Annotated in this window: 65 protein-coding genes, 5 tRNA genes, 1 pseudogene and 1 riboswitch (2 of these 72 cut by a window edge); of the genes and pseudogenes, 24 read left to right on the top strand and 47 right to left on the bottom strand. The window is 50.4% G+C overall.

Translation table 11 applies throughout. The features are described from left to right. Positions 1-1,049 carry the 3' portion of a hypothetical protein gene (locus BN4_RS06720; protein ID WP_015414622.1) on the top strand. Its footprint begins 31 nt before the window's first position, so the window shows 1,049 of its 1,080 coding nt (coding positions 32-1,080); the start codon falls outside the window, past its left edge; its stop codon occupies positions 1,047-1,049. A 24-nt stretch (positions 1,050-1,073) separates the two neighbouring features. Beyond that, positions 1,074-1,397 (top strand): hypothetical protein, encoded by a 324-nt coding sequence (locus tag BN4_RS06715; RefSeq protein WP_157871293.1) that lies wholly within the window; start codon positions 1,074-1,076, stop codon positions 1,395-1,397. 22 nt (positions 1,398-1,419) lie between these two features. Here the strand turns inward: BN4_RS06715 and BN4_RS17685 are convergent, their stop codons facing one another. The 4 genes from BN4_RS17685 to BN4_RS17680 all read right to left on the bottom strand — a co-directional run bounded on the left by BN4_RS17685 (position 1,420) and on the right by BN4_RS17680 (position 2,977). Further along, on the bottom strand, positions 1,420-1,881 hold the full coding sequence (locus tag BN4_RS17685; RefSeq protein WP_015414620.1) for a hypothetical protein: 462 nt from the start codon (positions 1,879-1,881) through the stop codon (positions 1,420-1,422). 100 nt (positions 1,882-1,981) lie between these two features. Then, on the bottom strand, positions 1,982-2,194 hold the full coding sequence (locus BN4_RS06710; RefSeq protein ID WP_015414619.1) for a hypothetical protein: 213 nt from the start codon (positions 2,192-2,194) through the stop codon (positions 1,982-1,984). A gap of 23 nt (positions 2,195-2,217) precedes the next feature. Next, positions 2,218-2,676, bottom strand: a complete 459-nt coding sequence (locus BN4_RS17110) for a vWA domain-containing protein (RefSeq protein ID WP_015414618.1) — start codon at positions 2,674-2,676, stop codon at positions 2,218-2,220. Next, positions 2,579-2,977, bottom strand: coding sequence for a hypothetical protein (locus tag BN4_RS17680; protein ID WP_157871291.1), 399 nt, complete (start codon positions 2,975-2,977; stop codon positions 2,579-2,581). Before BN4_RS17680 ends, BN4_RS17110 begins: the two co-directional genes overlap by 98 nt. A gap of 91 nt (positions 2,978-3,068) precedes the next feature. Here BN4_RS17680 and tnpA point away from each other — a divergent pair, with 91 nt between their 5' ends. Next, positions 3,069-3,521, top strand: coding sequence for an IS200/IS605 family transposase (gene tnpA / locus BN4_RS06700; protein WP_015414617.1), 453 nt, complete (start codon positions 3,069-3,071; stop codon positions 3,519-3,521). Between the two features lie 605 nt (positions 3,522-4,126). Here the strand turns inward: tnpA and BN4_RS06695 are convergent. Further along, positions 4,127-4,220 (bottom strand) — tRNA-Sec (locus BN4_RS06695). A 296-nt stretch (positions 4,221-4,516) separates the two neighbouring features. Here BN4_RS06695 and BN4_RS17105 point away from each other — a divergent pair. Next, positions 4,517-4,810, top strand: a complete 294-nt coding sequence (locus tag BN4_RS17105; RefSeq protein WP_015414616.1) for a hypothetical protein — start codon at positions 4,517-4,519, stop codon at positions 4,808-4,810. A 3-nt stretch (positions 4,811-4,813) separates the two neighbouring features. Here the strand turns inward: BN4_RS17105 and BN4_RS06685 are convergent, their stop codons facing one another. The 4 genes from BN4_RS06685 to BN4_RS06670 form a co-directional block, all read right to left on the bottom strand. Continuing rightward, entirely contained in the window at positions 4,814-5,236 is a 423-nt protein-coding gene (locus BN4_RS06685) for a hypothetical protein (RefSeq protein ID WP_015414615.1), read from the bottom strand. A 13-nt stretch (positions 5,237-5,249) separates the two neighbouring features. Beyond that, a complete protein-coding gene (locus BN4_RS06680; RefSeq protein WP_015414614.1) occupies positions 5,250-5,558 on the bottom strand; it encodes a hypothetical protein in 309 nt (102 codons plus the stop codon). Next, the gene (locus BN4_RS06675) at positions 5,548-6,147 is read right to left on the bottom strand and encodes an RNA polymerase sigma factor (protein WP_015414613.1); all 600 of its coding nucleotides are present in this window, start codon (positions 6,145-6,147) and stop codon (positions 5,548-5,550) included. Before BN4_RS06675 ends, BN4_RS06680 begins: the two co-directional genes overlap by 11 nt. Before the next feature lie 171 nt (positions 6,148-6,318). Further along, positions 6,319-6,795: a hypothetical protein gene (locus BN4_RS06670; RefSeq protein WP_015414612.1), complete on the bottom strand. Its 477-nt coding sequence runs from the start codon at positions 6,793-6,795 to the stop codon at positions 6,319-6,321. A gap of 442 nt (positions 6,796-7,237) precedes the next feature. On the opposite strand from BN4_RS06670, the gene BN4_RS06660 reads away from it, so the two are divergent. Then, positions 7,238-7,537: a putative quinol monooxygenase gene (locus tag BN4_RS06660; RefSeq protein WP_015414611.1), complete on the top strand. Its 300-nt coding sequence runs from the start codon at positions 7,238-7,240 to the stop codon at positions 7,535-7,537. Between the two features lie 83 nt (positions 7,538-7,620). Here the strand turns inward: BN4_RS06660 and BN4_RS06655 are convergent. Continuing rightward, a tRNA-Glu gene (locus tag BN4_RS06655) sits at positions 7,621-7,698 on the bottom strand. A gap of 872 nt (positions 7,699-8,570) precedes the next feature. On the opposite strand from BN4_RS06655, the gene BN4_RS06645 reads away from it, so the two are divergent. Both BN4_RS06645 and BN4_RS06640 read left to right on the top strand, forming a co-directional pair. Continuing rightward, the gene (locus BN4_RS06645; protein ID WP_041720177.1) at positions 8,571-9,935 is read left to right on the top strand and encodes an NAD-dependent succinate-semialdehyde dehydrogenase; all 1,365 of its coding nucleotides are present in this window, start codon (positions 8,571-8,573) and stop codon (positions 9,933-9,935) included. Between the two features lie 324 nt (positions 9,936-10,259). After that, the gene (locus BN4_RS06640; RefSeq protein WP_015414609.1) at positions 10,260-10,649 is read left to right on the top strand and encodes a hypothetical protein; all 390 of its coding nucleotides are present in this window, start codon (positions 10,260-10,262) and stop codon (positions 10,647-10,649) included. Positions 10,650-11,017: 368 nt separating this feature from the next. Here BN4_RS06640 and BN4_RS06635 read toward each other — a convergent pair. The 5 genes from BN4_RS06635 to BN4_RS06615 form a co-directional block, all read right to left on the bottom strand. Next, a tRNA-Glu gene (locus BN4_RS06635) sits at positions 11,018-11,095 on the bottom strand. A 9-nt stretch (positions 11,096-11,104) separates the two neighbouring features. Next, a tRNA-Gln gene (locus BN4_RS06630) sits at positions 11,105-11,179 on the bottom strand. Between the two features lie 70 nt (positions 11,180-11,249). Then, positions 11,250-11,600, bottom strand: a complete 351-nt coding sequence (locus BN4_RS06625) for an ATP-binding protein (RefSeq protein WP_015414608.1) — start codon at positions 11,598-11,600, stop codon at positions 11,250-11,252. A gap of 39 nt (positions 11,601-11,639) precedes the next feature. Continuing rightward, positions 11,640-12,128 carry a DUF721 domain-containing protein gene (locus tag BN4_RS06620; protein ID WP_015414607.1) on the bottom strand — a complete coding sequence of 163 codons (489 nt, stop codon included), beginning with the start codon at positions 12,126-12,128 and terminating at the stop codon, positions 11,640-11,642. 6 nt (positions 12,129-12,134) lie between these two features. Next, positions 12,135-12,554 (bottom strand): PEGA domain-containing protein, encoded by a 420-nt coding sequence (locus BN4_RS06615; protein WP_015414606.1) that lies wholly within the window; start codon positions 12,552-12,554, stop codon positions 12,135-12,137. Positions 12,555-12,700: 146 nt separating this feature from the next. Here BN4_RS06615 and BN4_RS06610 point away from each other — a divergent pair, with 146 nt between their 5' ends. The 3 genes from BN4_RS06610 (at position 12,701) to BN4_RS06600 (ending at position 16,118) form a co-directional block, all read left to right on the top strand. Next, a complete protein-coding gene (locus BN4_RS06610) occupies positions 12,701-13,612 on the top strand; it encodes an ArsR/SmtB family transcription factor (RefSeq protein WP_015414604.1) in 912 nt (303 codons plus the stop codon). Positions 13,613-13,640: 28 nt separating this feature from the next. Next, positions 13,641-15,071 (top strand): adenosylhomocysteinase, encoded by a 1,431-nt coding sequence (ahcY, locus tag BN4_RS06605; RefSeq protein WP_015414603.1) that lies wholly within the window; start codon positions 13,641-13,643, stop codon positions 15,069-15,071. 96 nt (positions 15,072-15,167) lie between these two features. Then, positions 15,168-16,118, top strand: coding sequence for a discoidin domain-containing protein (locus BN4_RS06600; protein ID WP_157871289.1), 951 nt, complete (start codon positions 15,168-15,170; stop codon positions 16,116-16,118). A gap of 9 nt (positions 16,119-16,127) precedes the next feature. Here BN4_RS06600 and BN4_RS06595 read toward each other — a convergent pair whose 3' ends face one another. From BN4_RS06595 to argB, 3 genes are all read right to left on the bottom strand, one after another. Beyond that, a complete protein-coding gene (locus BN4_RS06595) occupies positions 16,128-17,387 on the bottom strand; it encodes a molybdopterin molybdotransferase MoeA (RefSeq protein ID WP_015414601.1) in 1,260 nt (419 codons plus the stop codon). Between the two features lie 85 nt (positions 17,388-17,472). Then, on the bottom strand, positions 17,473-17,874 hold the full coding sequence (locus BN4_RS06590; protein WP_015414600.1) for a bacteriohemerythrin: 402 nt from the start codon (positions 17,872-17,874) through the stop codon (positions 17,473-17,475). Between the two features lie 67 nt (positions 17,875-17,941). Further along, positions 17,942-18,844 carry an acetylglutamate kinase gene (gene argB, locus BN4_RS06585; protein WP_041720759.1) on the bottom strand — a complete coding sequence of 301 codons (903 nt, stop codon included), beginning with the start codon at positions 18,842-18,844 and terminating at the stop codon, positions 17,942-17,944. A gap of 177 nt (positions 18,845-19,021) precedes the next feature. Here argB and BN4_RS06580 point away from each other — a divergent pair, with 177 nt between their 5' ends. Next, complete coding sequence (locus BN4_RS06580) at positions 19,022-20,215, top strand: putative sulfate/molybdate transporter (protein WP_041720758.1); 1,194 nt, start codon at positions 19,022-19,024, stop codon at positions 20,213-20,215. 107 nt (positions 20,216-20,322) lie between these two features. Next, positions 20,323-21,174 (top strand): amino acid kinase family protein, encoded by an 852-nt coding sequence (locus BN4_RS06575; protein WP_015414597.1) that lies wholly within the window; start codon positions 20,323-20,325, stop codon positions 21,172-21,174. A 134-nt stretch (positions 21,175-21,308) separates the two neighbouring features. Here the strand turns inward: BN4_RS06575 and BN4_RS06570 are convergent, their stop codons facing one another. Then, complete coding sequence (locus tag BN4_RS06570) at positions 21,309-21,521, bottom strand: hypothetical protein (protein ID WP_015414596.1); 213 nt, start codon at positions 21,519-21,521, stop codon at positions 21,309-21,311. A gap of 94 nt (positions 21,522-21,615) precedes the next feature. Between BN4_RS06570 and BN4_RS06565 the strand changes: the two genes are divergently transcribed. Further along, positions 21,616-21,963, top strand: a complete 348-nt coding sequence (locus tag BN4_RS06565) for a helix-turn-helix transcriptional regulator (protein WP_015414595.1) — start codon at positions 21,616-21,618, stop codon at positions 21,961-21,963. A 68-nt stretch (positions 21,964-22,031) separates the two neighbouring features. Here the strand turns inward: BN4_RS06565 and BN4_RS17920 are convergent, their stop codons facing one another. The 5 genes from BN4_RS17920 to BN4_RS06545 all read right to left on the bottom strand — a co-directional run bounded on the left by BN4_RS17920 (position 22,032) and on the right by BN4_RS06545 (position 26,496). Next, positions 22,032-22,175 (bottom strand): hypothetical protein, encoded by a 144-nt coding sequence (locus tag BN4_RS17920; protein WP_173399602.1) that lies wholly within the window; start codon positions 22,173-22,175, stop codon positions 22,032-22,034. 63 nt (positions 22,176-22,238) lie between these two features. After that, positions 22,239-23,189: an Lcl C-terminal domain-containing protein gene (locus BN4_RS06560; RefSeq protein ID WP_015414594.1), complete on the bottom strand. Its 951-nt coding sequence runs from the start codon at positions 23,187-23,189 to the stop codon at positions 22,239-22,241. Between the two features lie 9 nt (positions 23,190-23,198). Next, the gene (locus BN4_RS06555; protein WP_015414593.1) at positions 23,199-24,356 is read right to left on the bottom strand and encodes an MFS transporter; all 1,158 of its coding nucleotides are present in this window, start codon (positions 24,354-24,356) and stop codon (positions 23,199-23,201) included. Positions 24,357-24,368: 12 nt separating this feature from the next. Continuing rightward, positions 24,369-25,529, bottom strand: a complete 1,161-nt coding sequence (proB, locus tag BN4_RS06550; protein ID WP_015414592.1) for a glutamate 5-kinase — start codon at positions 25,527-25,529, stop codon at positions 24,369-24,371. An 82-nt stretch (positions 25,530-25,611) separates the two neighbouring features. Beyond that, on the bottom strand, positions 25,612-26,496 hold the full coding sequence (locus BN4_RS06545) for a LysR substrate-binding domain-containing protein (protein ID WP_041720174.1): 885 nt from the start codon (positions 26,494-26,496) through the stop codon (positions 25,612-25,614). A gap of 89 nt (positions 26,497-26,585) precedes the next feature. Between BN4_RS06545 and BN4_RS06540 the strand changes: the two genes are divergently transcribed. Both BN4_RS06540 and BN4_RS06535 read left to right on the top strand, forming a co-directional pair. After that, the gene (locus tag BN4_RS06540; RefSeq protein ID WP_015414590.1) at positions 26,586-26,969 is read left to right on the top strand and encodes a carboxymuconolactone decarboxylase family protein; all 384 of its coding nucleotides are present in this window, start codon (positions 26,586-26,588) and stop codon (positions 26,967-26,969) included. 275 nt (positions 26,970-27,244) lie between these two features. Then, positions 27,245-29,005: a hypothetical protein gene (locus BN4_RS06535; protein ID WP_015414588.1), complete on the top strand. Its 1,761-nt coding sequence runs from the start codon at positions 27,245-27,247 to the stop codon at positions 29,003-29,005. On the opposite strand, the gene obgE is transcribed toward BN4_RS06535, so the two are convergent. The 16 genes from obgE to BN4_RS06455 form a co-directional block, all read right to left on the bottom strand. Then, positions 29,002-30,054: a GTPase ObgE gene (gene obgE / locus BN4_RS06530; protein ID WP_015414587.1), complete on the bottom strand. Its 1,053-nt coding sequence runs from the start codon at positions 30,052-30,054 to the stop codon at positions 29,002-29,004. The genes BN4_RS06535 and obgE overlap by 4 nt on opposite strands. Positions 30,055-30,161: 107 nt before the next feature. Continuing rightward, complete coding sequence (gene rpmA / locus BN4_RS06525; protein ID WP_015414586.1) at positions 30,162-30,431, bottom strand: 50S ribosomal protein L27; 270 nt, start codon at positions 30,429-30,431, stop codon at positions 30,162-30,164. A gap of 19 nt (positions 30,432-30,450) precedes the next feature. Next, entirely contained in the window at positions 30,451-30,762 is a 312-nt protein-coding gene (gene rplU, locus BN4_RS06520) for a 50S ribosomal protein L21 (RefSeq protein WP_015414585.1), read from the bottom strand. 288 nt (positions 30,763-31,050) lie between these two features. Further along, the gene (locus tag BN4_RS06515) at positions 31,051-31,767 is read right to left on the bottom strand and encodes a ComF family protein (RefSeq protein WP_015414583.1); all 717 of its coding nucleotides are present in this window, start codon (positions 31,765-31,767) and stop codon (positions 31,051-31,053) included. Then, entirely contained in the window at positions 31,764-32,375 is a 612-nt protein-coding gene (locus BN4_RS06510; RefSeq protein WP_015414582.1) for a flavodoxin family protein, read from the bottom strand. Before BN4_RS06510 ends, BN4_RS06515 begins: the two co-directional genes overlap by 4 nt. Further along, positions 32,372-32,569, bottom strand: a complete 198-nt coding sequence (locus BN4_RS06505) for a hypothetical protein (protein ID WP_015414581.1) — start codon at positions 32,567-32,569, stop codon at positions 32,372-32,374. The genes BN4_RS06510 and BN4_RS06505 overlap by 4 nt, the downstream gene beginning before the upstream one ends. A 50-nt stretch (positions 32,570-32,619) precedes the next feature. Then, positions 32,620-33,240 carry an MBL fold metallo-hydrolase gene (locus BN4_RS06500; protein WP_015414580.1) on the bottom strand — a complete coding sequence of 207 codons (621 nt, stop codon included), beginning with the start codon at positions 33,238-33,240 and terminating at the stop codon, positions 32,620-32,622. Continuing rightward, positions 33,240-33,758, bottom strand: coding sequence for a nitroreductase family protein (locus BN4_RS06495; RefSeq protein ID WP_015414579.1), 519 nt, complete (start codon positions 33,756-33,758; stop codon positions 33,240-33,242). The genes BN4_RS06500 and BN4_RS06495 overlap by 1 nt, the downstream gene beginning before the upstream one ends. Before the next feature lie 140 nt (positions 33,759-33,898). Further along, on the bottom strand, positions 33,899-34,324 hold the full coding sequence (locus BN4_RS06490; protein WP_015414578.1) for a GNAT family N-acetyltransferase: 426 nt from the start codon (positions 34,322-34,324) through the stop codon (positions 33,899-33,901). After that, the gene (locus BN4_RS06485; protein ID WP_041720756.1) at positions 34,321-35,082 is read right to left on the bottom strand and encodes an acyl-[acyl-carrier-protein] thioesterase; all 762 of its coding nucleotides are present in this window, start codon (positions 35,080-35,082) and stop codon (positions 34,321-34,323) included. The genes BN4_RS06490 and BN4_RS06485 overlap by 4 nt, the downstream gene beginning before the upstream one ends. A 96-nt stretch (positions 35,083-35,178) precedes the next feature. After that, positions 35,179-35,802 (bottom strand): transporter substrate-binding domain-containing protein, encoded by a 624-nt coding sequence (locus BN4_RS06480; RefSeq protein WP_157871285.1) that lies wholly within the window; start codon positions 35,800-35,802, stop codon positions 35,179-35,181. Between the two features lie 144 nt (positions 35,803-35,946). Then, a complete protein-coding gene (locus BN4_RS06475; RefSeq protein ID WP_015414575.1) occupies positions 35,947-36,540 on the bottom strand; it encodes a MarC family protein in 594 nt (197 codons plus the stop codon). 46 nt (positions 36,541-36,586) lie between these two features. After that, the gene (locus tag BN4_RS06470; protein ID WP_015414574.1) at positions 36,587-38,203 is read right to left on the bottom strand and encodes a DNA repair protein RecN; all 1,617 of its coding nucleotides are present in this window, start codon (positions 38,201-38,203) and stop codon (positions 36,587-36,589) included. A gap of 194 nt (positions 38,204-38,397) precedes the next feature. Continuing rightward, a complete protein-coding gene (locus tag BN4_RS06465) occupies positions 38,398-38,889 on the bottom strand; it encodes a GNAT family N-acetyltransferase (RefSeq protein ID WP_015414573.1) in 492 nt (163 codons plus the stop codon). Further along, positions 38,886-39,728, bottom strand: coding sequence for an ABC transporter permease (locus BN4_RS06460; RefSeq protein ID WP_015414572.1), 843 nt, complete (start codon positions 39,726-39,728; stop codon positions 38,886-38,888). Before BN4_RS06460 ends, BN4_RS06465 begins: the two co-directional genes overlap by 4 nt. Further along, positions 39,725-40,723 (bottom strand): ABC transporter permease, encoded by a 999-nt coding sequence (locus BN4_RS06455; protein ID WP_015414571.1) that lies wholly within the window; start codon positions 40,721-40,723, stop codon positions 39,725-39,727. The genes BN4_RS06460 and BN4_RS06455 overlap by 4 nt, the downstream gene beginning before the upstream one ends. Positions 40,724-40,874: 151 nt before the next feature. Between BN4_RS06455 and BN4_RS06450 the strand changes: the two genes are divergently transcribed. Beyond that, a tRNA-Ala gene (locus BN4_RS06450) sits at positions 40,875-40,950 on the top strand. A gap of 100 nt (positions 40,951-41,050) precedes the next feature. On the opposite strand, the gene BN4_RS06445 is transcribed toward BN4_RS06450, so the two are convergent. The 3 genes from BN4_RS06445 to BN4_RS06435 all read right to left on the bottom strand — a co-directional run bounded on the left by BN4_RS06445 (position 41,051) and on the right by BN4_RS06435 (position 43,354). Further along, on the bottom strand, positions 41,051-42,175 hold the full coding sequence (locus BN4_RS06445; RefSeq protein WP_015414570.1) for a tyrosine-type recombinase/integrase: 1,125 nt from the start codon (positions 42,173-42,175) through the stop codon (positions 41,051-41,053). Between the two features lie 3 nt (positions 42,176-42,178). Continuing rightward, positions 42,179-42,385 (bottom strand): helix-turn-helix domain-containing protein, encoded by a 207-nt coding sequence (locus BN4_RS06440; protein WP_041720172.1) that lies wholly within the window; start codon positions 42,383-42,385, stop codon positions 42,179-42,181. Positions 42,386-43,114: 729 nt separating this feature from the next. Next, on the bottom strand, positions 43,115-43,354 hold the full coding sequence (locus BN4_RS06435) for a helix-turn-helix domain-containing protein (protein WP_015414568.1): 240 nt from the start codon (positions 43,352-43,354) through the stop codon (positions 43,115-43,117). Between the two features lie 100 nt (positions 43,355-43,454). Between BN4_RS06435 and BN4_RS17675 the strand changes: the two genes are divergently transcribed. Then, positions 43,455-43,790, top strand: a complete 336-nt coding sequence (locus tag BN4_RS17675; RefSeq protein WP_015414567.1) for a hypothetical protein — start codon at positions 43,455-43,457, stop codon at positions 43,788-43,790. A 25-nt stretch (positions 43,791-43,815) separates the two neighbouring features. Here the strand turns inward: BN4_RS17675 and BN4_RS06425 are convergent, their stop codons facing one another. The 3 genes from BN4_RS06425 to BN4_RS06415 are packed head-to-tail and all read right to left on the bottom strand — an operon-like array spanning position 43,816 to position 46,628. Continuing rightward, positions 43,816-44,412 carry a recombinase family protein gene (locus BN4_RS06425; RefSeq protein ID WP_015414566.1) on the bottom strand — a complete coding sequence of 199 codons (597 nt, stop codon included), beginning with the start codon at positions 44,410-44,412 and terminating at the stop codon, positions 43,816-43,818. Between the two features lie 52 nt (positions 44,413-44,464). Then, positions 44,465-44,893 carry a hypothetical protein gene (locus tag BN4_RS06420; protein ID WP_015414565.1) on the bottom strand — a complete coding sequence of 143 codons (429 nt, stop codon included), beginning with the start codon at positions 44,891-44,893 and terminating at the stop codon, positions 44,465-44,467. Continuing rightward, positions 44,883-46,628: a type IV secretory system conjugative DNA transfer family protein gene (locus BN4_RS06415; protein ID WP_015414564.1), complete on the bottom strand. Its 1,746-nt coding sequence runs from the start codon at positions 46,626-46,628 to the stop codon at positions 44,883-44,885. The genes BN4_RS06420 and BN4_RS06415 overlap by 11 nt, the downstream gene beginning before the upstream one ends. A 951-nt stretch (positions 46,629-47,579) precedes the next feature. Then, a riboswitch (cyclic di-GMP riboswitch) is annotated at positions 47,580-47,658 on the top strand. Positions 47,659-47,783: 125 nt separating this feature from the next. Between BN4_RS06415 and BN4_RS06410 the strand changes: the two genes are divergently transcribed. The 6 genes from BN4_RS06410 to BN4_RS06380 all read left to right on the top strand — a co-directional run bounded on the left by BN4_RS06410 (position 47,784) and on the right by BN4_RS06380 (position 52,278). Beyond that, the gene (locus BN4_RS06410; protein ID WP_015414562.1) at positions 47,784-48,305 is read left to right on the top strand and encodes a toxin-activating lysine-acyltransferase; all 522 of its coding nucleotides are present in this window, start codon (positions 47,784-47,786) and stop codon (positions 48,303-48,305) included. Between the two features lie 120 nt (positions 48,306-48,425). Then, entirely contained in the window at positions 48,426-48,665 is a 240-nt protein-coding gene (locus BN4_RS06405; RefSeq protein ID WP_015414561.1) for a hypothetical protein, read from the top strand. Position 48,666: 1 nt separating this feature from the next. Then, positions 48,667-49,056 (top strand): hypothetical protein, encoded by a 390-nt coding sequence (locus BN4_RS06400; RefSeq protein ID WP_015414560.1) that lies wholly within the window; start codon positions 48,667-48,669, stop codon positions 49,054-49,056. A 53-nt stretch (positions 49,057-49,109) separates the two neighbouring features. After that, a protein-coding gene (locus BN4_RS17670) for an IS3 family transposase (protein ID WP_407635864.1) occupies positions 49,110-50,275 on the top strand; the annotation gives its coding sequence in 2 pieces (ribosomal slippage) (positions 49,110-49,385 and positions 49,388-50,275; 1,164 coding nt in all). A 256-nt stretch (positions 50,276-50,531) separates the two neighbouring features. Next, positions 50,532-51,857: an NlpC/P60 family protein gene (locus tag BN4_RS18085; RefSeq protein ID WP_015414559.1), complete on the top strand. Its 1,326-nt coding sequence runs from the start codon at positions 50,532-50,534 to the stop codon at positions 51,855-51,857. A 49-nt stretch (positions 51,858-51,906) separates the two neighbouring features. Continuing rightward, positions 51,907-52,278, top strand: coding sequence for a hypothetical protein (locus tag BN4_RS06380; protein WP_015414558.1), 372 nt, complete (start codon positions 51,907-51,909; stop codon positions 52,276-52,278). Between the two features lie 134 nt (positions 52,279-52,412). On the opposite strand, the gene BN4_RS18080 is transcribed toward BN4_RS06380, so the two are convergent. Beyond that, complete coding sequence (locus BN4_RS18080; RefSeq protein WP_041720168.1) at positions 52,413-52,745, bottom strand: hypothetical protein; 333 nt, start codon at positions 52,743-52,745, stop codon at positions 52,413-52,415. Positions 52,746-52,988: 243 nt separating this feature from the next. Between BN4_RS18080 and BN4_RS18310 the strand changes: the two are divergent. After that, a pseudogene (locus BN4_RS18310) lies at positions 52,989-53,619 on the top strand (VgrG-related protein) (it continues 188 nt past the right edge of the window).

Here is a 53,619-nt window from a genome sequence, read left to right as displayed (position 1 = left end):
TGAACCCAGACGAGCAGAAAAAGATGCTCGACAACGCCACTCCTGGGCAGCGCAAGACGGCCCTGGAAATGGAGATTGGCTCCAACAATCAGAACCAGCGGCAGCAGCAACAACGGCAGCAAAAGCGCGATGCCTACCATGACCTGGATCGCCTCAATTTCACCGTTGAAAAAGAAAACGAGGCGCACGACTTCTTCGGTAAAGGGCTGACCGACTGGCAGAAGAACGTCACCGGCAATAAGCCGTCCAAGGACGCGAACGGTCTCAAGAAGCAGTTCGATGATTATGAGCACTCCCTGCTTTCGTCCGTACCCAAAGGCGGCAAGCGGCATACTGCCCTGGCAGACTCGTTACCCAAGATCAAGGATGGTTTCCTGAAACAGGGCCACCAGTTCGCCGTGGACAAGCTCAATGAGCGCTCCAGAAGCGTTCTCGACAAGGGGTTGCAGCGTTTCGCTCAAGGCGCACTCGGCGCAAAGGATGACAAAGATGTCCAGGCGCACGACGATGCGGCTTTTGACCTCATCAATAAGTACGTGATGTCTGAGGTCAAGTTCGATGAAAAGGACGCCGACACCATGTATGACAAGTACTTGGGGTATGCGGGGGTTGAAAAAGCACAAACTGCGGAAATTCCGACGACAGGTGAGAACGGTAAAGAGAGCGAACAACTGCAACGGCAGAAAACGGTTGAGGGAAAAGAAAAGGCAGATGTGCCCGAGGCTGCTCCAGCCAAGTCATCTGTGGAACAGGCGCGGGAGATGGAAGGGAAAGCCGAAGCCGCCAAACCTGACAACGCGACAGAAGCTGCCCGACTCATCGGCGAATGGGAAAAGCAGACCGGCAACAGCACCATGGATGTCGACGAGCATTACAAGCAGAAGCCCGGCTCCAAGCCCACATGGGTCAAGGATGAACTTGGCAAAACCGAGTATTATGAAAAGCGAGCCAAAGATTTTGAAGAACGCAATCTCGGCAAGAAGGCTCCCGACTATTACCGGGAGTATGGGGACAAATACGTCAAGCGGTTCGACAAGTTGAAGGCTTAATTGTCTGAAGAAGGGCAGGGATGGATGGAGTGGACCAAGGACCGGTTGCAGTTTAAGATGGAGGCTGGCCTGCGCAGCGGCGAATGGGACGAATCAAAGCCTGAGGAATTGAAAGAGAAGGCGTATGATTCGCACTCGGAAGCATACCTTGAAGCAGGACTGGCTGATTTGCCGCAGGAAGATATTGACAAAGTTCTTACTGCCGTCGACAGAGGCGATTTAGTATTCTCTTGGGATGCAATTCAGGAAGCTGGTGAGACTGCTTGGGATATGCCGCTTGAAAAAAAGGTTGGATCTATTCCAGCTTTGGTGAACTGGCTCAAAGACGGCCCTTCTATTACTGATTAAACTTAACGGCAGGCATTGTACGCTATTGGTGATGACAACATGTGCCATTACCAACAGCCTTTGCCTGTATTTTTACGAGAACAACTCCTGTCACCGAACATGCAAGAATGACCATCCACCCATATAAAAAGAAAGTAAAAACTGTAAGAACAGGAGACCAAAACACTGCTTTGACAAGGTTTGACAAAGTTGTTGAATGTTCGGCTAGGGCGGACACTACTAAATCTCCAGCAATACCAAGGTATTGCGATATCCAGCCCGTCGCCAGCCCGACAAGGAAGCCTCTAGTGGTTGAATACCGTTGACACTTTGCAATAAGCCAATACCAAGCAGCAGTTCCAGCGACCAATGTGCCACTGACAGAAATGAAAGAAGCTGACAGGGGTGCATTTTTAATACTTAGGTGCATTGTTAAAGCATGCGCCAAAGCGACAATTGAGCAGGCGAGTCCCATTTGGAACGATTTCTTAAGTGCTTCAGACATATACTGATGATAGGATAAATGAAATAGACTGTCAAAATCGATAGATGAGTTTGCATTTGGTTAGCTTAGAGTCGCTCGCATATGCCAGCGGCTCTTTCTTTTACGAAGCTCGGCCGATCAGTTTCCCATCGTCATCCGTTTCCTCTTCGATATCCTCATCCAGTTCTTCCGGGACGTCTTCGTCGTGTCCGAGGGAACTAGGCTCTTCCTCGTCCATGGCGTAGACAGCGGTTCCGACTTTTTGGGTAGTGTTGACCAAAACAACGAAAGCCGCGCTTTCACAACGCGGGCATTTGGGGATATCTTTGTCCATATTTCCTTCTTGATTGCTGGTGGTTACTTGAGAAGTGCACCACGAAGTATGCCGAACATGGCCGGGGCCAGTTCAAGCAGGTCGTTGATGGTGCGGCTGTGGTTGGGAAGCAGTTTGGTGATAGCCTCGGACAAGATGCCCAGCCCGTAGATTTCGATGCCGAAACGGTTGCCCTCTTCAAGAGCATCGAGAGCGATGTTGAAGGAGTCTGGATCTCCGTCCGTCAGAATAAGGACGACCTTTCTGGACTCAGGGAGAGGCACTACTTGCTGCAATGTCCACCAGAGGGCCTCGCCCAAAGGAGTGTATCCTGCCGAGCTGATGGCGAAGTTGCCATGCATCCGCTTCCCGTGTTTCAGAACTGGGCAAACCGTGGGGCCACGGTCATTCCCATTGCCGCCGTCGGTCGGGGTGTCTGCCGGAAAGGCCGTCACGCCCACGCTGATGCCGTCGATGGCGTCCAGGGCAGTAGGCCACAGCATGACACACCTGCGTGGTCAGCTTGATACGCCGTCGCATTGAGCCTGAGTAATCAAGCAGGATGTGCACGGCGGCATTTATGCCCACCTTGCGACCACTCCGCTTGAAGACACGAGCATCAGCTACTGACAATCGGTGTAGTTGCCGGGAATCCAGTCGACCATGGCGACCGACCTTGCTTCGTGTCAGCACGGACGATTGTAGTAGCCCCTGAAGCTGGGTCCGCAGGGCAATCGATGCCCGCTTTGTGGTGGCAGCGTCTTCCGGCGCTATCGTCTTCGTGGCTTTGTTGTCTAGTCCCAATGAGAGCCCCCCCCAGCTCTGCTGGGGCGGCCATAGAAGTTTGACTTATGCGGGAGTAGCATGAAGCCTCCCCCCTTGTGAGCTGCTCAAAGTGAGCAAGGGAGAGGCTTCAAAGAAGTGCAATTCAAGCCTATGTCATACAAAATGGGACTGCAAGTACCATATCGTTTGGATACCTAAGTACCGACGTAAGGTGCTGTTTGGAAAGCTTAGAAATTACTTGGGCGATGTGTTCCATAAACTGGTAGCACAACGAGAAAGCAAGATACTGGAAGGGCACTTGTGTGTTGATCATGTGCATATGTCTATTGCGATTCCACCCAAATACTCGGTGTCCCAAGTGGTTGGTTACATAAAGGGTAAAAGTGCAATCCACATAGCGCGAGAAGTCCAAGGTCGGGCAAAAGGATTTGCAGGGCAGAGCTTCTGGGCGCGTGGATATTACGTCACGACAGTAGGGCGAGACGAAAAAATGATAAGGGAATACATTCGCAAGCAAGAAGATGACGACAAGCGGATGGAGCAACTGAAATTCCGCCTTTAGGCGGTTCTTAAAGCCACTTTGAGTGGCTCACAAGCTACAAGCCCCGGCTTTGCCGGGGGTACTATGACTAGAACCTCTATCTTTTTACAGCCAGGAAACACTTTTTCCAATAATCTTGGCTGCATGCTCTCGTTTATAAGTGTAGACATTGCTACTCCTTAAAAGCCGTTGAGCGTGGTGGGCTCATTCCCAACAATTTGATTCCATCGCTCATTGCGAAAAGAATCAATCAGTAGAGTATTGCCAGATCATTGCGTACAGAAATTATAAGCGTAATTCAGACGGAGTGTTCAATATTTGAACAATATAGGCAGAATAAGTGATGCGGTGGTGCATCAAGCAGATAGACGGCGATGGTCAGAAAGCCATCGTATAGTGGGGTGAAAATGGATACGCCAGATTCTTTGATTTTCTGACTGTCCATTCTCGGCGAGTTTGTCGCAGCCTCCATAAACTGCCTGCGACCTAGGTCTTCAATCGGCCCTCAAAGTGCATTTTGTCAACAAGTTTCGAATCGAAAACCTTCGACGGATGTTGGGAAGAGTGTTGGGCAACTCTGGAAAGAAAAAATGCCGAACATTTCTGATCGGCATTTTTGTTAACAATGGCGGAAGCGTACAGGAGTCGAACCTGCCTACGACATCACTGCCGTACATTGGTTTTGAAGACCAAGCGACACACCGGTGCCGAAACGCTTCCGGGTGGAAGTGACTTGCCTTTGAGGAGGGGGGAGACTGCGAGGCAGTTTCTCGGGTTAGGGAAACTGGATCAGTTGCCGAAGCCTGCCACTCATCAAGGGTGTTTGAGATAGCAACTTTTCGCTTTCTGGACAAGGAAGAATCTTTTGGGTTGGGTTTCACCCTATCAGTTAGCCGTGAGTACTGTACTTTTAAAGTGAGGTGGAGTAATTTCTCCAGTCAATGGAAAGTGTTCGCAGAGATAGATCGAAGTGCCGAAAGCGTGGCGCTCGAGGGTATGAAAAGAAGGAGATCCAAATGAATCTTGTCAAATTTCGCTACCAAATTGCTGTTTCATTGTTCTGTTCCATCTTTTTTCTGGCCGGGTTTGGGCTTGCCTCGGACATGGGGACTTTTGTGGAAAAGACATGCACAAAATGTCATTCAGCCAAGCGTATTTGCCTCAATCTTGGCGTTAAAAGTGGCCCTGCCTGGAAATCTACTGTTGAGAAGATGGTCGCCAAAGGAGCACAAGTGGCACCAGAAAAGATTGAAGGTGTGGCGCTCTATCTTGCCGGGGCAAACCCTGATTCCTCGGTGTTGTGTCGATAAAAATCAATCAAATGGTGGCGGAGGTGGCGGTGGGAGAAAATTCAGCATACCTTTTCTTCCAGCTTTCCGTTCCCTGATCAGACGGTCAAACCTTTCTTGTTGTTCAGGAGTCAGATGAGTCATTATCTTATCCCGGCCTTTTTTAAGAATTCCTTTGAGACGGATATGCATGTCTTGACGGGCATGATCGAGTTCTGCCAACGATTCATCAATGATGGTAGTAATGGCGGGAATCGCAGTCGGGTCAGGATTCACTTCATCCGTTATCTCTTCCAGAAAATGATGTCGCATCATGGCTCGGAAACTGGAAGCGTCTTTGGGCGGAGTGAAGTGGAATTTCAGAAAAATACCGGTGCCAATAATACCGACTATGGCTCCAGCGACAAATACTGTCAGAAATGAGGTCCATACTTTCCAATTTTGCATGCGAATGCTCACCTTACATACTTGCCAGTGAGGCTGGGATAAAATTGAACATCTGCGCACTGTATGCCGAGTAAAGCGTGCTCGGCAGAGAGTGTAGAGCCCATGTGGCTGTCATGACGAGCAGGGCCGAAAGACTGACTGCAACCATGGCAAACCGGGGAGCCATACGCTCCAGATCTGTGGAATGGATGTCGAACCGACCTGAGAGAGCTATTTCCCGCATAACACAGCTGCTCCAAGTGTCTGGCAGCGTCCCCTTGGGTGTCTGTCGGTGAATAGCCCTGAGAAAATTCTGGATAGTCCTCTTCCCGTTACGAGTCATGCGCCCCTCCTTGGATGCCGTTCCGTTTCAAGAAGCTCTTGAGTTTTCGTTTGGCCCGAAATGAGCGTACCTTAACATTAGGTACACTGATATCAAGCATTGCAGCCGTTTCCTTTGTTGACCTTTCTTCCAGATAGGTCAGGGTGAGCACCATTCTGTCCATGGGTGCCAGTTGATCGAGGAGCAGAGCAAGGAGTTCTTGCGCTTCTCGTTGCCTGACGAGAGAGTCGAATTTGTCTTTCGATTCTTCTGCCAGAGCAGTTTCCATGAAACGCTGACCGTCAAGACTCAGATCGCACGTCAATGATTCCTTTCTGCGGTAATGATCCCGCCAAAAATCATGGCAACTCCGTGTCGCAATAGTTGTCAACCAGTTGAGAAACGGTTTGACCGGACTGTAGCCGTGCAGTGATTTGAACGCTCTGATGAACGTCTCGTGTGAAACTTCTGCTACGTGCTCCGGTGGAACATGGGCGGCTACAATTCGGGCGACACGTATTTCATACCTTTCAAGCAGAAACTTGAAGGCATTCGTATCACCACTGATTATCTCAGTAATGAGAGCCATGTCGTCCGGTTTTCCGGGCATTACATCCTTATTCGAATCAGAGCATTTCATCCAGTGTGCCTATTGTGACAGTCGGATGCAAGCGCTCCGGTAATCCTGACTGACCGCGCCTCGGGCGCGGTCAGGGAGATTGACTCCTTCTCACAGAGTAGGAGGGGATGGTCAGCGAACATCCCCGGGAGAGGCCCTTTGTCAGATCGTGAGGTTGAGTCCGTCGAGGAGCAGTTGATCATAACTGCTGCTTGACAGATCAAGTTCTTCACTTGTTGTCGTGGCGCTCTGTTCGGCGGCATACGTCTGGCTGGCCTGTGCAGGTTCGCCAGTGGTCATACCGGTCAGGGATTGCATCTGCTCCATGAACTCCCTGTTTTCTGCAGAGGGCTGCGTGCCGGATTCAAAGGAAGATTGTGCTTCCTCCATCTTGGCCTGCAAGCCGCTTTGGAGCTCGGACTGAGAGAGGAGTCCGTCGCCGTCTTCATCGAGGTTTGCGATGACATCGCTGTCTTCCCCGAGCTCCTCGGCACTGAGCAGTCCATCTTCGTTGGTGTCCTGCTCGTCCACGATCTTGGTTGACATGTCTTCGGCGTCTTCAGATGGTTCGCCAGGGGGGCGGCGGAAACCGCTCATGGACATCCCTTGCTGCATTCCGTCAATGGAACCGATTTCCATAGTCAATCTCCTTGTACCTTGGTTCATCCGAATGCATGCATCCGAGACAGAGCCATTGTGCTGTCTCCCCTCTCCCAAGGAGCGAATGCAGGCTGGAGTAAACCTGTTACATGAGAGTAATCGAAGTATCGTCCGTGTGGGTTACAAAAAACCGAAAGAGTTCATTGTGAGGAGGGTGTTGGTCAAGCTCAGAAGGTTTACGACCGGGAATGGCGGAGGGATGGGGACTTTTCAGAATTGGCTCAATCTGTTTGAGAGGTGCTCGGGCGGCGGAGGGAGAAGGGGATGTCCCCTTCGGGTGGAGATATGTGCAGAATTTATTATGATTTGGTGTTCCGCATGACATACTGTATAAGGTGATGACGTGATTTGGGTACAGGTTTCAGAAGTTGAGGGCGTGGGGTTGAGAGAGAATTTTGAGAGAAAAGAAAGGAAGGAAATTATGGGATTGATATTCGTGAGTGCAACGGTCGTTGCCAAGGATGGTATGGAACAGGAATTGGAGAAGGCTCTCAAAGCAGTCATTCCGGCGGTTCGCGAAGAAGAAGGCTGTCTGCGGTACGATTTGCATAGGTCAGAATACGGCAGTGTTTTTCTGTTCTATGAAATATGGGAAAGCCCTACCCATCTGGCGGCACATGGGGGAACTCCACATATGCAAGCCATGCGTGACGCCACGGCGGATCTGGTCGTCGGTGTCGCCGACGTGAATACATGGGAAGAAGTCGATGTTGTGAAATAGGAGCGTCATGAGGGTAAGAGAGTGTCCTCGTGAGAGTACAAAAAAAGAAGCAGTCGAGAAATCGACTGCTTCTTTTGCTATCGTGGCGTCCCCAAGGGGATTTGAACCCCTGTTAACGGCGTGAAAGGCCGACGTCCTGGGCCAGACTAGACGATGGGGACGCATTGTGAGGTGGCATGTCAAAGGGGCTGTAAGCCCTTTCGGAGCAACCTTCTCTCGTCTGTGGAAGGGCTGTTTTACATATAATTTCAGACCTGGCAAGCCTTTTAATGAATCAATTCATTTTTTTTTGGCAAGAGCGCTTTTTTTTCGCTTATCTCTGTGGCGAATAGAAAGCATTGTTGGGATAAATTTATTGTCTTGAACACTGTAAAATCTCTTTATTTCTTTACACTTGCGCGCTCGTTGTCTGTGTCCATGAGGAGGGTTTTATTCTGGGCTTTTCTACAAGTGTCGTCATGTCTGGCGGCATAGAAAAGGAATGAGGGTGATTCATTTTTGAATCGACACGAATTGTTTTTTTGTCTGGCATATGATTTTCGAAGAGGATATTTTGCAACGCGCAAGTCATACAAAAGTAATTTTTCTTTTAACCAGATCATGCCCATTGTGTTTTGTATGGGAGCCTTGTGTCTTGTGAGTGTCCTCTTTGCTGGCTTTTCTATGGCCTGGAGGCACCGGATTTTCCACTTTGCACGTGTTCGGGGACATGTGCGAGAGAGATGACCCAAGATCGATACATTTTTGAATCGCCTATAAAGTATGAAAATACAGCCTGTTGGGATTGTGCCTGATTTAATAATGAATCGATGCGTGTCTATATCGAGACGTAAAAATTAGTAACTAATTAATTTATTTGACGATTTTCCTTGTGGTATAGTATGTGCTTTAGCCGCAAAGGATATGATGAAGGCTTCTTTCGGAAGATCTCATGATAATTTGTGTTTATTTTTGATGGGAATTAAAGCAATCGCCTTCGAAGAATGCGGTCGGAGGTGGTTCTGTGAACGAACCGCAAGGAGTTTGTGTTTATATGACCATTCGAAGTCTGAATCCAGCCACTGAAGAAGTGCTTGAAACATATGATGCCTATTCTCTTGAACAGACCAATGCCATTTTGGATGATGTGGCAACAGCTTGGGAGAGTTGGAGAACAACCAGTTTTTCCTACCGGGCAGCGTGCTTGAAGCGTGCTGCGCAAAAACTTCGGAGCCAGGCTTCGGAATTGGCTGTAATAATGGCGCGTGAAATGGGGAAACCCATTCGGCAGGGGGAAGGAGAGGTCGGGAAGTGCGCTGCTGTCCTTGATTTCTACGCTGAGGAAGCTGAGGGTATGCTCGCTCCGGAAAGAGTGGAAGGGGTAGGGCGCAAGGCCTGTGTCACTTTTGAGCCGATGGGCACGGTCCTGACGGTCATGCCATGGAATTTCCCGCTTTGGCAGGTCTTTCGCATCGCTGCTCCCTCCTTGATGGCTGGGAATACAATGGTTTTGAAGCATGCTTCCAATGTGCCCCAGTGCGCACTTGCCATTGAAAGGATATTCAAGGAAGCGGAATTGCCTGAGAATATCTTCCGTACATTACTTATCGGAGCACGTCAGGTCGAATCTGTTCTTGATCACCCTTCAGTCTTTGCCGTGAGCCTCACCGGGAGTGAACCTGCCGGACGCAAAGTCGCTTCTGCGGCAGGAGCGCGTCTGAAGAAGTCAGTGATGGAATTGGGGGGGAGTGATCCATTCATCCTCTTGCCTGATGCGGATATGGACGAAGCGGTTCGCGTGGCAACGCTTTCCCGTTGTGGGAATACCGGGCAAACCTGTATTGCAGCCAAACGTTTCATTGTTTTCGAGGAAGTGTACGAGACATTTGTTTCCCGGTTGTCTGAAAGTATGTCCAAACTGGTGATAGGCGATCCTCTCGAAAGCGCGACGGATATGGGACCGATGTCCTCAGGGACACTGCGTGAGGAATTGCAGGAGCAGGTTGACCGTTGTGTCGAGTCAGGAGGAGTTCTTCGTCTCGGGGGCGCGCTGCCAAAAGGGCCGGGGTTTTATTATCCGCCGACCATCATCACGGACCTTCCTCCAGATGCCTCGGTCGCACGGGAAGAGTTGTTCGGGCCGGTTGCTCTGGTTTTCAAGGTTTCGTCTGTTGATGAGGCTCTTGCGCTTGCAAATGATACTCCCTTCGGTCTTGGTGGGTCTGTTTGGACCGGAGATGAAGAGAAGGGTGTGGAAATAGCTGGTCGGATCAGGACAGGGTGTGTGTTTGTCAATGGTCTGGTCAGAAGTGATGTGCATCTGCCTTTCGGTGGGACCGGGTCTTCGGGGTACGGTCGAGAGCTTGGTGTCTGGGGAATTCGCGAGTTCGTCAACATCAAGCCTGTCTGCATCGGCTGATCCTGAGCATTGCGAAGGGCACGGTGCCACTGCATGTATCAATCCTCCAGGTTGCGGGCTGCGTCAGTCCTCCCGCAACCTTTTTTGATACATTTTGAGTAGCAACAGTGGGTGGTCGAGTCTCCATGCTTCCTTGAAGAACTCTCGAATAATTGGTATGTGCCGCAAGTCCACGGAGTTGGCCTTGTGGATCAACTTTTATCAACCCCAATCCGGGGAAGACGGTCCTGTTGAATTCTGCTGGCATTATTTCTGATCTTTAGCGGAAGTCAATCGTCGTGTTGCCGAGGACCGGAACTTCTCGAACTGCGAGGAAAACGACATATGGAACTCGAAGAGTTTGTTACTGCATGGGATCAGGATATCGCGGGTGCAAAGCCACTTTTCATTGAACTGAAAAAACTGCTCGAATCGTTGGAAGAGACTCAGATTCATTTTATTGCCCGTCCTGGGATCACATACTCCATGCGCGGGAAGAAGACCTCTCAAGAGAAGCGTCCTTTGTTTGTCATGGTGGATGTTATTGATGATGATCCTGCCGAGCGGTGGCTTTCTGTCTGTTTCTTTGGTGATACCATTACCGACCCAGAGGAACTCGGTGATTTTGTTCCTGGTGGATTGCTGGGAGAGGATGGGCATTGTTTTGATGCGGAGGATGCAGGAATTCTGGAGTATATCAAAGCACGGATTCTTGAAGCTCACGGGAATCAATAAGGGGAATAATCAGTTTACAATGTCTGACCCTGTGTTCTTGCTTTGCTGAAGTGGACTGGCTGCCGTGTTAGTGATGTTCTTCTTTGGTCAGTAGGCTCAGTGGAAAAGGAGCGTGTTGACGCCTTTTGAACCCCTTGGGTTTTGGAAGGCGTTTTTTTGCGTCTGTAAGAGCTGAGGCGGATCCGGTGAGGGAGTAGGGAGCCTTTGTCTGGAAATCCGTCCCGGATGCAGTATGCAAGGGGATTCGGGCAAAGGGGGATGGAAATAAGTCTTGAAGAAACTGCGTCTCTCAGGGGGGGGGCTTTTCATGTCATGGTGCACAAAAGGAAAGCGGGTCTCATCGTTTGATGAAACCCGCTGTATTTCCGTGGCGTCCCCAAGGGGATTTGAACCCCTGTTAACGGCGTGAAAGGCCGTCGTCCTGGACCAGACTAGACGATGGGGACGCAGAAAGTTGGCTGGGCTGCAAGGACTCGAACCTTGATTAACGGAACCAGAACCCGTCGTCCTGCCAATTGAACGACAGCCCAGCAACGAGAAGATGATTTAAGGGTTTGAAGCCTCTATGTCAACTTCTTTTTGCATCTTTTTTTGCAGAATTTACACTGCTTTGGCGAGCTGACGAGTACGCTTCTTCAGCTTGTTGATCTGACGGCGGATACGGTCGCGTTTGGCGTTGTCTTCCATGGCCAATTTCTCGGTACGCATGGTGCGAATCTGCTGTTTGATCTCGGCAATCTGCTTCTTGTAAGGGGAGACCTGCTCCTCTTCGACAATACCGAAGATGGCCTTGATTTCCTGAACCAGTTGGTCCTTGTCCTTACCGGATGCTCCGGTGATCATGGGGAGCTTTTTCACGCACAGGGTGCGCAGCTCTTTCGCTGTCATTTTCTCAAGCGTTTTGGTCAGGCCAAGCTCGTCAAACGAAATTTCTTTTACTTCTTCACTCATGGTGTCTCTCCTTAAAAAATGCCCGGAGGCGAAAATTTATCAAATCTCTTCGAACATTCGCTGGTATGCCCTATAGCATCGTCCCAGAGGAGATTCAGGGTCCAGATCTTTATTCAAACCGCCTAATTTCTTAGGCTTTGTTGGTTCCTTGGGCAGAGGTGGTGCTTCCACGGAAAACTCCCCGTCCAAAGGAACTCTGCCGTTTAGCAGTTCGAATACCACTTTGTCAAAGACTTCTTGACCTAAAAAGCCATTCACGATTTCAAGAATCATGGGAGCGAGAAATTGGGCCTCCTGCATGACCATGGGGTCTTCTGCTGCGAGGATCAGCTTTTTTTTCCTGTGTCCCAATGGACGTGCGACCGAAGCCATCTCTCCCATAAGATCATCCCACGAGCGCCAGAGGTGGATCAGGTCCAAGCTGCCGGTTGTGTCCAGCTTGCCAAGGAATCGGGGCAGAGCATTGGTCAGGCTGACCATGCGGTTGGAGCGCCCTTTCTTGCTATAATGTCTGAAATATCGTGCCATGATATCCTAGTAGATTTTTGGCTGCAAGGTTATCGTGAGAATTGTGGGGCGCAGTTCATACGCCTCGCCGCTCCGCTCCTGCTTGTCCATTTCTTTTGCTATTTCCTGCGCTATCTGCGGGCCGATTTCCTCGGAGTTGCCTCCTTTGAAGACGCCCGTGAAAATGCCGTCTCGGAGAGCTTTGTCAGGCTTGAATCTACGGACGATAGTGACGTCTTCCTGTTCATACCCATCTTTGAGAAGGGTAATGAGATGATCAGATCGGCGTTCAAGTTTGACTGAGCACGGGCTGATGCAGATTTGCGCGCCATCGGCATAAACCATAGCTCCACTTGGGTTCGTGCTGACAGGGATGGTTTGCCGGGCGGCCTGGCATCCCGTCAAGAAGAAAGCGGTCATTGCCATGATACAAAAGATGGGTTTCATGATTCGCCTCACTTGTCCTGTCTCTATCACAGGAATCAGCCATAAACAATTCACTGGACTATGCCTTAAGGCTTGACGGGCTACACTGCTTAAGCTAGAAATCAAATATTCCATATATCAAGATATCCTGATATAGGACGAGGTCAATGAAAATAATTAAATATTGCAAAGCTCTTGCAGATGAAACTCGGGCCAGATTGGTCAATGTCCTTCTGGAGTACGAGTTGAATGTAGGTGAGATTGTTCAGGTGATGGAGATGGGACAGTCGCGAATTTCGCGACATCTGAAAATTCTGTCCGATTCCGGGCTGGTTGATGTTCGTCGGGAAGGGCTTTGGGCTTTTTACCGTGCGAGTGAAGATGGACCAGGTCGGGACTTTCTTGATGGTATCGCACTGCTGTTCGAAGGCGAAAACGAACTGAAACGGGACAGCAATAGAGCGGACCGGGTCATTCGTGAGCGTATGGCTGCAACTCGTCAATTCTTTGATGCAATTGCTCCCGAGTGGGATAGAATGACCGCAGAAGTGCTTGGCGAGATTGATCTGGGTCGTGAAATCCAGACTCGACTGCCTCAGTGCGGGTGTGCTGCCGATATCGGCTGTGGTCCCGGCGATATGCTGGAGATACTGGCCGGAACATCTGATATGGTCATCGGTGTCGATAATTCGCCTAAAATGCTGGAGCTTGCTGAAGAGCGGTTTTCCGGTGATGCCAACATGTCGTTGCGTATTGGGGAGATGACCCATTTACCCCTGCGGGATCAGGAAGCGGACTGTACGATCATGTCGTTGGTTCTCCACCATTTGGCTCGGCCGGTGGATGCCCTTCGCGAGGCCGGTCGTGTCCTTCGCAAAGGCGGGAAACTGCTTATCGCTGAGTTTGATCAGCACGACAACGAAATAATGCGAAGCGAGTACGGTGACCGCAGGCTCGGCATCCCGAAAAGCAAGATGTGCGACTGGCTGGCCCAGACGGATTTTACCGTCAGGGACGTCACTGAATTTCAAGTCAACATGGACCTCGTAGTTGTGATATACGAGGCTGAGAAGCAATAGAATCCAAACCCCGATACGTGGAGGAACCATGTCTACGAAAGTAATGCCCGTTGATCCCAAATGCGAGAACAAAGTCGCTGATATGTCTTTGGCCGAATGGGGTCATATGGAAATGCAGTTGTCCGAGCGCGAAATGCCGGGCCTCATGTCTCTTATAGAGAAGTCAGGTAAGGATAAGCCCCTGAAGGGCTTCAAGGTCATGGGGTCGTTGCACATGACTATCCAAACCGCCATGCTCATCAAGTGCCTTTACGAATTGGGCGCTGATATCCGGTGGGCATCCTGCAACATCTTTTCTACTCAGGATCATGCTGCTGCAGCAATCGCGGACTCCGGGATGGCCAAGGTTTTCGCATGGAAAGGTGAGACGCTGGAAGAGTATTGGTGGTGCACTGAGCAGGCTCTGACATGGCCCGATGGCTCCGGCCCTGACCTCATCGTTGATGATGGTGGTGATGCCACGCTGCTTATTCACCAGGGGGTGAAGTGCGAAGCTGATCCGAGTCTGCTGGGCAAAAAGCATGATGTCTTGGAATTCCAGATGATCATGGACCGTTTGGAGGCCTCTGTGGCGGCCAACCCTGAGAAGTGGACCACGATTGCCAAAACGATCCGTGGTGTTTCCGAAGAAACGACCACTGGTGTGCACCGACTCTATGAAATGCAGCGTGCGGGAGAGTTGTTGTTCCCGGCCTTCAATGTTAATGATTCCGTGACAAAATCCAAATTCGATAATTTGTATGGTTGCCGCGAGTCTCTGGCTGACGGTATCAAACGCGCCACTGATGTGATGGTGGCAGGCAAGGTTGTTGTCGTGGTCGGGTATGGTGATGTCGGTAAAGGCTGCGCCCAGTCCATGCGTGGCTTTGGCGCTCGTGTGCTGATTACTGAAGTTGATCCCATCTGCGCCCTTCAGGCCGCCATGGAAGGATATGAAGTCACGACCATGGATGACGCCGCACCGCGCGGTGATATCTTCGTCACGTGCACCGGCAACTATCATGTCGTGACCGGGGCGCATATGGATGCCATGAAGGACGAAGCTATTCTTTGCAATATCGGCCACTTCGATTCCGAGATTGAAATGGGACATCTGGAAAACAATCCCAAGTGCATCAAGAAGGAAGTCAAGCCGCAGGTTGATAAGTGGACATTGCCCTCAGGTAACTCTCTTATCGTTCTGGCTGAAGGTCGCCTGGTCAACCTCGGTTGCGCCACAGGACATCCGAGTTTCGTGATGTCGAATTCCTTCACCAACCAGGTTCTGGCTCAGCTTGATCTGGCTCAGAACGATTATGAACCCAAGGTGATGATCCTGCCCAAGAAACTGGATGAGGAAGTCGCTCGCCTTCACCTGGAACGTCTAGGGGTTAAGCTTGAAAAGCTCACCAAGAAACAGGCTGACTACATTGGTGTCGATGTGGACGGTCCTTTCAAGCCAGACCATTACCGTTATTAATTCCGTTTTATCATGATCTGTTGGAGGGGGGAGTCTTCGGACTTCTCCCTTTTTTATGGGAGGCGAACCGGGATGAGGTGTGCTAAAGGGATAGTCATGCGAATCATACAGTCATTTCTCAGTCTTTTCGTGCTTCTTCTGATTGGGGTTCCGGGATGGGCCATGGACGTGACTGTCTCGGTGTCCAGCGTCAAAGTTGAATTCGGTCTTCCTCATACGCCTGACAATCTCATGGATGGAGATCCCTCGACCGCCTGGGTCGGCGGAGGGATCGGACCTGGTGTCGGGCAGTGGATAGAATTGGATTTCGGGATTCCGGTTCGAGTCAGCAGGCTGGGGATTTTCAACGGGCATCAAGGCAAAGGCCAATTTCACGCATTTCGTCGAATCCGTTCGGGAAAGATCGTCTATCCCGATGGTACAGAGGTTCGTTTCTGGCTCAGAGACGAACCCGGTGAGCAAATCATCGAATGTGCCGGGAAACCATCAAAATCACTTCGTCTTGTCGTGGAAAGTGTTTTCCCCAAAGGAGAGGTAACTTCCAAGGTCAAGTTGGCAGTTTCGGAAATCAAGCTCTACCTGACGCTGATGGAACTTCCTATGGGCGATGAAGCGCATGGGGCAAAGCAGAAGGAACACACACAGGCTCCACCTCCTCAAGACCCCAATTCCATCGTGCCGGAACCGTTGGTGGAACTGTTACGCGAATTTTATGTCCGCCAGACATCTCTGGCCGATGACTATGCCAAGCTGTTTGCGGAGGATGTCCGCGATAGAAATGATTTTCGGTTTGAAGTTTTCAAGGAAATTCAGCGGCAGCGTGGGACGTATTCCGTTTTGCGAACAGCCAAGGTGGACACCGGAGGACTCGGGTTTGAACTTGTCGAACTTGAAGGTTCATTCGCACGGGTTCGTGTTTTCGGAGCCTATAGAGTCAAAGTGGCGAATCTCGACAGGAATCTGGAAGAAGATTCCGTCTTTGTCGTCACCAAAGTCCGGGGCGAATGGAAAATCGTGGAGCTGGAAGGCGAAGAAGATCTTTTCTAGGACCAGGGCTCACACTCTCCAGACATCAATGGTCTGTCCTTCATATAATCCTTCGGAATCCGCAGGGATAGCCGTTAATCCGTCAGCCTGGATCATGGTTCTGAGGAGGCCGGACTTGCCAAGCACCGGATGAGCGAGAGGAAGTTTCCCGTCTCGCGGTTCGATTTTGATGCGAATGTAATCTTCCCGTCCCGGCTTGGAAGGAACATTTCTGGCCAGTACGGCAGGGTGCGTTGGTCGGCGGGTTTCATCAAAGGCGGCCGGATCACCCTGTAGGTGGCGGATCAGCGGTAAAATGAGCACATGCATGACCACCAGGGCCGAGGTGACCTGACCCGGCAGGCCAAGGACAGGCTTGCTTCCCACACGTCCGAGGATAGTCGGTTTACCGGGGCTTAACGCCACCCCATGGGCCAGAAGTGCAGAATCCTCCATCGCTTCTATGGTCTGCACTGTCAGGTCGCGAACTCCGATTGAGCTACCGCCGGACAGGAGGATAAGGTCATTTTCAGCCACAGCAGTGGCCAGCGCGCTATTCAGGCTTTCAAGGTCGTCTTTGACAATTCCGTATCTTGTTGGGATTCCATTGACCTGTTTGACCAAGGTCGCGATCGTGTGGGAATTGACGTCACGTACTTTTCCCGGTCGGGGCATTTGACTGACTTCGATAAGCTCGTCTCCTGTGGAAAGGATTCCTACCCGAGGGCGTTGAATCAGAGACAATCTTTCAAAACCGAGAGCTGCGGAAAGCCCGACTTCCTGTGGTCGGATCACGGTTCCGGCAGGCAGAGCGATTTGTCCGGTTCTGGCGTCCTCCCCTCGCTGCATGACATTTTCACCCGGAGCAATGCTCTTGCGAATTTCAATTGTGATGCCGAGGCCATTCATGCTTTCCCCGACTTCCTGAGTATGTTCGACCATCACGACAGCGTCAGCCCCCTCGGGGAGGAGGCCACCTGTTGAGATTCGGATGCATTCGCCCGGTGCAATGTTCATCTTCGGAATTGTATCGATGGAGAGGGTGTCGGTACAGTCTAGATAAGCAGGATTTGTTTCACTTGCGCCGAATACGTCGCGGGCGTTGATGGCGAAGCCATCCATGCAGGACCGGTCCATCAGGGGCCAATCGTGATCGGCAATCAGATCGAAGGCCAGGGTCCGTCCCGATGCGCGCGACAGACGAACTGTTTCTGAAGGCAGTGGGTGGAAATCTTTGAGAAAATTCTGGAATTCAGCTCGACTGATGATAGTGAAAAATCCGTGACTCATGAAACTCCCTTTGTGTTCGGACTGACGCTACGGCAGAGGCATCGCCGGAGCAAGAAAGTGTGTCTTGGCGATGGTCCGGCACTGGTCAGGAACGGGAATTGGCAAATCGGCCGATCTCGGCATCTCTATGGAGAATGTGTTCGTTGATCCAGTCGCTGAGAAACAGGGAGACCCCCTTGGGGGAAATATTCTCTCCGCTTTCAAGCATGCGCCATAAGGTGTTGACTCGTACCAGGAGAAGGGCATGGTCGGCAGCGTGTGAATCAAGATCGGGAAAGCCTATTTCCTTCATGTACGCCTCTTCCTCCTTGAAGTGGTACACGGTATATGCCTTGAGGCGGTTGAATGTCTCTTTGAGGATGGTTTCCCCTTCGCCACGGCGGATGGCATCCAGGAGGTCATTGCCGATGGTTAGAAGCTGTTTATGCTGTTCATCCAGAACATCAAGTCCGATATTCAAGGCTGCAGTCCAGTCGAGATTCTTCATTGTGTCTTCCTTAAGTCAGTGGCTTGCATTATTGTGGCGACGATTATCAGGGTCCATGGCAGAGATCTCACAGCCGATCTGGACTCGGTTGTTTTTCTTCGATGACTTCGGTTCCTATACCGGATTTGGTGAAGAGCTCAAGCAGGATGCAGTTTTCTACCCTGCCATCGATTATCGCGGCCTTTTCCACATCCGGAACGGCTTCAATACAGCATTTGATCTTGGGGATCATACCACCGGTGATGACCCCGGAATCAATGCAGTCAAAGGCTTCCTTGTGGGAAAGGTGGGTGATGAGTTCTCCATCCGCATCAAGAAGCCCCGGAACATCAGTGAGTAGATACAATCGCTTGGCTCCCAAAGCGGAGGCGATGGCCCCTGCGACGGAATCGGCATTAATATTATACGTATTACCTTCGTCATCCACCCCCACAGGAGCGATGACGGGGATGAACCCATCGGTTTCCAGTGACCGTATCAGCGCCGTATTGATGGAAGAGACCTCGCCGACCTTGCCGAGATCGATGATTTCAGGAGGAGCGTTCTTTTTTTCGACAGAAAGTTCCTTGGGTTCGGCCTTGATGAGCATCCCGTCTTTGCCGGACAAGCCCACAGCGCTGCCGCCGTTTAAGTTGATCAGATTGACGATTTCCTTGTTGACCTTGCCAACCAGGACCATTTCGACCACATCCATGGTCGCATCGTCGGTCACGCGATAGCCTTCGCGGAATTGGGATTCGATATTGAGCGCTTTGAGCATGGACCCTATCTGCGGGCCGCCGCCGTGGACGATGACAGGATTGAGGCCGATATATTTGAGGAGGATGACATTGAGAGCGAAGGCTCGCTTCAATTTCTCATCTATCATGGCGTTTCCGCCATATTTTATGACAATGGTCTTGCCGTAGAAATCCGTGATGAACGGCAGTGTTTCTATGATGGACTTGGCTTGCAGCTGGTAACGTTTCATGTCCCGCTGGCTGATGGACTCTTTCTTCATTCGGCGCGCTCCTCGCGTGGTGGGCGATATATTCGGATGACGGGATTCTCCTTGAAAGATGACATTGTGTCAATATTCGGAGTTGTCTGGAGTGCTTTGAATCGATACGATTCTTTGGTGTTGACAGATCCAAAAGGGGCCAAAAAAATGCGAATGAGTTTTGACAGAATGGAGTGGGCCGGTTCCGTGGGTGATCTCGGAACTCTTTTGCCGTTGGCTTTTGCCATGATCATGATCAACGGACTCTCTGCCACCGGATTGTTTTTGACTATAGGGCTGATGTATGTCCTGGGTGGCATGTATTATCGTGTGCCCGTGGCGGTCCAGCCGATGAAGGTCGTGGCAGCGTATGCCATCGGTCAGTCTCTCAGCCCGGATGTTATTACAGCTTCGGGACTGATCGTCGCTGTTTTTCTGCTTTTTCTCGGAGCGACGCACTTGGTGGATTTTGTAGCGCGCATTGTTCCGAAAACGGTCATACGCGGTGTGCAGATGGCTACAGGTATCCTGTTGCTTTCCAAGGGGGCGAAGATGGTTGTGGGGACCAGTGATTTTCAAGTCATGCATGGTGGGACAGAACCTTTTCTGAATAGTCAGTCCTTTATGGGGATGCCCATGAGCCTGATTTTGGGCATACTCTTTTTTCTGGTAACACTCTTTTTGCTCAATAGCCGTCGTTTTCCGGCGGGGTTGGTTGTTGTTGTCAGTGGAGTGCTTGTCGGCTCCTTACTCGGCGCGTGGCAGGAGTTGGCTGGTGTCCAGATCGGATTTCACCTCCCACGGTTTTTGCCGTTCGGATTTCCGTCCGGGGGGGATTTTTCCTTTGCCCTGCTGGTGCTGGTGCTCCCCCAAATCCCCATGACCATGGGCAATGCCGTTATTGGTAATCGTGATTTGAGCTTTGAATACTTCGGGCGGGAGAGTCGGCGTGTCACGGATCGAGCCTTGTGCATGAGCATGGGGTTGGCCAATTTGTTCTCCGTCATGGTGGGCGGAATGCCGGTTTGCCATGGTGCTGGCGGGTTGGCTGCCCACTATCGCTTCGGGGCCAGAACAAGTGGGTCGAACATGATTATTGGCGGTGGTTTCATTCTCCTGGCTCTTCTTTATGGACCGGGAGCGGCCAATGTCTTGCATCTCCTGCCTATGGGGGTTCTTGGGGCTTTGCTCTTTTTCTCCGGCGCACAATTGACTTTGGCGATCATGGATATGAGTTCTCGGTCCGATCTTTTCGTGGTCGTACTCATGCTCGCTATTACGTTGATCAGTAATCTCGCATGGGCTTTCGGCGTCGGGATCTGCCTGTATCACATCATCCGCGTCGGGAAAATCAAGGTCTGAGTCTGATTCCGAATCGGGTGTAAGCGGGTTTGTCTTGTCTTTTTGTCATCAGACGATACAATACTCTCATTAAATGAAACATTTTTGGGTGCAAGGAGACAGACCCCATGGGTAAACTGATCAAGGAAAAGGGTGAAAAGGGACGGTTGCATATTGAGACCCCTTTGTTGGGCGAATCTCTGGTTGACAAGCGGTTGCTACGAGAAACAGAGGCCGATGAATATTTCCGTATGCAGCCGGAGGTCAATGTTCTCAAGATTGGTGGGCAGTCGATCATGGACCGCGGTGCGTCGGCTTTGTTCCCGATTCTTGAAGAACTGGTCAAAGCCAAAGAAGAACATAAGATTTTGTTGATGTGTGGGGGAGGGACTCGTGCTCGGCATGTCTACAGTATCGGCATAGACCTCGGTATGCCCACTGGGGTGCTTTCCAAGCTCGGAGACAAGGTGTCGGCACAAAATGCCGAAATGTTATCCGTTCTTCTGGCCAAGCATGGTGGAGCCATGATCGGGCATGGCGACCATCTTGAGCAACTCCACATGTATTGCCAACAGGGATATCTGCCTATCACCACTGGTATTCCTCCCTATGGTTTCTTTGAACACCCGGCGGAAGTCGGTTCCATTCCCCCGCATCGTACGGACTCGGGAGCGTGTCTGTTGGCTGAAAATATCGGCGCCAAGTCCTTGATTTATTTGAAAGACGAAAAGGGGATGTACGAGAGTGACCCCAAGAAAGCCAAGGACAGGGAGGCTCTCAGGTTTTTTGACAGAATTCATGTCGATGAATTGATAGAGATGGATTTGGAAGACCTGATTGTCGAACGTCCTGTTTTAACTTTTCTCAAGAATGCCAAAACATTAAAGCAGTTTCAAATAATTGATGTCCTGCGTCACCCGGAGCATCTACATGCCGCGCTCAATGGCGAACATGTGGGGACCATCGTTTACAAGGATTAATTACTCGGCAGAAGCTGCCAAAACCATATCATGTACTTTAAAAAGAAAGCTCCTTCACAAACGGGTGTTTGTGAGGGAGCTTTCTTTTTTTGAATATGAGTCTTTTGTGTGTCTTTGGTACAGGGGCCATTTATTTACCCTTTGGGCTTGACACCTTCTGCTTCGTCCTCACCTCGTGCAAGGTAGATAATTTCAGCGCCGGTATGTTCGGCCAGTTCAGCCAGTTCGCATTTACGTATTCGTTTGGCGTAGATTTTCAAATCTCCACCTTGCACGCCAACTACTCGATAGCGTGGTCGTTGTTGGCCTTTATCCGATCTGCGACGTTCTCTGACGAAAATCTTCATGGTGTCCTCCCGGTAGTGTTGTGTTTGAAGGATTTATTGTCTATGTTGAACATATATCCTTTAAGTATATAGAGTCAAGAAGGTCTTTGCAATTATGTCGAAAAATGTAGGAAGCGGAAAGCCGCAACGGTATATTCAACCATCCTTGCTCATGGCGTTGAGCATGGGATCGTCGTATGGGTATGAGTTGATCCAGACCATTGGGGAGTATGGTTTTTTGCGTGGGGACGCTCCTCCCGGAATGGTCTATAGACACTTGCGGCAAATGGATGAAGAGGGGTTGGTTCTTTCCAGGTGGGATTCAAGAGGCGATGGTCCGGCCAAACGTGTGTATTCCATTACTCCTGAGGGGAGGGAAATCCTGGAAGCCTGGGTTCTCCATATGGAACGGCAGCGTGATGCTCTGGATGGTTTTATCCTCAGATACAGGAGAAAAAAATAAAAAGAAAAACTCCGGGGCGGGTGGGGTTGAACAAGTGTCGGAGAAACCCGGAGTGTGTTTGTGTCTGATCAAGCCAGGACGCGACGATAGACGATTTTTTCATAGCATCCAGTGAGAGTCCTTGCGGCCTTATCCGCAAAACCGATGGCCCGCAATCGACAATAGAGATGGAGCGGGTTGAGTCTGTGTTGAAGATGTGAACGTAAGGTCATGGCACCCTCCTTGGTTCCCGTTGAGTTCCTTATTCTCTCTATCGGCAAAAGACGTGCGAGATATTAGGGTGCTCTGACGGCCCAGACGTGAAATCCCTTGTCACGTTTGTAGCCGACTCCGATTGCTCCCTTGTCAAGGTAGTGACACATGGCCCAATTTGCTTCGTACCCACTGTTGGTGGATGACCAGTATGCTTCGCGGGTATTGGTGAAAGGGTGGCCGGTTGGCAGAGCTGGTGAATGGTTCTGGCTTTCTGTCAGGGATTCGAATTCCCTGATGGTGGGGAGACGCCATCCGGAGAGGCTGGCGAATCCGGTCGTATTCAGTTTTTTGACCACGGTAAACGCATCTTTCCATGAGACCGGTCCTGGGGCGAGATCCGCTAGGCGGGTCCAGCAGAGGTGGGTCAACCTGTCGGTAACGATCTCCCCATGATCCTCAAAGCGAGGTTCCGGCCAGACTGAACCATCTTTCGATGGACCTGCTGTTGGCGCAGGAAGTATTTCCGAACGCCCTCGTACAGGCCAGACGAGTTCATACCCGGTCTTGTTTCCCCAGAACATTCTTCCTCCCATCATATGGAGGTGCCATGCCTGACTTTCGTGCATGGCTGATGTGGTCGAGGTCCAGTACCACCCATGAAAGACATTGGTGAAAGGATGCCCGGCAGGCAGTGAAGGGGAGTGGGAATCAAAGGAAACCAGACTGAAAAGTTCGCGACGATTCGGGAGGCGCCAGTCAGTAAAGCCTGCTACATGGTCCTTATTCATGGTTTGGACGAATTCGAATGCTTCCTGCCAAGTTATGGGGAATCCGACAGGATTGGCATCTTTCAGCCAGACCAGACCGGTTGTCGTATCTAGGATTGCCTCTCCATCGGGGATAAATCGTGTCGGGTCCCATGCCTGTCCGGGCGAGAATTCTGCATCCTGCCCAGTATTGCCGCAGGAAATTATCGACCCGTCCTGGTCGGCACAGAAGGTTTGTCCAGTGGAGAGGATGTGTTGAGACATCCTTGAAGCCTAGTCTTGTATACAGAAAAAGGCCAGCAACAGAATGACAAGGGCACAGAGCAGCCCTCCCATGTAGACCGCCTGGATACCGAAGAGGCTGTATATGCCACCCATCAGGAGAGGGGCGACGGTCTGGGCAAGTCTCAGGGTCAGTCCGTTGGCTGCCATGAATGCCCCACGTTGTTCCATGGGGGCAATAGTGGTCAGCATGGTCATCACTGTGGGAATATTCAACCCCTGAGCCAGGCCGAAGCACATTACAGCGGGGATCACGAACCAGATGCTCGGGGTCATTGGAATGAGTAGCATGGCGAGACCATACAAGAGACCTGCGCTCCCCAGAAGAAAACGGTGACTGAACCGGCTGGAGAGTCTGCCCAGTTGGAATGCAGCCATTCCTGTAAAACCGGATGAGATGAGAAAAACCATACCGATGGAAACGGGAGAGGCATGGAACCGATGACTTAACAGAATAGGCAGGTAAGTCACGATAGGGCCGTACAGGACGATGAAGGTGGCCATTGTTGTGGCAAAGAGGCTGAGGACCTGCCGCGTTTTCATGAGTTGGAAGGCATCCCGGAAATAATTTTTGAGACTCCCGGAAGAGGTGGGTTCCGGTGTATCCAGCTGAGTGGCAATCACCAGTCCCAGTGGGATGGCAATCAGGGGCAGCAGGAAAGGATAGTTCCATCCGAGCATGGCAAGTGCTCCGCCAAGGCCGGGAAAGGCTGCGGTTCCTATGGCAAGCACGCTCGCATTGTAACCCATGGCCTGGCCGCGTTCATCTCCTTGGTACAAATCGCCGATGAGAGTTCCGTAAATGACTCCCAGCGGTCCTGCTCCGAGTCCCTGCATGAAACGGAGGATAAGCAGTTGCTCCATGGATTGGGCAAAGAAACAGAAAAAACCGAAGCATCCGAAAATGAACAATGATGGGACAAGAATGACTTTTCGTCCGATACGGTCTGCAAGAATGCCGACCAAGGGAGAGACCAGGATTCCGGGTAGGGTGAAGACGGAGATAACCAGTCCTATCTGAACCGGGCTCATGTGGAGTCCTGTCATGATGTCCGGTAGAGCCGGGATAATGCTCGATACACCGAGGATGGCCATCAGTGTCACGCAGAAAGTCAATTGCAGATTCTTATCGAGATAGAGTCGCCTCAAAGCGCCCTCCGGTTATATGGCTGCATCAAGCAGCATGTTGTCGCGGTGCACGGCCTCATCAGAGGAGGTCGGCCCGATGATCGCGGGTAAATCGGCAGTCTTTTTCCCTTTGATCCGTTCCAGTTCGGCAGAAGAGAAATTGCTTAATCCAACACCGAGTTCATCGCCCTCAAGGGTCTTGATAAAGACCAGTGCGCCTCGTTCAAAACAGCCGTCCACGGCGCTGATGCCGATAGGAAGCAGAGATTTGCCTTTGGTGAGCAATGCGTTGGCTGCTCCTTTGTCTACTCGGATGGCCCCGGAGGGATCGTCATGGTAAGCGAGCCAGAACTTTTTGCTGGAGACTGTGCGGCTCTCCGGCAGGACGAGAGTGCCGTGGTCCGCTCCGTCGAGGGCCGCAAGAATGTCAAACTCCCCTTTGCCTGAAACAATGAGAGTCGGGATGCCCAACTGGGCCGCGCGTCTGGCCGCACGAAGTTTTGAGTACATGCCGCCCGTACCGACACTGGTTTTACCATCACACATGGCTTCGATATCCAGGCAGGCGATGTTGTCGATGACCGGGATGGATCGTGCTTCGGGGTGTGTCTCCGGGTTTCGATCAAAAACGCCGTTCGCACTGGTAAGATTCACAAAAAGGTCGGAGCCTGTTAGCCCGAGACACATCGCGCCTAGGGTATCATTGTCGCCGAATTCGAGTTCGTGGGTGGAGACTGTGTCATTCTCATTGATGATCGGGATGACTTTCCATTCAAGCAGCCGTTCCAGTGTATTCCGGGCATTGAGAAAGCGCTCCCGGTCCTTGAGTCCGCTCCGTGTCAGGAGAATTTGTGCGGTGACTTTGCCGTGTTTGGCAAAGGCTTCATCGTAGTCATGCATGAGGCGGCCCTGACCAATGGCCGACGCCGCTTGGCGGGAAGCCATGTCATCATATTCCTTGCGACACTGTCGGGTCCGTTCACAGATGCGTTGTCTTCCGGCAGCCACCGCACCGGATGAGACCAGGACAACGTCCATTCCCCGATCGATCAGAGCGGACAGTTGGGTTGCCAACCTGTCAATGGAGTCCGGGTTCAGGCCGTCTTTCGTGGCCAGTACGGCACTTCCGACTTTGACCACTATTCGGCGTACTTCCTTGAGGAGTATATGTCTGTCTACATCGGTTCTCATCATGGGGCGCACCGTACAGTATCAGCCCTGCCGCTGGCAAGGTGGAGTTGTCCGGGAAAACGGATTGATCTGGCTTTCCTTCTGTTCATTTTGGTTGGTTAAGGAGAAAGTGGTGGAAGGAGTCGGCCAGAGGGAAAAGCCTTCGCTGATCATGGATCAAGTGGATCTCGAGAGTGGGCACTATTCCTCGCAGCGGGATAAATCGAACTCCAGCGCGTCCGGTACGCGCTGTGGACTCCGGAACAAGAGCCACCCCATGCCCGGCAGCAACCAGAGCTACGGACGTATGCTTGGTGACTGTTTGCTGGACTCTCCGCATTCGTGCTTGAGCCTTGGCAAAGGCTGTAATCCATGCGTCGTGTAGGGTTGGATTGATGTGCCTTGGAAAGAAGATAAGTGGCTCATTATCGAGTTGTGTCAGGGAGACAGATTTCTCATTGGCAAGGAGATGGTCCTGTGGAACTGCGAGGACGTATGTTTCTGCATGGTAGAGGGTACAGGCGAGGGCTGTGGTATCATGCCCGAGAAGACGTACTATCCCCATATTCAGTTCCTGTTCCCGGACCATGCGAATTTGTTTTTCCGTTGTTGCCTCTGTTAATTCAAAAACAACTTCAGGATTTTGGGTCCGAAATTTTTTCAAGTCAGGGGCAAGGGGGCCATCTATGGCCGGGCCGACAAATCCCACACGCAAGCGGCCTGTTATTCCGTTACCGACGTCTATGGCTCGCTGTTGGGCCGATTCTATATCAGAGAGAATCTTTCGCGTATCGTGGGCAAGAATTTTTCCGGCCTCAGTCAACTCCACTCGCCGCCTGTCTCGCCTGAAAAGGCGCACTCCGAGTTCTTCTTCCAGCGTAGCAATCTGCATCGAGAGCGGTGGTTGTGTCATATGCAAGCGTACCGCTGCTTTTCTGAAATTCAATTCTTCGGCAACAGTCAGGAAGTAGAGCATCTGTTTTGTGTTCATACTGATTTGTAAAACATATCACAGAATCATGAAAGGGGTATTGGACGTATTAATCCGAGGGACGTATTGAGTCTCAAAAGGAGGTTGTCATGAACAACGAACGGTATGAACGCGGATTGGAAAAATTACGCGAGGTGGATGGGGAAATGGGCGATAAGGTCATTGAGGCATTGGATGCCATTTCACCAGACTTCGGTCGGCTTTTGATCGAATTCCCTTTTGGTGACGTGTATTCCAGGCCTCAACTGTCGCTCAAGGATCGGGAATTGGTGACGATCGCTGCCCTTGGGGCCATGGGTGGGTGTGCTCCTCAGTTAAAGGTTCATGTCAACGGTGCGCTCAATGTTGGGTGGACTCGGGAAGAGATTGTGGAGTCCTTCATTCAGCTTGCAGTTTATGCCGGTTTCCCTGCTGCGTTGAATGCATTGTCGGGCGCTAAAGAAGTCTTTGATGAACGCGATGGCAATGACTGATGCAGGGCTACGTACTCTTGAGAGATGAGATAAAAAAACAGACTGCCGCAGTACAGGCAGTCTGTTTTTTTGTCAGTCATATCCGAATGCGTATGCTCGTATACATGGGCAAGGAGAGGGAATGCGCTCCGGGTGGAGAAGGGGGCATTGGTCTAGATATAATCCCTTCATGAATATAAAGAAACATAAAGTTTTCCCGATGAGGTTTTTAATGACAGCATCCGAAATGTTTGGATGGGCTTCATGTATATGTTTCTTCAATCGGGAGTCTCGACATGATTAATCCTGTAGATGGTTCCATTTTTTTTACCGCAGCCATTCCACAGCAGATTGCCAGGAAGGATTCTTCTTCACTTTCCCAACAAGGTGATACTGTCACTCTCAGCAATGACGTGACAGTCAAGATGCGTGCTCAATTGGATAACGCGGCAATGATTCGCGAAAGTAACAAAAAGGCTGATGCCGAAAATTCCGGATCAAAATGGGAGTTGTCCTCCGGGTTGAAAGAGGGAACCTTCATACTGAAAAACGGCAATGAGCAGACAATATCCATTGATGGTGATTCTCTTGAGATTTTGGAATATAATCATGGTCATCTGGTCAAGTCGATCACAGGAAGTATTGCCGAGAACGGTGCGTCTTTTGATACGGAATATTATGATGCTTCAGGTGACCTGAGTCAGGTTATCCATACGGATATTCAGGAATTGGAAGGAACACAGGGCTGGACTCAATCCTCCATGGAGCGCAGCGTTCAGTGGTATGATGACGGTATGCTCAAAGGGGAGATGCAGGATTCCATGGTGCTCAGTACTTGGAATAGCTCGATTCATAGCGATGATGAGGCCATGACTCGTATCAAGTCTTTGCTGCAAAAGGGGACGGACAAGGTCGTTCCCGATGTTGAAGCACTCTCAACGGCTTTGACTCATCAAAAACATATAGCATCGTATCATGCCGAGATTCGTGAATTCGGCTCGAATAGTCAATTGGCGCGTGAGGTCACTCTTGATCATGAGGGGCGTTACAAGCAGTTGTCCAACAGGTCGTATAATGATGTCGGAAATATGGAAGCGAGAAGCACGCGAGAGTTGGAGCACAACACAAATGTCTCTGTGACAGTGAAGGATTACGACTCGGATGGCAATCTCATACGGGATGCTCAATTCAGGGATAAACAGCAAGATAAGGCCGATGACAAGAGCGATGGAAAGCAGGAGCAGGCTGTCAGTGTCGCGTGGTATGCCAAGGGCGAGTTGATAAAGCAGAGTTACGGGACCATGAGTTTGTCAGAAACTGAAACAGCTCAACTTGGGGGGCGTCCGAATATCCTCGACTCGTTGGGGGTGTCGACTGAGCAATACCTGGGAAAAGAGCCACAGTCAGCCGTGGACCTGATGAACACAAATTTCTTGCGCAGCAGCTCCGAGCCGGAGTTGTTTGTGGAAGGTCTCAATCGGCATATTGGAGCCAATGATTACAGCGTGGCAGCGGATATTTCCTCCAGCGGCAGTCCGAATCAACCCTACTCGATTTCTTGGACAGATGAGATATACCGTGATGGTGAGATGGTGATGCGTCAAAAAGACACACAGGAAGCCCATGAATCCTCATTCTTCCAACGTGAGCGTGCCCTTTATTTTGAGAAAGGCCATGCGCTGACAGAGAATGAAAGTCCCGGTGTTCTCCGAAAGACATCACATGTTCGGGAAGATTTCAAGGACGGGAATTTAACAGGCAGGCAATCCATGAGCATGCGCGAGAGCATAGATGTCGGCCATGGTTCGGATACGTTGGAAACCCACTCGGTGATGGTGCAGGGATTGGAAGGACAACAGGTCACAACCTCCATTACCATTGATGCCGGAATTCTGGAATTGGATACCGATGCTGATGCGGCAGCCAGTGGTATGGCGTCGGAGACGGAACTGACTCTGGATGCATTCCGAGAGACAACCGGTTCCATGAATCAGGAAAAAAACACGAAGCAGGCAGTAAACCGTGTTCATTTCGACTACAGGAAGAAGTGGGATTAAGCTTCGGCTTCTTCTGCGGCTTCTTTCTCGCTGAGCAGGGACAGGTGTCGCCACATTTCGGCTAGAAGTTCATCAACACCTTCACCTGTGAGGGCTGAGATAAAGAAAACTTTTTCACTGGAAGCAGTCACTTTCTCCTTGAGGTCTGCAAGTTCATCCTCGTCAAGTGTGTCAATTTTATTGATGACCTTGATCTGAGTTTTTTTGCCCAGTTCCGCGCTGTATTCGCATAACTCCTGATTGAGCATATCGTATCCGTCCGTAGGAGCATCTCTATTGAGATCTTCCACTGCGAGGATATGGACGAGAAATCGATTTCGCTCGACATGTTTCAGGAATTGGATGCCCAGTCCACGCCCTTCGCTGGCTCCTTCGATAAGACCGGGGATGTCAGCAATAACCATCCGTTCGAAATCTTCATTTTCAATGACACCGAGATTGGGGACCAGTGTCGTGAAGGGATATGCAGCAATTTTGGGCCGGGCTGCCGAAATTTTGGAAATAAATGTGGATTTGCCTGCACTCGGGAGGCCAAGGAGTCCAACGTCCGCCAAGATTTTCAGTTCCAGGCGAATCCGTTTTTCCTCTCCAGGAAATCCCGATTCGGCAACGCGAGGGGTACGGTTTGTGGATGACTTGAAATGCAGGTTGCCACGGCCGCCTTTGCCTCCTTCACAGATGACTATTTCAGTGCCATCATTCACAAGATCGGCAATAAGCTTTTCACTTGTGTTGCCATCGTCATGCTCGGTCACCTCATAGATGAGAGTCCCCACAGGGAGATCCACATACAGATCCTCGGCAGCTTTACCATAACGATCTCTGCCCATGCCGCTTTCCCCATTGCGGGCAAAATAGTGACGATGGAGGCGGAAGTCATAGAGGCTCATCAGACGGTTCGAACCGCGAAAGATGACGTCGCCACCTTTGCCTCCATCACCGCCATCAGGACCACCTTTGGGAACATTGGCCTCACGACGCAGACTCGCGCATCCGTTACCACCCTTGCCAGAGCGGACCAGAATGAGTGCTTCATCAACAAAACGCATGGTATTACCCCTTTTCTCCCCGATTGCCGAAACTTGGAAACGCAAAAAACGGGCAGGAGGCGCTCCAGGGAGCGTCTCCTGCCCGGAGAAATGCTGTCTGCAAAGCTTTAGGCTTCTGCGGGCAGTACGAGCACGCGAGTCTTGGCGACCTTGTTGCGTGTGTACTTCTCGAACTTAACAACACCGTCGCGCAGGGCGAACAGAGTGTAGTCCTTGCCTGTGCCGACACCTTCGCCAGCGTGAAAAGAGGAGCCGACCTGGCGGACAAGGATGTTGCCAGCCAGGACTTCCTGACCGCCAAAACGTTTGACGCCTCGTCTTTGACCGGCACTGTCGCGACCGTTTCTGGAACTACCACCAGCTTTTTTATGAGCCATGTTATCCTCCCCTCAGGCGCTAGGCCGTGATGGATTTGACTTTGATAGAAGTATAATCCTGGCGGTGACCCTGCGTTTTGCGGGCATCCTTTTTAGGCAGCTTGTGGAAAACCACAACCTTTTTGCCACGAGAGTGACCCAGAACTTCGCACTCGACCTTTGCGCCTTCAATGAAGGGTGCGCCGATCTTGGTGTCGCCGTCCTTGTCAACCAGGAGAACGGAATCGATGTCCAGCTTTTCGCCAGCCTCGATTTTGAGCAAATCTACTTTGAGTTCAAGACCTTCTTCAACGCGGTACTGCTTTCCGCCGGTCTCGATGATAGCAAACATAGTTAAAACCTCCAGTTCGTAAGAGGAGGCAACCTATCCGCAACTTGTCGCAGAAGTCAAGCCCCCAGCCACTTTTTTTTATTTTTTTGCGGCAGACGGATTACTGTCACAGTGTCGGGGAAAAATCAAGAAACTCCATGAGGCAATCCCCTTTTTTTCTGAATGTCCCGTGGGCATTTTTAAAGATTGTCTGGTCGTATGAGGGCATACCGCCTTGAAACGGAAAGTCATTTATATAATAGAATTGAATTCCAGCCTGTTTTTTACCTCGAGCCTGTGCCTTGTCATCTATTGCATGGCACGGGCCAGGACAAGGACATCCACCCTTGTGGCGCCGGCTTGCTTGAGCATTACCGTACATTCCCTGAGTGTGGCACCTGTCGTGTAAACGTCATCGACCAGGAGTACCCGGTTCCCTCGGACGAGGTCGGTGTTGGCTGTGAATGCGGATTTGATGTTTTCGCGCCGTTCAGCTCGCCCAAGCATGGTCTGTGGCTGTGTGTATCTGGTGCGTACAAGGCTTTTTTGCACGATAGGTGAGTGTGTTTGTTGACTGAGCGGACGGCACAGTTCCGTGCTCTGATTAAAACCACGCCAAAGGAGTCTACGCTTGTGCAACGGAACAGGAACGATGATATCGGGAGGCGGGCCTTCTTTGTCGAGAAAAGCCGCAGCCAGCATCTCTGCCAGCAAGCGTGTCGAGCCTGTTGCATTATTGAATTTATATCCGAGGATCAGGTCTCGGAGTGCCCCAGTATGGATGGCATGAAAAAAGAAGCGCCCCCACGGTTCCGGTGAAAGGCGACACGCACCGCACAGGTTCAGCGGCATGGTTTCGTCAGCAAATATTTCGCCGCATCCCGGACAATAGCCGCCCGTACGGGCCGCAAGGGCAGAAGCACACGTCTCGCAGAGTACCCCCCTGGCTGTCAGCATGGCGCAGACCGGGCATCGACCTTGGTGCAGCCCGGTCCATTCGAGCATGGAGCGAATGGAAAGGGTCATTCAGGGAGTGTGGCATCCTGCCATGCCTTCTGTCCACATTCGACGATTAGCTTTTCCATTTCAGTATGGTGACGCAAATCTTCGGCAGCGTCCACGCCACGGAAGGTCAGTGGAGAGGCCAATTTCATATTAAAATTCGCGACAAAGTATTTGAGCGTCAGCCGTGCGCCCTCGAAGAGCTTTATTCCTTCAGGTTGCCCGGCAACCAGCACCGAATGCACAGTGCGCCGGGGGAGGTCGGCGATCCAGGTTTCCTTGTCGATCCGAGCCTTCCAGAACTGTTGCCCCCTGTCTATCCATGTTTTGAGCCGTGATGGCAGGTGGTAGAAGTATATGGGGGAGGCAAAAAAAACAGTTTGGGCTGTGAACATTGGCTCGAACATTGCCCATGCTTCGTCTTTTTTGCCGAGAATACATCGCTGTTGTCCTTGAAGGTGAGTGGATTTGTCACAATATCCACAGGCCAGGCATGGCCTGACATCCCTGTCCCGGACATGAATTATCTCCGATTTTCCTCCGGCTTTGATGACACCCGCTTCAAGCAGTTCGGCGACTCTGTCCGTGTTGCCTTCCCTGCGATGGCTGGCCGTATAAATGACTGCTTTCATGCAGAGTCCTCATCTTTATAGAGTGGCTTGCGTCGCGTCATGCGGGCCAGCACATGATCCTCTTTGTCTTGAAATTCAAATATCCAGTCACGGAAAATATGTGCCTCATGGCGAACCTGAGGTGCAGTCTTGGCCGTTACCATGGCTTCGACCCTATCGGTCTTTGAGAAACGGAGATACCAACCTACCTCCATGCCCACGCCTCAACACATATCTCGAATGTCGATGATGATCGGTTGACTCATCAGTACCCGCCAAAGAAGGGGTTGTGGTGCATTTCATCGGCTACCGAGGTCTCAGGTCCATGACCCGAGAGCAGAAGAGTCTCCGGAGGCAGGGTGAAGATATATTCCTTGACCGAATTTTTCAGGACTTCAAGATCGCCGCCGGGAAAGTCGGTTCGGCCAATTGACCGATAGAAGATAAGATCGCCGACAAAAGCGGCTTGTGCGTCCGGGAAATGAAAGGTCAAGCTTCCAGCCGAGTGTCCTGGGGTATGGAAAACCGTGCAGGAGAAGTTTCCGAATGTGTGTTCACCCGGTTCTATGATTTCCGCTTCATAGGGCTCGACTTCCGGCAGACCGAAAGTCCCCCCCCGGCCCAGTTCATTTTCCAGGAGGGGGAGATCATGCTCGCCGCACAGGATGGGAGCGCCGGTCCTTTCAGACAGAACCTTGTTCCCGTAGGTGTGATCAAAGTGAAGATGAGTGTTCAGGATATGCGTGATGGTCAGCGCGTGTTCCTTGACAAAGTCTGTCAGTTGGGTCGGGTCGCCACCGGGATCAATGACAAGAGCTTCGGAATCGTCATAAAGCAGGTAGCAATTGGTCTGGAGTGGGCCGAGTGGGAAATTCTTTATCTCCATTACAGTTCCTCCAGCAGGAGATCGTCCAGACTCTTTCGGCTGGAGCTTCCCTTCTGATCCGGGTGTCCCAGCGCGATGACTGCCTGGAGTTCGTAGCTTTCATTGCTCAGCCCCAGTGCCCCGAGTGAAGCGTCCTGATCATTGACAATTTGTCCAAGCCAGACCCCTCCCAAACCGAGAGCATGAATGGCAAGCAGCATATTCTGAATGCAGGCTCCTGCTCCCTGGTGGTCTTTCATCTCGCTGTACATGACTGATTTGTCGAGCATGATACAGATACATGCAGCTGATTTCTTAACGATATGAGCATATTTGGTGCATTGGGCGAGTTTCTCATGGCTTGCATCGTGCCGGGGGATGACCATGAAGCGCCATGGTTGATTGTTTAGGCCGCTTGGCGCCCAGCGTCCGGCTTCGAGAATGGTTTTGATGTCCTCTGTCGAAACGGATTCATCGGTGAATTGACGAATGGATCGGCGATCGAAAAGAGCTTGTAGGACTGGATTGTCGGTCTTCATGACATCATACTCCTTGACTTTTTATGTATTGTTTAGCCTACGAGGTCTGTGTGGGCAAGGGGAGTTCATGGAAAGGGATTCGTTGTGCGTAAAAAAAGCGCCTTCTTGAGAGTGCCGGGAATGGTGACCATGAGTGGTTTTTAAGGTTTTATATATCCCTGTACGGCTGATTTTGCAGGATTTTCAAAACGGGCCATGGCTGTCAGCATTGGTCTGAAATCGTGGCGAGCATAGAAATTTTCCTTGCCGGGAACAGACCAGAGAACGCAATTAGGTGTGTTCAGGCGTGTGAGGATTGCTTCAAGCATTCGGGATCCCAGTCCCTGGCGTTGATACTCCGGTAGCATACACAGATCATAGATGACTGAGTGAAGGATGCCGTCGGAGAGGGCGTGGCCAATTGCCACGAGAATTTCCCCGTCCCAGGCAAAACAGACGAGAGAGCTTCGGGTAAAGGCTTGTTCCAGAGTCTTGGGATGGCGAGTGCCCAGTGGAGCTTTTTCGAAAATGGCAGCAGCTTCATCCCAATCCACGCCTGTCGCATCAAAGCGGAGTTGTATACTCATGCCTGTATCCACCAGGATCGCATGCGGACGACTTCTCTCCCATCAGAAAGCCGTGTCAGGCTATGCAGGAACGTCGCGTGCGGGCCGTCGGGGTCGGCGGGGGCACATGCCGAGACATATTCATCTCCGGCATGGGATTCTGACCTGAATTGAATGTCGATGCCAAGGCACCGATTCTTTTCTTCCCATGAACGAGGAATCGCCTCCAGGCAGAACTCCACATAGTGGACATTGTTGACATGATTATTGATATCCATGTCAGAGCGTCGGGCAACAAGCCTGATATCGTGCTCTCCGCCCTTGAGACGTTTGATGGCCTTGGTGGGAAAAATTGTTGCACGGTCCCGCTTGGGAATGAATCGACGATTGAGGACCGTTTCCGGGTTGTCCGGTTTATGTGTGGTCGTATTGACAGTCACCCAGGAGGTCGTGGCTTTCCCTATGAGTCCTTTTTCATCGTGAAGCAGGAAATCACGCAGGGCCACAAGGCGTTCGTTGCCCGAAGGCCATGTTTCGATCCGGCAGCTCTCGCCGAATCGAGGAAGTCGCTCCATAGTGACGTGCAAGCGGGCTAGCATCCAGAAGTGGCCACATTTCTCAAGGTCATGGTAGCCGAAACCAAGAGTGTCGGCATGGCGGGAAGCTATATCCTGAAGATAGTTGCAAACTGAAGGAATGGCAATACGGCCATCCATACGCGGTTCATAGGACTGAACGGGATAGAGGTGCTCGAAAGCAAGGTCAATGTTGGTTGTCATAACAATTTTGTGTAGCTGAGAAGGGAAGGGGTGTAAAGAAACCAAGTCTCCCTTGAGTGTTGAGACTGTGTGACAGAGCGAGTTTCTTCCCCAAGCCTAGTTCATGGAAGCCTGCAAAAGGATCTTTCTCATCTCACCTGTTTGACGCATGTCTTGCAGGACCATTCTGATAACCGGGGCAAAATCAAGATGTCGTTTATTGAGATAGTGATATATGGCATGGCCCTGTGGTTGCAATTGAACCGACTCAAGGTTCCGGGTCTGTGGTATGTCGTGCCACTCCTCTTGTCTCTCGCGGGAGGCAAGAATGACATCTAGACGTCCCATTTCCAGCAGAGTGTACAGCTTTTCCCATGAATCAACCGATATGGGGTGCATCCCTTTGGTCAGTTCTTCTGAAAGGCGCATGCCTTCCAATATGCCGATTCGATATCTGGTGAGGTCGGCAAGTCCGTTTATGGTCACTGCTCCATGGGTGAAATAGGCCATGGTTTCGATGCTCTTGATAGGGACGTCAATGCGAATCAGATTCGTGAATTCTTTTTCCAGTCCTGCGACACGTCCAACTTCCCCATCGGCAAAGCCGTCATTGGCATCCTCAAGGGAACGCCGTGGCGGGAGTTCCTTGATATCCAATTCAATACCAAGTTTTGCATAGGCCACGCGGAGGACAGCGCTTTCTTCTCCAGTATGAATGGCTTCGGACGTCGTCAGTACCATTTTTCTGCCTGCGAGGGCCGAAAAAGCGAAGTTTGGAGTGGCAAGAAGCAGGCATGTGATAATAATTATATTTCTCGTCACAGGGAAAACCTACTCTTTCGCCCTGCCCGAGTCCACTTTTAATGCCGAGTGTCGCGTCTGGGCTTAACCAAGGAAATTCTTGACACCTGTCAGGACAATTTGACCGGCCATGGCGGAAAGGACCAGCCCTGTGATTTTCGTCATGACTGAAAGCCCCATGGGACCGATGATGCGTTTGACCGCAGAAGCCGAGTAGAGCATGACACCCACAGTCAGACACGCGGCGAGAAGAGCGGACGCTCCTGCGGTTTTTTGGGCTGCGGTAATATGGGTTGCGCCCAGAATGAGAAGCGTTCCGATGGTGGCAGGTCCCACGGTGATGGGAATGGCCAGAGGAACCACGGCGACATCTGCATCGTCATCAGGCTTCAGGCTTTGTCGTTTTCCTGAAATGAGCGAAACGGCGGAAAGGAAAAGCAGGCTCCCTGCACCCACCCGGAAGCCGTCGAGCGTGATTCCCAATGTGGAAAAGATGGGGTTTCCTGCGAAATAGAGAATGAGCGCGATAATCAAAACTGCTGTCGATGTTCTGATGGCGAGTTTTCTCTGTTCCGTCACACCCATGCCTTCAGTCAACGAAAGGAAAACCGTCAAGACGAAAAAGGGAGTCAGCAGAAAGAAAAGTTTGATATAGAGAGAGACAAATAATGTCATCATAGCACACCCATGAATATCGGAAAAAGTTTGGAAGGAGGACCCGAGTCTATTTCAACAGTTTTTCTGCAAGGGCATCGCCCTGCTCTCCGCCACCGGCCATTCGCGAGAGTTCCAGTTTGATACGATCTCCCTCAAGTCGATTACAGCGGGTATATGTGGCTCCGTTTTCGACCTCTTTCCGGATAAGAAAGTGTCGGTCGGCCTTGCCCGCAAGTTGAGGCCAGTGTGTGATGAGCAACATTTGTTGCCGATCAGCCAGGTTGCGAAGTTTCGCCCCCACTGAATTAAGCGTCATACCGCCGATCCCCGCGTCCACTTCATCAAAAATAAGTGATGGCAGGGCGTCGTGCTCCTGGTTGTCATCGCCACGCATGGTGACCAGCGCGAGCAGAAAACGGGACAATTCGCCGCCTGAAGCGATTTTGTCAAGTGGTTGTGCTGGTTGTCCCGGATTGGGAACCCACATCAGACGGCCACGCATGTCTTCACATCCTGGGTAGAGTTCCCGACAGTCAAACTCGAAGTGGACTTTGACATGCTCGGAAAAACCGAGGTCTGTCAGTTCTTCCACTATGCGTATGGAAAGTATTTTTCCCGCCTTCTGGCGAGCTCTGTTGAGTTTGGTCAGGGTTTCCCTGAGAGCCTTGGCCGCTTCGTCTTCCTCATGCCTCAACGCCTTGAGATCAAGAGAACAGGCATCAAGAAAAGAGAGGTTTTTATCGATTTCCTCTTTGAGGCCCACTATTTCATCAAGGCCGCGTCGGAGTTTCCGTTTGAGTTTTGCCAACTCAAAGAGGCGTTGTTCTATATCGTCAAGGCTCATATGCTCGTCTTCGTCGTCCAGAGCCGCTGGTCCCTTGCGCAGTCTCGAATCCAGGTCGTGGAGCATCATTCTCATTTCTTCAATGGCTTCACGGTCATCTTCAAAACCGGGGAAAAGTCGTGCAATGATTTCCATCTCTCGAGTCAGGAGCGTCATGGAATCCAGCAGGGCGACTTCCCCGTGCAGGATGTCCAATGCATTCTGTAGGCATTCTCCAGCCCTTTCCCGATCCTTGAGAATTTTTTTGCGCTCTTCCAAATCGTCTTCTTCACCGGGCAGAGGGTCGACCTTCTCAATTTCCTTTTTTTGGTATTCGAGAAAATCACGTTGCTTCTCTACTTCCTCAAATCGGGCCATGAGTGCTTTTTTGCGTTCCAGAACATCATTCAGGACGGCAAAGTTTTCGGTTCGTGTCTGCAACAACGTTGCATCGGGCAGAAAGGAATCGAGCACCTCTGCCTGAAAGCTTGGCGAGAGAAGTTTTTGCTGACCATGTTGGCTGGTGTGAATGATGAGCCTGGGAGCCAAGTCCCTGATCGTCGGTTGGGACGATAAAGTGTCGTTGATAAAAACCCGACTGCGGCCTGTTTGAGCCGAGAGTTCCCTGCGAATAACGGTTTCTCCCTCGGGCAGGATGAAAAGGGCTTCGACCGATGCTTTTTCTGCACCGGGCCGAACCAGTTTTGCTTCCATACGCTCGCCCATGAGAAAATCAACGGCGCGCATGATGAATGATTTACCTGCGCCGGTTTCGCCGGTTAGGGTGTTGAGGCCCGGTGAGAATTCGAGTTCGACGTCCTCTATGAGGGCGAGATTTCGAATGCGGAGGAGTTCGAGCATGTATTACCAGCCTGATGAAAAAGTTGGATGACTCCTCTTCAAGGAAGCCCGGAGAATGCCATTGAATTCAACGCAACAAAACTCCTTATACACCATGGCGGCGCAGGGGAAAAGAGGAAGGAGCAGGGCATTTCACTCTCGCCGTGGAGCGGGAACGAGGTGTGTTTTTTCTTTGTTCGCTGGATATCTTGAACTCATGTGTTTTTGAATTTCGAAACCATTTTGAGCATGGTATACACCGGGACTGGACCTCCCTGTACGTCTTGTGACTGGAATGTAGAAGCGCGCCGGAAGCGAAGTTTTTTGTAAAATTCCAAGGCATCACGATTGGCTTCATAGCAGTAGAGAGTAATGGTCGGATAGCCTTTTGTGCGATATTCTCCTTCAATCCATTCCACCAAAGCTCGTCCTGCCCCTTTTCGGGTGTATTTCGGGTCTACCCACAACTGGGTGATGGTATTGTCCAGATACATGACAAATCCGACAACTCGACCCATGATTTCAGTGACGCCTGCCCGCCCCAGTCCGACTCGGACGGATTTTTGCGCTTGGTTCGTGTCGAACCAGGCGCGGACGTATTGCTCAGGCATGAAATGGGCATAGCTGTTTTCAAAGGCATCGCGCATGATTTGTTCCATGGCGAAGACATCATCTTCTGTGGCGGATCGGGTGTATGGAGTGCTCATTGTTTCAATCTCGGGTCCAGCAAGTCTCGCAGTGACTCGCCAAGAAGGTTGTATCCAAGGACGGTGAACAGGATGGCCAGGCCGGGGAAAACCGACAACCACCATGCAATGCCGAGGACCTCTTTGCCTTCCATCAGCATATTGCCCCAAGATGCGTTCGGGGGCTGGACACCGAGTCCAAGGAAGGAAAGAGATGATTCTGTCAGGATAGCCCCTGCCACGCCCAGGGTCGCGGAGACTAGGATGGGCGCTATGGCGTTGGGCAGAATATGGCGTACGATGATACGGGTCGGTCCGGCTCCGGCTGCTCGAGCAGCCATGATATAGTCTCGTTCGCGAATGGTCAGGGTTTCAGCACGGACAAGTCGCGCGACTCCCATCCATCCCGTCAGTCCGATCACTATCATGATATTCGTCAAGCTTGGTTCCAGAAAAGCGATCACGGCCAGGATCAGGAAAAAGGATGGGAAGCAGAGCATGACATCCACTCCGCGCATGATGATCTCGTCAACGAGTTTGCCAAAATATCCGGCGACCAAGCCGAGGGTCAGTCCTATGGCAGTGGCTATGCCCACGGCAACAAACCCAACCCAGAGGGAGACACGGCCACCGTACAGAATGCGTGAAAAAACATCTCTGCCCAAAGCATCGGTGCCCATGGGGTGGATTGCAGATGGGGGCAGGAGTAGGGCGTCAACATTGATAAACGAGGGGTCAAATGGGGCAATCCATGGAGCAAGAATCGCTCCCAGTGACATAAGCCCGACGATGATGACTCCCACGCCAAGCAACGCATGGCGAGCCCACGGAGCCGGGCGTTTGAGAGGTTTGCGTTTCATCGTTGTCTCCCCTGCCCAAGACGAATACGAGGATCAGCAAGGCCGTATCCGACATCGGCCAGCAGGTTCCCCAGAAGGGTCAGCACCGCGCCAAGAACAAGACTGCCCATAATGAGCGGATAATCGCGTGACATGACAGCCTGGAAGAAAAGTTGTCCCAACCCCGGCAGGGCGAAGATGGATTCAATGATGACAGACCCGCCGATGAGTGACGGAACAGAGAGACCAAGGATAGTAATGACCGGCATCAGTGCGTTGCGAAGGGCGTGTTTGAAGAGGACAACATGACTTGGCAGCCCTTTGGCCCTGGCTGTCATGATATAGTCTTGTCGGAGTACCTCAAGCATGGAAGATCGCATGAAGCGACTCATGCCAGCCCAGGACCCGGACGTATAAATGAAAATGGGCATGATCAGGTGTTTGGTGACATCCCAAATCTGTGCCGGGCTGGACATGTTCTCATGACCAAGTGATGTCAGGCCGGAAATTGGTAGAATGTGCCAGTTGATACCAAGCCACAGCATAAGCAGGAGAGCCAGCCAGAAACCGGGCATGGCAAACCCGATGAAAACGACGACCGTGGATATTTTGTCAAAGGCTCCTCCTTTCCACCACGCTGCGGCGACGCCTATGGGAACAGCAATGAGTAAGGTCAGTATCAATGAGGCGACATTCATGCCAAATGTCAGGGGCAGGCGTTCCTTGATTTTATCCCACACGGGGCGATGATCGCCGGACATGGATTGTCCGAAGTCGAACTGTAGCAATCTTTCCAGCCAATTGGCGTATTGGATGTGCAGGGGCTTATCGAGTCCGTAGAGCTTTTCAAGCTGCATTCTCGCCTCAACTCCAGCATCGGGATTGAGCGTTGTCTGCAAATCTGTGGGCGACCCCGGAGCAAGATGAATCACCCAAAAGCTAATGACGGTGATGCCGAAAAACACCACGCCAACCCATAGCAGCTTGAGCAGGATTCGTTTGATTACATGTGCCATTGATTCTCCATACGTGTCCAACCGTCCGTATTTCCTACTTCAAGAAGGGAGACGAAGCAATGAAGAGCCGCACAAAAAAATCTGATCAGTTTTTCTTTTTCAGTTGACATCTCATCCAGCCTTAGCTAAATACCGCTCCACCCAACATCGTGGGGCTGTAGCTCAGTTGGGAGAGCGCTTGAATGGCATTCAAGAGGTCGTGGGTTCGATTCCCTCCAGCTCCACCACAAGAAAGTTAAGGACTTCGGATAATTATCCGAGGTCCTTTTTCTTTGGTTTGAGGCCGGAAAACGGTTTCGTGTCCCATATATGTCCCAAATGGGATTTTTATGTATTTTGGCAGTGTGCGGCCAGCTTGTCTTGCACTGGATTGTGGATCAGGTTTTCAAGGTTGGTGTAGCGTTCAGTCATGCGCGGATCATTGTGGCCGATCATGGCTGCCGCATGTTTGGTCGATCCTCCAGCTAGTACGATATTTGTACAATACGTGTGGCGGTGGTCGTGGAAGTTGAGCTTCTTTTTGAAGCTGCATGCGTCACGGATGGTTCGCCAAGCCCTGTTGAAGTTGGTGAGTCGTGTGCCGTTGAGGCGTCCAGCGACATAGTCAGCTTCAACTTTGATACTGCGCTTCTCCCTCATTTTTTCAAGATGATCTTTTCGTTTCAGGAGCGCCTCTCGCGTCCTTGGCATGATGGTGTGGAGTCGTTCCTGTTTGTTTTTGGTTCGGTAAAAGCGGATTAAGCCTAGGTCGCCGAACTCAAGGTCAATGTCGGCCCATGTCAGGTCAAGAACTTCTTGACGGCTGCATCCGTGTTCCAAGCCAAGAAGAATGGCTAGCACCATGTAGTGTCTGGTCTTCTGTTTCGCAGCTTGTGCCAACAGAATCTCAACTTCCTTGGGGGTTAGGAAGTTTTTTCGTTCATGCTGTTTTTCGTTCAGCTTTTTGATCGAAGCGGCAGGGTCGCTTGTGATGGCTTTTTCTTTCAGTGCTTGTTTCATCACTTGCTGGATGACAAACAGGTATCTGTTTGCCGAAGCTGGTGAGTTGCGATGCGCTTCTTTAGCTCGGAATTGGAGAAGAAGTTCTTCTGTGATCGTCCCGATTATCTTTTTCCCAAACACTTTTCGGATTCGTTTGAGGCGTCCTATATAGTCGGATGTAGTGGCTGGACTGAGACTCCCTTCCTGCCCGCGTCTTTTCCACTCCTTTTCTTTGATGTGGCAGAAGTGGGTAACGGTTTTGCTTCGCAGGGATCGATTTGTTCTTGGGACCTCTATTGCTTCACCGCCATCTATTGCGACTTCAAGTTTGGCTTTTGCAGCTTTTGCATCGCCTTTTTTCTTGAACGTACCGTAATACTCTTTCTTTTGTGTTTCCGGGTTGTAGAAGTCAACGCGGTATACATCTTTGGTCTTTTTTCTAGGGCATTTCGCAATCGTTACTGTAGCCATAAGCTAGTACTCCTGCGAGCTTTCGCCCGTTTCAATTCCGATTTGGCTGTCAATGAACGTGAGCAAATCCTGCTCTCGGATGAGCTTGCGTGATCTTACTCTGACACAAGGTAATTCGCCAGTGGAAATCATGCGTGAAATTGTTGTGCGGTTAACGCGCAGGATGTCTGCGGCTTCTTGGATGGTAAGTAATTTGATGCGGTGCTGCATAAGGCAGCCTCCATGAGAGAAGGTTGCCGAACAAGCGCCAGAAGAACTGGTTAGGGAATGGGCCCTCAGATAGAGGGCGGGATTCTGGGCCGGATGACACTTCGGGGCGCGGTTCGGTTGCGCACTCCCTGTTCATCTCAACAGCCGAGGCCTGAGGCCGCCCGCAGGGTGTGCGGTCACTCACCCCGCTGACTTCGATACTAGGCGTCCCGCTAAACGACAGAAGCTCACTCGTGTTCAATGGTACGCCATATTGCATTGATCATGAGCCGCTGTGTCTTCCTATATCGCTTTTTTCAGGAAGAATCGCTATTTTAGCATCGTTAAAAAAAATCGCAACAATTTTTAATAATTGATTAAAAGGGGCAAGAAAAGGGACAAAAAAGTGCCCGCTTGCAGGTCGAGTTATACAATGTAACGCCAAGGGGGCAAAAAAGTGCCCCTTTTGTTTTTTGTTTTTCTTTTAGAGATATTTGTAAAATTCTGCAAAAAAGTTGCTTTTTTGCACTATGAGCTAAGCCAATTGGCGCTATTTTGATGAACTTGAAATAGATTTCATCGAATATGGGAGGTTTTGGATTGGCTGGTTGGATGGAAGTGCGACAGAGAGCGTTATTGAGGACTACCCAAAAGCGTTACTGTATGACTACCTGAGTCATACAGTAACGTGGGGAGTAGCCGGAGAAGGTTGATTAGTCCCACTTCTACAGTTGTTGCCAATCGGAGCTGTTATTCTGTCGCTCGGAAGAAATTGCTTGCCTGACATTCCAAAGCATCGGCCAGGCTTTTTATGTTGAGTGCGCTGATGTTGCGTTCGCCTCGTTCAACAGAGCCAACGTAGGTACGGTGAAGTCCGGTCAGTTCGGCCAGCTTTTCCTGTGACAAGCCTTGCTCCACTCTCCTGTCCTTGATGGCTAATCCAAGTCGCTTCAAGAACCGCTTTTCATCCTTTGTGTAATTCCCTGCCATGCGAATAAACCTCCAATTATTCGCATGAGAAATTGACTCCTATAAGTCTACAGACTATAAGTAGCTCTCGAGTTCACAAAATACATGAATGGAGTTTGATATGAGCCAGCATGGGTTTACTTATGAGGCGACGACTGAAGATTCGTCATGTCCGTTCTGCGGGCAGTTTATTCCTAAAGGGGCGTCTACCTGCGGAAGTTGTCAGGCTACTCATGGGAGTCAGATAACGATGGGAGGCTTCACGACCATGATTTTTTTGTTTCTCGTGGCCGTGATTTTTTTGTTTCTCGTGGCCGTGTATTCACTCAGCATGTTGGCAGTGTTTGAATCCACTATTGTCGGAGTGATTGCTGGGGCGGCAATCGCTTTGGGATCCTTTTATCTGTTTTCGCTGTTTGTTGCGAAATTCAAGACAACCAAGGGGTGGTTTCGTTAATCTGGGGTAGGGTGATGGGGCTATTCTATTTTAACTTGCCAATCTGATAAACAAGGCTCTCGGAAACGCCATATTCTTTGGCTAATGCAAAGGCCTTTTCCCCGTGAGTGAATCTGTTGCGGATTTCTTTCCGCTGTTCATCGTTGATTTTGGTGGGGCGTCCAAGCCGGACGCCTTTTTTCTTTGCTTCAAGGAGGCCTTCGTTACGGCGTTCCTGCGCAAGCGTCCGTTCGAAGTCGTACATTGATTGCATCCACCGAAAGTTGGTTTCAAAGTCCGGTCTAGACGGATCGAGACCGAGGTCCTCATCCACAAAAAACACACCTGCTTCTTTGTCGGTGATCTGCTGTACAAGGTCTACCAGCTCGCGTGTGTTTCGTCCGAGGTGAGCCATGGATTCGACAAACAGGACATCATTGGCCTCCAGAAAGTCGAGGCATGCCTCGAGCTCAGGGCGCAGTTCGGCAGTTTTGCAGCCTGCTTTGTCCACAAACAGTATCTCAGTGATGAGGCCACCAATGCGTTTGGTCTTATTCGTAGGGGCAAGTCGCGAGTAACTGATCTTTCGGCCAGGTTTGTCAATGTATGAGTGAAAGTCGGATGGGTCTTGTGTGTTGTCCATATGCGCCTCATCGAAGCATGTAGCAGTACTGCTTAAAGAGGGCAATGGTGTGTTATTCGGAAAAGTGCCGCACTCCTATCCTGCACGCACAAAGTGCGCAAAGGCTGAGAGAAGTGAGGTGACCGACTGGATGACCACATGCGGCGCACGTCGAGAAGGTTTTCTTTCGGGCCTGCTCCGTAATCCATTTGAGGGACCGGGGAAGTTTTGGAGGGTGCATGGGGTCTCCTTCGTCAGGCGTAGAAAAGCCAAGGCGTAATATGCCGCTGCTGTACTTCGAAGCCGGAGCGATACGCATGGAAGCGATTTTTGCCTCCGGGTGGTAACGCTTTATTTGGCTGAACATATCGATCACTATTTCAGCCCATCCGTTTGGGATTGGATCGGAGATTCGTCGTGTGAGCAAATCATCGCCATACGCTTTGATGTATTTGCCAAGCAGCTTGTTCGGTCCACCGTATATCATTTTGTCAGCCTTCATGATATTTACCCTCCAAGAGTTCCCTCAGAAAATCGGCAACGTCCTCTCGCTCGGCATCGTCTCCGACATCCAGATAAGCCCCTGCATTCCCGATAGCAGCTACCCCATAGACGGTGATCCCTTTGCCAAATCTATCATTGAGTGATTGGAGGGCATACATCACATCCCCGTGACGCTCTGGTCTGTATTCCAGCTTCAGGGTGCTGGGGGAGCACAGCACGTTTTTGAAGGTTGTCACAAGTTCAGCATAATCCTTACGCCCATCCATGGTCGTCGTAATCGTTTCGAAAAAGAGGATTTCATCCAGCTCCTGCATTAACGAACCAAGAGAGGGGGTATCGCTTTCCACTCGGGCTACTTCCCCGCAGGAGTTGAGCCGGTCCTGAATCCTTTTAAATATTTTTGTAAAGTGGAGTGTGTCGACCACCTGTTTCCGGCTGTCTAAATCAAAACGTGCCACAAGTGCTTCGCTAGGGCCGAGTTGGGCCAGCGTCTTTTCCAGGCCGCAAAAATGTCTAAAGAATTTATCGGCAGCAGGGTCATCGTTTTGGAGGACGATTTTGGTTGAACAGTTCGCGACCAGGGCGTTGACCTGATCATGTTGTAGGCTGTTCCCGTAAAGGCTGGACAGTGCTTGGGTAGCCACAATGTTGATGCAGCCGAATTCGCGCGCTTTGGAAAACCAAGAGAGATCGTCGAACGTATTATCTGGCGAAACGTTGATGGTGTCTTGGAATTCATCTGCCATAAAGAAACACTGCTCTGGCTGGTCGCAATCATCCAGGGTGCGGTATACGTCCGCGTAAAATTTTTCCTTGATGAACCGGGCGAGCAGCTTGGCCGCGTGACCCTGCGTGTGCTTGAAACGCAGTATGATAATTTTGTTTTCTTTTAAGAGTTTTCTGTAATCCAGATCTGTCGAGCAGTTTATCCCGGAGAGATTATTACAAAGAGACTCGTCCGAAGTAATAGATCCAAGCACCATGCGTGGCCCATAAAGCTGAAAACCAAGCTGTTCATTGTATTTTAGTGATGTCCGATAAATTTTGTCTGAGAGGATATGGAAAGGCGAAGTTCGGACGCGGTTAGTAAATGCTCGTTGTTTGATATCGCCGTTGTCGTAGACACGATCCAGATACATATTGAAGATATTACGGACGAACCTGAAATCATTTACGCAGCGGTCCATTAAAACGAAGCTCGGGGCAAACCGTACATCAACTTGTGATACGAATCGTAAGAGGAGTGCGATGTCGGCAAGTAGGCGTACTCCAGAGTGAAGCCACTCGATGTTTTTGCTATGTTCCTGTCCGCTGAGGAGAAGCGACTCTATCATCTGCTGCATCTCATCAACGTCGAGGCCAGCCATGAGATTGACAGGTGTGGCGGCCGGATGCGTGCCGATCTCGACGATGTCATCTTCACGCCCTGCGTTTTTTGCGAGCTTGCGAATCTGACCTGTAAAGTTGTTTTTGATGTCGATGATGAATCCCGGCAGGCCAGCGTCAATCAGCGCGGATGCCATGGGCAGCATAAAGGACGCCGTCTTGCCGCGCCCAACACCGCCGATGACCAGAACGCCATGCGTGCCTTCATTGAAGGAAAGTGTTCCGCCTTCGTCGAATTGGTAGAGAGAGGGGTGCATGGGGACATGCTTGGCTTCCTTTGAAATGCCGCCTCGGAAGACTTGGATGTTTTGCAGGTCCTTTTCTCGGAATGCTTGAGTTGTTTTCATGGTGCCTCCATTTGTGATTACCCACCTTTTATAAAAAACTCTTAAGGTTTTTTGCAAAAGATGTCAACACACGAAGCCTTAACGTGTCTGATCGTAAAAACCGGTGCTGTATTATGTGAGAAAAAGTACAGTAATGGAGTGGCTTGGCTTTGTTGCGAGGCTTTGAAGGTGTGGCTGGTTGGCGGAAGTCAGGGCCTTCACCGGTAAGAACCCGGAGCTTTTTTCAATCGTTTGGTCGTCAAAAACTAGGTTTTGGGATGGGAGATGGGATTGATTGCCTGCGCATAGTCGCGTGCCCATGCGATATATTCGTCTAAACCAAGAGTGTCTGGAGTCTTTGTCTGAAGTTCGTCCAAAAATAAGGAGAGGTTTCGGGCGGTCTTCCACTGCTTCATGTGGTCGAGGACCATTTCCCCTTAGTATTTCTCAATCTCTCGTTGCCCTTGGGCTAGTCGTTCAAGCTCCTATCCTAGTTTCTACTCAAGCCACCTTAATTTTTCTTAATGGAGAGGACTGCAAGCCGGTTCAGCCATGTGAATATAGATGGGATGCAGTTCTCAATCCATTGTATCTTGCCATTGTTCCACGAGGAGCGTGTGCCATAAGTCCAACTCCAAATGACAATAGAAAGCTTGCCAGTCGGTGAAATTAAATCTTTCATCACTCCAATAGTGCCGCCCTGTTCTTGTGGAGGGGGCTGACTTATGTGGTGACCCTCTTACTAATTCTGCATAATAGTATTCTTTAATTGTTGTATTAATCATTGTGGAATCTTTTTGAGGCGTTGGAAGATTATCTAGTACTCATAACTGACTCGATATGATCGACGAATGTGTGAATAATTAACAAATTCAAATTATCGCATTGTCAATATTTTCGAGTTTTGCTAATGTTTCTTTGTGCTTCAAAAGGTTGTTCCCGGGGTGGGATCTTAACCTGTTGATAATTTGTTTTTTTATTGGCCAAATCCATCGTGAGGTGGAGACGGAAAGCCTACGGGTCTCTTTGTTGAGATGGCCGGGTTGCCGATTGGAGTGTCGTCATACTTCAAATTCTCCTCTCATGTATAGGGATTATGCCCGGTGGATTAACAGTGGTGCTGCAGGCGTTTTGCTGTGGTGCGTTGTGGCAATACACTTATTGAGGGATATAACTGTGAGTGAAGATGCAAGAAGTGTTGTGGAAGAGGGCAATGTTGCCTCAGAGGGTGTTGTTGCTGATGAAACTGCTCAGGCTGCAATTAAGGAAGGAGGGGCGGTTGAAGAAAAGGAATCGCGGCCACGGACGCCGCTGGATGTCATTCCTGAAGTCCTCTGGCTACTGACGCAGTCGCCTCAACACAAGTTCATGTTTCTGACCGAGTTGGAATGGTACTTTTTGCCACCTCTTCGGCATAGGCAATTCCGGGTATTCCATAAGGACAAGGCTCCCATCGCGTTTGTGAGCTGGGCGTATGTCTCGGACGAGGTCGAGGAGCGGCTGAAGAGCGGCGCCACTCGCTTGAAGCCGGAGGACTGGCGCTCGGGCGATAATTTGTGGCTTATTGACCTGTGTGCGCCGTTTGGCGGTGGCGAAGTGATTGTTCGCGAGATTCGGGAAAAGGTGTTCAAGGGTCAGAAGGTCAAGACGTTGCAGCCTGCACCGGATGGAAGCGGTATGGCTGTGGTGGAGTGGTGAGGCAACGGAGTTCCTTATGAAGCGTTTTACTAGAAGTGATACTGCTGAGATACATTATGCATTTTCTACTTATAAAGCAGATCCCATTAGACTACAGAGCATAATTAAGGATGATACAAGATGAACGATCAGATTGTTGGATCAACATTATGCCTTTTGTTAGCCATTGCATATTTTGGAGGGTGGGGCTTTATCTTTAGCCGATACGGGTTTAAATGGTATGATATTTTTGTACCTCATACAGCTTTTTTTAGATTCATTGAGATTGTTGCTAGAACCGGTTGGTGGGTGATCTTTTTTGTTGCAGTACCCCCATTGGGCGTTGCCTTTATAGTTAATTGGTTCTTGGGTGGAGGCTGATATGGTTGGTGGAGGGTGGAGTATAGGTTTTATGGGCGCGAGTTGGAATGGTGGTACTCGCGGTAATCCATATGAATATTCAATTGAGGTAAATGTCTTAGGAGCTACCTTCACTGCTAGAAATAACATGAAGGAAGATACTTGGGATTTTGAAATTGGATATGGGCGTGGTGCGAAAGTCGGCGCTGAAATGAATGGAGATGGTGGGTATTTAGACGTTGGAGCTGGAGGAAAGTATAGCACAGAGGATGATACGGTCGAAATTGGTGCTAAAGCAGGGGTTCAAACGGCAGATGACAGAGACATTGATGTTGTTGGAGGAAAAGTCTCCTTTGACCCAAATGCAAAAACAACAACAACTACAGTTTCGGCTTTAGAGAAGTGGGTCTAAGAAACTGGACCACAGTATAAGGTGGACATATGATAGCCGAAGGAGGCTTTTCGATGTCCAAGAAGAGAAGAAGATTTACTGCTGAATTCAAAGCCCGTGTAGCCCTCGACGCTTTGTCTGGCGAGCACACACTTTCCGAGCTGGCCAGCAAGTATGGAGTTCACACCAACCAGATATCCACGTGGAAACGACAAGCCAAAGAAGGTATTGTCGCGTCATTTTCTGGCAAGGCAGAGAAGAGCCAGCAAATGGACGATGCACATATCAAGGATCTGCACGCTAAGATCGGCCAACTTCTGATCGAGAAGGATTTTTTGCAACAAGCCTTCGCCAAAATCTGAGCTGCGAGCGAAGGCGTGAAGTCGTCGACAAAGAGCATCCACAACTCAGCGTCCGGCGACAATGCAGAATCCTCAAACTGCAACGCTCAACATACTATTATCAGCCGATTGGCGAATCATCGTATAACTTGGAGTTGATGAAACGCATCGACGAGTTGTTCATGGAGCTACCATTTTTCGGCTCACGCCAGATGCGCAACATTCTGCGGGATGAAGGGCATCTGGTTGGCCGTGGTCGTGTGAGACGACTTATGCGCAAGATGGGCTTGATGGCGATTTACCAAAAACCGAGGACGAGTGATCCTCATCCACAGCACAAAATATATCCGTATTTGTTGCGGAACATGAAGATCACAAAGCCAAATCAAGTTTGGTGTACCGACATTACTTACATTCCGATGAAACGAGGCTTCTTGTATCTCGTGGCAATCATGGATTGGCATAGCCGGGCAGTATTGTCGTGGCGTTTGTCGAATACGATGGAGGCCGACTTTTGTGTCGTAGCTTTGGAGGATGCGATCAACCGTTATGGAGAACCTGAGATATTCAACACAGACCAGGGGAGCCAGTTCACCAGCTATGAATTCACAAAGACTCTGCGGGATGCTGGCATCCGCATTTCAATGGATGGCCGAGGACGCTGGATGGATAACGTCATGATCGAACGACTCTGGAAGTCTTTGAAATACGAATGTGTCTACTTGCGGGAACTGGAGACAGGAAGTGAGCTGCGGAGTGCCTTGGCCTGGTGGTTTAACTTCTACAATAATCGGCGTCCTCATAAGACCTTTGACGGACGCAAGCCGATGGAGATATATCAAAGCGGTCCCATCCCAGAGGGGGTACCCCCTCTGGGATGGACCCACAAGGCGGCGTAACACGTAAAACTGTCCACCTTAAATTCGCCGCTCAGTGGTCCGATAAAGTGAACCCACTTCTTTGGAATAGTTGCTACAAAATTTTATTCGGTAGCCGTTTTACCAAACCTCTACTTAAAAATCATGTCAAGCTGCCAAGTTATTCTTTTCTTGTCCTTTTAGTACCCTTTTTCGCCCGTTTTCATCCTGGGGCGAAAACCGGGGTTAGGATGTCTGGTCTTTGAAAAAACTACATCCTGATAGGAGGAACTGAACTATGTTTGATTTTGGAAAATCACTTCTCAATATGGATCCTGACGAGCAGAAGAAGATGCTCGACAATGCAACACCTGGCCAGCGCAAATTGGCTTTGGAAGTGGGCATCGGCATCAAAAATCAAAACCAACGACAGCAACCGAAGCAACAGAAGCGGGACGCTTATCACGATTTGGATCGGCTCAATACTATTGTTGAGAAGGAAAACGAAGCGCATGACTTCTTTGGTAAAGGGCTGGCCGACTGGCAGAAGAATGTCACCGGGAATAAGCCCTCCAAAGATGCCACCAATCTGAAAAAGCAGTTCGACGACTATGAGCATGGCATTCTGTCTGATCTTCCCAAGGGAGGAAAGCGGCACGGGGCATTGTCTGAAACTTTACCCAAGATCAAAAAGGGTTTCTTGCAGCAGGGGCATCAGTTTGCTTTGGACAAGCTCAATGAGCGTTCACGTAGCGTGCTTGACAAGGGCTTGCAGCGATTGGCTAAAGGCGCACTTGGTGCCAGTGGTGATAATGACATACAAGCTCATGATGATGCCGCTTTCGATCTTATCAACAAGTACGTGATGTCCGAGGCCAAGTTCGATGAGAATGACGCAAACGCCATGTACGACAAATATCTGAGTTATGCTGGTGTTGACCTAGAGAAAGCACGAGCGTCTGAGAATGAAGAAGTACCGGGAGCCAAGCCGGGCTTCAAAATGGAAGACGCTGAGATGTATGCTGAGAACGACACTGGCACTGTGAGTGATGCTGGTGGCAAGGAAGAGACAGAGGCGCAGGGCCCCAAAATAGCCGGGAAAGGCAACACTGAGGAAAAATCTGAGAACAAGCAAAGGACGAAGGAGGCTGGTGCTGATCATGATGTGAAGCCAAAAGCATGGTCCACTGAACATTCTGCCTATGTAGCGAAAAAGTATGTAGGGAGTGATGCTTGGGCTAAGTTCAAAAGCAAAGATGACTTTGGATGGGGCAAAACTAAGTGCAACAAATTCGCTTATGATGTTCTCAAAGAAAATGGGACACCTGTTCCCTTGATCCATGAAGGAAATAACCCTCTGTCGAATGATATGTATCCGCCCGTCGCGGCCGATTGGGCCAATAAAGATATGGAATTAGATGGATGGGTTGTTGTTGATGATCCTAAACCTGGTGACGTTGCAGCAAGTTCTGAGCACGTTGGCATCGTTAGCGGTGACGGTAAGACGGTCTCTGCTTCATCGATAAAAAATAAAGTGGTCGAAAACGACTGGGGATTCAGAGAGGGGCAAGCCGGGGAAATAACATACAGACGATATGTCGGAAAAACCGGCAATCAAAGATAGTTGACATAATGCCAGTTAGGTGGTGATTTCAATATACAAGGAGGCGATCATGAAACCTCTATTACTTACTATGAAAATACTACTTTACTGGCTGGTCCTTAGTGTCGGATGCAGTGTTCTCTATCTTTACGCTGGGTATCCGACACAATGGGATAGCATTAAAAAGGGGATGTCTCGTACACAGCTTCATATCAAATTGGGGCAGCCTCGAACCTGCTGTTCATGGGATATCAAAGGGGATTTTTATGTCCATTCCACTCCATGGGGTGAGTGGGAGTTTATGGCCGCTCCATCTGCTGACAATCCGAGCGAGATAGGCACGACACGGATTTGGCTTTTCATCGGCCCAAACAGAGAAGTCAGACGGATTGTAAAAGAGGATGAATCATATGTTCTGGGAATATACATCGACTTTTTTTGAGAATTTCGGGGAGGAATTTCGGGGACACCTTACTAAATTATTCTTTATTCCATAACAAGAGGAGATGGTTTGGCGCGATTGGCCAGGAATTAGGGGGACACCTCCCTAATTATATTTTCAAATTATGGGGACAGTCACCTAATTAAAAGAAGAAAGATAAGTGACTGTCCCCATAATTCTGCGCAGCGGGTGACTGTCCCCATAATTCTGGGGTAGGCATCAAAAATCAAAACCAACGACAGCAACCGAAGCAACAGAAGCGGGACGCGTACCATGATCTGGATCGGCTCAATACAATTGTTGAGAAGGAAAACGAAGCGCATGACTTCTTTGGTAAAGGGCTGGTTGACTGGCAGAAGAATGTCACCGGCAATCAGCCGTCCAAAGATGCTACCAACCTCAAGAAGCAGTTTGATGACTATGAACATTCTGTCCTTTCCACAGTACCCAAGGGTGGTAAACGGCATGAAGCTCTTTCCAAGTCCTTGCCCGACATCAAAAAAGGCTTTTTGCAACAGGGCTATCAGTTTGCACTGGACAAACTCAACGAGCGTTCCCGTACTGTCCTCGACAAGGGCTTGCAGCGTCTTGCCAAAGGTGCGCTCGGTGCCAAAGACGAAAAGGATATCCAGAACCATGATGACGCCGCTTTCGATCTTATCAACAAGTACGTGCTGTCCGAGGCCAAGTTTGATGATAAAGATGCCGAGATGTATGCTGAGAATGACACTGATACAGCGAGTGATGCTGGCGGTGAGGAAAAGGCAGAAGACGCTGACCTTGAAATCCCGGAAGGGAAGGACGAGATGTATGACGGTCATCGGTATCGAGGGAAGGTCAAAGACCTGGAGCAGCAGAAAGAAAGACAGAAACCACAGAGCGAGGCTCCCAATGCACACGCTGATCTTGGCGAACTGTCAGAGAAGTATGAATCAGGCAAAGACGGTTCGCATGCCATTTCTTCTGGGGAAGGAGATTTGGGTGGCAAATCGTATGGCAAGTATCAAATGACAAGTAGACACAAGGGGGAAGTTGGAGGTAGAGTCAAAGAATTCGTGACATCTAAGGATTTTCCTTGGAAGAACGAGTTTGAAGGACTGACTCCGGGGTCTGCTGAGTTCGACAAGAAGTGGCGATAAATGGCAGACAAGCATCCTGAGGAATTTGAACGTCGCCAAGATAAATTCATCTATGACGGTCACTATTTGCCTGTCGCAAATGGCGCAAAAGAATCTGGTCTTGATGCTGACAAGCACTCAAAGACAGTACAGCAAGTGTTATGGTCGACTGGAGTGCAGCATGGCCCCGACACCAATGTGGTGAAGAAGGCTGTTGAAAAAC

Origin of the sequence: Pseudodesulfovibrio piezophilus C1TLV30 (assembly GCF_000341895.1) — a bacterium.
Taxonomy (GTDB): Bacteria; Desulfobacterota; Desulfovibrionia; order Desulfovibrionales; family Desulfovibrionaceae; genus Pseudodesulfovibrio; species Pseudodesulfovibrio piezophilus.
This window is presented reverse-complemented; position numbering and strand designations above follow the sequence as displayed.

Coding starts and splice junctions, on each gene's coding strand:
- BN4_RS17920 (WP_173399602.1), bottom strand. CDS start 22,175: ATGACCTTACGTTCACATCTTCAACACAGACTCAACCCGCTCCATCTC.
- BN4_RS18085 (WP_015414559.1), top strand. CDS start 50,532: ATGTTTGATTTTGGAAAATCACTTCTCAATATGGATCCTGACGAGCAG.
- rpmA (WP_015414586.1), bottom strand. CDS start 30,431: ATGGCTCATAAAAAAGCTGGTGGTAGTTCCAGAAACGGTCGCGACAGT.
- BN4_RS17110 (WP_015414618.1), bottom strand. CDS start 2,676: ATGCTGTGGCCTACTGCCCTGGACGCCATCGACGGCATCAGCGTGGGC.
- BN4_RS06715 (WP_157871293.1), top strand. CDS start 1,074: ATGGAGTGGACCAAGGACCGGTTGCAGTTTAAGATGGAGGCTGGCCTG.
- BN4_RS17675 (WP_015414567.1), top strand. CDS start 43,455: ATGAGCCAGCATGGGTTTACTTATGAGGCGACGACTGAAGATTCGTCA.
- BN4_RS06400 (WP_015414560.1), top strand. CDS start 48,667: ATGGTTGGTGGAGGGTGGAGTATAGGTTTTATGGGCGCGAGTTGGAAT.
- BN4_RS06615 (WP_015414606.1), bottom strand. CDS start 12,554: ATGAAACCCATCTTTTGTATCATGGCAATGACCGCTTTCTTCTTGACG.
- BN4_RS06455 (WP_015414571.1), bottom strand. CDS start 40,723: ATGGCACATGTAATCAAACGAATCCTGCTCAAGCTGCTATGGGTTGGC.
- BN4_RS06600 (WP_157871289.1), top strand. CDS start 15,168: ATGCGAATCATACAGTCATTTCTCAGTCTTTTCGTGCTTCTTCTGATT.
- BN4_RS17685 (WP_015414620.1), bottom strand. CDS start 1,881: ATGTCTGAAGCACTTAAGAAATCGTTCCAAATGGGACTCGCCTGCTCA.
- BN4_RS06660 (WP_015414611.1), top strand. CDS start 7,238: ATGGGATTGATATTCGTGAGTGCAACGGTCGTTGCCAAGGATGGTATG.
- BN4_RS06570 (WP_015414596.1), bottom strand. CDS start 21,521: ATGAAGATTTTCGTCAGAGAACGTCGCAGATCGGATAAAGGCCAACAA.
- BN4_RS06490 (WP_015414578.1), bottom strand. CDS start 34,324: ATGAGTATACAACTCCGCTTTGATGCGACAGGCGTGGATTGGGATGAA.
- BN4_RS06510 (WP_015414582.1), bottom strand. CDS start 32,375: ATGAAAGCAGTCATTTATACGGCCAGCCATCGCAGGGAAGGCAACACG.
- BN4_RS06610 (WP_015414604.1), top strand. CDS start 12,701: ATGAAAATAATTAAATATTGCAAAGCTCTTGCAGATGAAACTCGGGCC.
- BN4_RS06575 (WP_015414597.1), top strand. CDS start 20,323: ATGGGTAAACTGATCAAGGAAAAGGGTGAAAAGGGACGGTTGCATATT.
- BN4_RS06405 (WP_015414561.1), top strand. CDS start 48,426: ATGAACGATCAGATTGTTGGATCAACATTATGCCTTTTGTTAGCCATT.
- BN4_RS17105 (WP_015414616.1), top strand. CDS start 4,517: ATGAATCTTGTCAAATTTCGCTACCAAATTGCTGTTTCATTGTTCTGT.
- BN4_RS06420 (WP_015414565.1), bottom strand. CDS start 44,893: ATGAAGGCTGACAAAATGATATACGGTGGACCGAACAAGCTGCTTGGC.
- BN4_RS06545 (WP_041720174.1), bottom strand. CDS start 26,496: ATGAACACAAAACAGATGCTCTACTTCCTGACTGTTGCCGAAGAATTG.
- BN4_RS06440 (WP_041720172.1), bottom strand. CDS start 42,385: ATGCAGCACCGCATCAAATTACTTACCATCCAAGAAGCCGCAGACATC.
- BN4_RS06500 (WP_015414580.1), bottom strand. CDS start 33,240: ATGGAGATAAAGAATTTCCCACTCGGCCCACTCCAGACCAATTGCTAC.
- BN4_RS06465 (WP_015414573.1), bottom strand. CDS start 38,889: ATGAGCACTCCATACACCCGATCCGCCACAGAAGATGATGTCTTCGCC.
- argB (WP_041720759.1), bottom strand. CDS start 18,844: ATGAAACGTTACCAGCTGCAAGCCAAGTCCATCATAGAAACACTGCCG.
- BN4_RS06475 (WP_015414575.1), bottom strand. CDS start 36,540: ATGATGACATTATTTGTCTCTCTCTATATCAAACTTTTCTTTCTGCTG.
- rplU (WP_015414585.1), bottom strand. CDS start 30,762: ATGTTTGCTATCATCGAGACCGGCGGAAAGCAGTACCGCGTTGAAGAA.
- BN4_RS06595 (WP_015414601.1), bottom strand. CDS start 17,387: ATGAGTCACGGATTTTTCACTATCATCAGTCGAGCTGAATTCCAGAAT.
- proB (WP_015414592.1), bottom strand. CDS start 25,529: ATGATGAGAACCGATGTAGACAGACATATACTCCTCAAGGAAGTACGC.
- BN4_RS06565 (WP_015414595.1), top strand. CDS start 21,616: ATGTCGAAAAATGTAGGAAGCGGAAAGCCGCAACGGTATATTCAACCA.
- BN4_RS06685 (WP_015414615.1), bottom strand. CDS start 5,236: ATGCAAAATTGGAAAGTATGGACCTCATTTCTGACAGTATTTGTCGCT.
- BN4_RS06480 (WP_157871285.1), bottom strand. CDS start 35,802: ATGGTACTGACGACGTCCGAAGCCATTCATACTGGAGAAGAAAGCGCT.
- BN4_RS06435 (WP_015414568.1), bottom strand. CDS start 43,354: ATGGCAGGGAATTACACAAAGGATGAAAAGCGGTTCTTGAAGCGACTT.
- BN4_RS06415 (WP_015414564.1), bottom strand. CDS start 46,628: ATGAAAACAACTCAAGCATTCCGAGAAAAGGACCTGCAAAACATCCAA.
- BN4_RS06620 (WP_015414607.1), bottom strand. CDS start 12,128: ATGGCACGATATTTCAGACATTATAGCAAGAAAGGGCGCTCCAACCGC.
- BN4_RS06460 (WP_015414572.1), bottom strand. CDS start 39,728: ATGAAACGCAAACCTCTCAAACGCCCGGCTCCGTGGGCTCGCCATGCG.
- BN4_RS06645 (WP_041720177.1), top strand. CDS start 8,571: ATGACCATTCGAAGTCTGAATCCAGCCACTGAAGAAGTGCTTGAAACA.
- BN4_RS06560 (WP_015414594.1), bottom strand. CDS start 23,189: ATGTCTCAACACATCCTCTCCACTGGACAAACCTTCTGTGCCGACCAG.
- BN4_RS06495 (WP_015414579.1), bottom strand. CDS start 33,758: ATGAAGACCGACAATCCAGTCCTACAAGCTCTTTTCGATCGCCGATCC.
- BN4_RS06425 (WP_015414566.1), bottom strand. CDS start 44,412: ATGGACAACACACAAGACCCATCCGACTTTCACTCATACATTGACAAA.
- BN4_RS06590 (WP_015414600.1), bottom strand. CDS start 17,874: ATGAAGAATCTCGACTGGACTGCAGCCTTGAATATCGGACTTGATGTT.
- obgE (WP_015414587.1), bottom strand. CDS start 30,054: ATGCGTTTTGTTGATGAAGCACTCATTCTGGTCCGCTCTGGCAAGGGT.
- BN4_RS06485 (WP_041720756.1), bottom strand. CDS start 35,082: ATGACAACCAACATTGACCTTGCTTTCGAGCACCTCTATCCCGTTCAG.
- BN4_RS06380 (WP_015414558.1), top strand. CDS start 51,907: ATGAAACCTCTATTACTTACTATGAAAATACTACTTTACTGGCTGGTC.
- ahcY (WP_015414603.1), top strand. CDS start 13,641: ATGTCTACGAAAGTAATGCCCGTTGATCCCAAATGCGAGAACAAAGTC.
- BN4_RS06540 (WP_015414590.1), top strand. CDS start 26,586: ATGAACAACGAACGGTATGAACGCGGATTGGAAAAATTACGCGAGGTG.
- BN4_RS06675 (WP_015414613.1), bottom strand. CDS start 6,147: ATGCCCGGAAAACCGGACGACATGGCTCTCATTACTGAGATAATCAGT.
- BN4_RS18080 (WP_041720168.1), bottom strand. CDS start 52,745: ATGCCGTTTACCACCCTTGGGTACTGTGGAAAGGACAGAATGTTCATA.
- BN4_RS06505 (WP_015414581.1), bottom strand. CDS start 32,569: ATGGAGGTAGGTTGGTATCTCCGTTTCTCAAAGACCGATAGGGTCGAA.
- BN4_RS06515 (WP_015414583.1), bottom strand. CDS start 31,767: ATGACCCTTTCCATTCGCTCCATGCTCGAATGGACCGGGCTGCACCAA.
- BN4_RS06470 (WP_015414574.1), bottom strand. CDS start 38,203: ATGCTCGAACTCCTCCGCATTCGAAATCTCGCCCTCATAGAGGACGTC.
- BN4_RS06535 (WP_015414588.1), top strand. CDS start 27,245: ATGATTAATCCTGTAGATGGTTCCATTTTTTTTACCGCAGCCATTCCA.
- BN4_RS06710 (WP_015414619.1), bottom strand. CDS start 2,194: ATGGACAAAGATATCCCCAAATGCCCGCGTTGTGAAAGCGCGGCTTTC.
- BN4_RS06680 (WP_015414614.1), bottom strand. CDS start 5,558: ATGACTCGTAACGGGAAGAGGACTATCCAGAATTTTCTCAGGGCTATT.
- BN4_RS06625 (WP_015414608.1), bottom strand. CDS start 11,600: ATGAGTGAAGAAGTAAAAGAAATTTCGTTTGACGAGCTTGGCCTGACC.
- BN4_RS06640 (WP_015414609.1), top strand. CDS start 10,260: ATGGAACTCGAAGAGTTTGTTACTGCATGGGATCAGGATATCGCGGGT.
- BN4_RS06670 (WP_015414612.1), bottom strand. CDS start 6,795: ATGGAAATCGGTTCCATTGACGGAATGCAGCAAGGGATGTCCATGAGC.
- BN4_RS06445 (WP_015414570.1), bottom strand. CDS start 42,175: ATGGCTACAGTAACGATTGCGAAATGCCCTAGAAAAAAGACCAAAGAT.
- BN4_RS06580 (WP_041720758.1), top strand. CDS start 19,022: ATGCGAATGAGTTTTGACAGAATGGAGTGGGCCGGTTCCGTGGGTGAT.